The sequence below is a fragment of the Paraprevotella xylaniphila YIT 11841 genome (assembly GCF_000205165.1).
Taxonomy (GTDB): domain Bacteria; phylum Bacteroidota; class Bacteroidia; order Bacteroidales; family Bacteroidaceae; genus Paraprevotella; species Paraprevotella xylaniphila.
This window is the reverse complement of record NZ_GL883885.1, coordinates 3317-60987: the sequence shown is the minus strand read 5'-3', so window position 1 is coordinate 60987 and position 57671 is coordinate 3317. Positions and strand designations below refer to the sequence as shown.

Below are 57671 nucleotides of genomic sequence, written 5' to 3'. Positions count from 1 at the left end.
ATCGTGTATGACTACGATGTGACGCGGCCGGTGGGAGACGGTTTTTTCTTTACCGTGGGCTATGGCCGGATGAGTGGTGGCGAATTGTTGCGCGAACTGTTATATTATGGAGTGAGCAGTATCTCGTTGGAGACAACCGGCAGCGGGCAGCCCGGCGTGAGGGCATGTACGTCCCGTATGCGTGAGGAACTTTATCCGCTCATGGAGGAGCGGATGAAGGCTTTCCGTTTGGATCATCCTTTAAATTAGACGAAATGGAAAACATGATTTGGAACAAGAATAAAGAGTGCATGAGTCGTGAGGAATTGCGCGACTTGCAGGGGAAACGGCTGCACAAGTTGGTGGATTTGGTATATCATAACACGCCTTTCTACCGGGCTAAGATGCAGGAAATGGATTTGCTTCCGGATGATATCCGTACGATAGACGACATTGTGAAATTGCCTTTTACGACCAAGGCGGATTTGCGTGATAATTATCCGGTGGGCCTGTTGGCTACACCCATGTCCGAGATAGTCCGTATCCATGCCTCCTCCGGCACGACGGGCAACCCCACCATCGTAGGTTATACTTATCGTGACCTGGAGATTTGGAAAGAAGTGATAGCACGTGCGTTGACGGCCTATGGCGTGACGCGTGGAGATATCGTTTCCGTGGGATATGGCTACGGGTTGTTTACGGGCGGACTGGGTGCCCATTATGGCGTGGAGCATCTGGGGGCTACCGTATTGCCTACTTCTACCGGGAATACGGAGAAACATATCCGTCTGTTGAGAGACCTTGGAGTGACGGGTATTGCCTGTACGCCTTCCTATGCCCTGTATCTGGCTGAGGCGTTGCATAAGCAAGGGCTTTCGGCCGACGATTTAAAGTTGCGCATCGGCGCGTTCGGGGCGGAGCCGTGGACGGAGAACATGCGCCGCGAGATAGAAGAACGTTTGGGCGTTCAGGCCTACAACATTTACGGATTGAGTGAAATCATGGGGCCGGGCGTAGCTTACGAGTGCGGCTGCAAGAACGGTTCGCATATCGCGGAAGACCATTTCTATCCGGAAATCATCCATCCGGAAACCGGCGAGGTACTGCCGCTCGGGCAAGAAGGGGAGTTGGTGCTGACTACGCTGACGAAGACCGGAATGCCGCTGTTGCGCTACCGTACGAAAGACCTGACGACATTGATGCCCGGCACGTGCGAATGCGGACGTACCAGTGTACGCTTTACGCGTATCCTCGGACGGAGCGACGATATGCTGATCATACGCGGCATTAACGTGTTCCCCTCGCAGGTGGAAAACGTGATTCTGGAGATGCCGGAATTTGCGCCCCGTTACATGTTGGTGGTAGACCGCAAAAACAACATGGATATGTTGGAGGTACAGGTAGAGTTGCGTCCGGATAATTTCTCAGACGATTTAGGCGGTATGCTGGCTTTAAAGAAATGTTTGGCCGAACGTCTGAAAAGCGTGCTTTCCATCAGTGCGGAAGTGAAATTGGTGGAACCCAACAGCCTGCCGAGGAGCGAAGGGAAAAGTACGCGAGTGATAGATAAACGTGTGTTGGCTTAATTCAAAAACGAAAGAGTATGACTATCAAACAATTATCCGTTTTCTTGGAAAACAAAAGCGGGAGAATCAACGAAGTGACCAAAGCTTTGGGCGAACAAGGTATCAACATGCACGCTTTCAGTATGGCGGAGACTACGGATTTCGGTATCCTTCGTTTGATTGTGTCCGACGTAGACAAGGCGGTAGAAGTATTGCGTGCGAAAGATTTCGCAGTGATTCTGACCGATGTGGTTTGCATCAGTTGTCCGAACGTGGCCGGTGCGCTGTCTAAGATTTTGGAGAAGTTGGCCGAGCATCAGATTTTTATCGAGTATATGTATGCCTTTGCCCAGGGAGACCGGGCGAATATCGTTATCCGGCCGAGCAATCTGTCCGAGTGCCTGAAACAGCTCTCTGAGGAAGACTGCCATATTTTAGGCGGCCAACAGCTTTAGAGGTAAGCTAAGGAATAGAAAGATTAAAGAAACCCAAGTAGGATTGTCGCGTGGAAAGGCAACCATCTTTCATGTAATTGAGACGATGGTTGCTTTTGTCTTATAGTAGCAATTCTGGAATTTGATAATAAAAAAGGAAGAAAATATAAATTATTTTCTTCCTTTTTCCTTTGAGCCGACACGGGGACTCGAACCCCGGACCCTTTCATTACGAATGAAATGCTCTACCAACTGAGCCATGTCGGCTTTTGATTTCGCGTGCAAAGGTAGGATATATTTTTTAAATACAAAAATAAAACCGGATTTTTTTCAGGGTAAGATGAAAAAAAACTATCTTTGCTCTTATTAATACCTATATTAAATGAAGAAAACGCTGTGGTTAATCCTTTTTATATCTTGTGTCACTGGGCTTATGGCCGGTCGGCGACCGGATAGGAAGCTTATGATAGAGCAGATGGTTTTGGTGAACGAACGTTTTATGGCTCAGCACCCTGTGGCGGGGGATTCCATACGGATAAACGGTGTTCGTCCCTCTAATATTTGGACGCGCAGTGTGTATATGGAGGGACTGTTGGCTTTGAACGAAGTTGCTCCACAGCCTCGCTATGTGGAATATGCCATGGATTGGGCTGTGGCGAATTTGTGGGGATTCCGTGGAGGTTCGCATACACGTAATGCCGACAACCAATGTTGCGCGCAGGTTTATATTGATTTGTATCGCCTGCATGAAGATGCCCAGGTTTTGGGGAATACGGAACGTATGCTCAATAACGTGGTGAACAGTACGGAACGAGGGGATTGGTCGTGGATAGACGCCTTGCAAATGGCCATGCCCGTCTATGCCAAAATGGGCGTAGTCAAGCAGGACATTCGCTATTTCCGTACGATGAGGGAACTGTATGGCTATACGCGCGACTGTGCCGGACAGGTCGGACTGTTTAATACGATAGACGGTTTGTGGTGGCGTGACGCCGATTTTATTCCGCCTTATAAGGAGCCGAACGGGAAGAGTTGCTACTGGAGCCGTGGGAATGGTTGGGTCATGGCAGCGTTGGCACGTACGATAGACGAGATGGAACGGGCGGAGGATTTGTTTGTCGGAGGCGAGAAGCAGGAGATTGCGGACATCAAGAAATTGCTGACGGATGATTTCCTTGCCATGGCTTTCTCAGTGAAGAAATGCCAGCGGGGCGATGGTTTCTGGAATTGCAGCCTGACCGATGAATTTCATTACGGAGGTCCGGAAACAACCGGTACTGCGCTGTTCCTGTATGGTATGGCATGGGGAATGCGCAACGGGGTCTTGTCGGACGAAGTTTTTGGAGAGCCTGCATTAAAGGCATGGAATGCGTTGATGCACGACGCGGTGCATCCGGACGGATTTCTGGGATACGTGCAAGGGACCGGTAAGGAACCGAAAGACGGTCAGCCGGTAGGATATGACAGCAAGCCGGATTTCGAGGATTTTGCCATCGGTTGTTATTTGTTGGCCGGTGCCGAGATGATAAAGTTTTTAACTCAATAATATAATCGTTTTATTAACCTAATTTTCATGAACAAACATCACATTTGGGCATCGGCTTTTGCCATGCTCGCTTTGACTTACGGTGGGAAGCTGTCCGCACAGGGTCGTTTGGACTTGGCGGGACAGTGGGAGTTTCAAATCGACAGGGCTGATAAGGGAACAGCTGATAAGTGGTACGACCGGCCTTTGGAAGACCGTATCTTGTTACCCGGCAGTATGCCGCAACGTTTGAAGGGCGACAGGCCGTCGGTGGAAACGCAGTGGACAGGGTCGCTCTACGACAGTTCCTATTTTTATAACCCTTACATGGAGAAATACCGTCGGGAAGAGAACTTCAAGTTGCCGTTTTTCCTGACGCCCGACCGCCACTATGTGGGGACGGCCTGGTACCGAAGGATGGTGGAAGTACCGGCTGATTGGAAGAACCGTCGTGTCGTATTGTATCTTGAGCGTCCGCATATCGAGACGGAATTGTGGGTCAACGGAAAGAAAGTCGGGGGCGACAACAGCTTGTGCGTGCCTCATTGTTATGACGTGACTGATTTTGTCAAAAGCGGGGAAAACGCCTTGGCGTTGCGCGTCAGCAACCGTATCGACGGCGTTTGTGTAGGAGCGGACTCGCATAGCGTGACCGACCAGACACAGGGAAACTGGAACGGTGTGGTGGGACGTATGGAATTGCGGAGCACGCCTCTTCTGTATGCCGAAGACATACAGGTTTATCCGAACATACATGACCGTACGGCCACCGTGCGGATACGTTTGAAGCTACATCGCGGCAAAGGACGTCCTGATGCCGAGGTCAAGTTGTCGGCCAAGAGTTTCAATACCGATGTGGTGCACGAGATACCGGTTGTGTCCCGCCGGGTGAAGCTGAAAAAAGGACAGGCGGAAGTAGAGGTCGTGTTGGACATGGGCGAGAAAATGCAGTTGTGGGATGAATTCAATCCGGCATTGTATGAATTGACGGCAGAAGTCTCCTCTGAGTACGGGACGGACAAACAGACCCGTACTTTCGGGATGCGTGAGTTCAAGATAGACGGGAAGATGTTTTATATGAACGGTCGGCTCATCCAGTTGCGCGGCACGGTGGAGAACTGCGATTTCCCATTGACAGGATACGCCCCAATGGACGAGGAGTCGTGGGAACGGGTGTTCCGCATTTGCCGGAGCTATGGGCTGAACCACATGCGTTTCCATTCTTTCTGTCCGCCCGAAGCCGCCTTTGCGGCGGCCGACCGTGTGGGATTCTATTTGCAGCCCGAAGGACCGAGTTGGCCGAACCACGGGGTGAAGCTGGGGAACGGAATGTACATCGACCGTTATTTGATGGAAGAAACACAGCGCATGAACAAGGCGTATGGCAATTATGCTTCGTTTTGCATGATGGCCTGCGGCAACGAACCGGCGGGCAACTGGGTGGCTTGGGTGAGCGATTTCGTGGACTATTGGAAGAAGACGGACAGCCGTCATGTATACACCGGCGCGTCGGTCGGAGGCGGTTGGGCTTGGCAGCCTAAGAGCATGTACCATGTGAAAGCCGGTGTGCGCGGATTGGACGAATGGCGCCGCCGTGCACCGGAGAGCATGTTTGACTTCCGCGCGAAAATCGACACGGTGAGTGTGCCTTTCGTCTCCCACGAGACCGGGCAATGGTGCGTATTCCCTAATTTCGATGAAATCAGTAAGTACACGGGGGTGAACAAAGCCAAAAACTTCGAGATATTCCGCGACATACTGAACGACAATCACATGGGCGGAATGGCGCACAAGTTCATGATGGCTTCCGGCAAGCTGCAAACCCTATGCTACAAACATGAGATTGAACGGACCTTGCGTACACCGGATTATGCGGGATTCCAATTGTTGGCCCTGAACGACTACTCCGGGCAGGGTACGGCCTTGGTGGGATTGACGGATGTCTTTTTTGACGAAAAGGAATACTGTTCACCGGAAGACTTCCGTGAATTCTGTTCGCCGACGGTGCTGTTGGCGCGCATTCCCAAGTTCACCTATTGGAACCGGGACGCTTTTACGGCGGCGGTCGAGGTGGCCCATTATGGCAAAGCGGCGATTCGTGACGCAGAAGTGTCTTACCGCATCTGCGACAAGTACGGGAAAACGTATACGGAAGGGACTTTGTACAACGGTGATGTGGCTTTGGGCAACAACATCGGTTTGGGCAGCGTGATGGTTTCTTTGGATAAGATAGATGTGCCTCGGCAAATGGTGTTCGAGGTGATGCTGAAGGGGACGTATGACCTCGATGGCCGCAAGGAAGAAGTGCGCAGCAGGAACCATTGGGACTTTTGGGTGTATCCTCAGACGACGTTGGATGATTTGGCCTGCATGGACACCGGCGACGTGTACATCACGGACACGTTGGACAAACAGGCCGAAGAAGTGTTGAAGGCAGGAGGCAAGGTGTTGGTGGCGGCAGCCGGAAAGATTACTTATGGAAAGGACATCGTGCAACAGTTCACGCCCGTGTTCTGGAACACGAGTTGGTTCAAGATGCGTCCGCCCCACACCACCGGGCTTTACATCGAAAGCAACCATCCGCTCTTCCGGAACTTCCCCACGGATTACTACAGCGACATGCAGTGGTGGGACTTGGTGAACCGCAAACAGGTCATGCAGTTTACGGAATTTCCGGCTGATTTCCAACCGATCGTACAGAGCATCGACACGTGGTTCCTGAGCCGCAAGATCGGTATGCTGTTTGAAGCCAACGTGGCGGGCGGACGGCTGATGATGACTACCATGCCGTTGGATGCGGACAGCGGGGTACCCGTTATCGCCCAGATGCGCAAAGCCGTCATCGCTTACATGCAGTCGGACGATTTCCGCCCGCAATACACGGTGGATTTGCAGCACGTCAAAGACCTTTTCACCAAAGAAGCTCCCAAGGTGAACATGTACACCAACGATTCGCCCGATGAGTTGAAACCGAAACTTAATGCCAAGAAATGATGCGACATCACTTTATTATATTAGGCCTATGGGCATGCGGCACGGGATTTTCCGTGTTGCATGCTGCCGATGGTGGTTACCTGTTGCAACTGACTTCGGACAAGCGTGTACCGGTGCAACGTCTGTTGGGGGAGGGCGATACGTCGTCTGCCGCACCGTTGACCGAACACCGGCTGTCTCCCGAAGACCGTTATACGCCGGAGAAAGGGTACGGCTATGACCTGCTCGCCTCGCCGGACGAAAGCGGAGACCGGCCTTATTATGTCTCCGTACAGGTACCCGACGGGAACTATCGCGTCACGGTGCTTTTGGGCAACCGCAAGGAGGCGGGCGTTACCACGGTACGGGCGGAGTCGCGCCGCTTGTTTTTGGAAAGCGTGCCGACGAAGAAAGGGGAGTTCCGCACGTTTACTTTCACAGTCAACAAACGTACACCGAAAATCTCCGATACCGAGGCGGTGCGTATCAAACCGCGTGAACGATCCAAGCTGAACTGGGATGACAAGCTTACGATTGAAGTCAACGGTGACCGTCCGCAGTGTGCGGCCATCCGGATTGAACCGGACCACTGTGTCCCGACCCTGTTCCTGACTGGAAACTCTACCGTGGTGGACCAGGACGAAGAGCCGTGGGCCAGTTGGGGACAGATGATTCCCCGTTTCTTTGATGCGGAAGTATGCTTTGCCAATTATGCGGAGAGCGGCGAATGTGCCGACACTTTCATCCGTGCCGGACGATTGAAGAAAGCCTTGTCGCAAATGAAACCGGGCGACTACATGTTCATGGAGTTCGGGCACAACGACCAGAAACAAAATGGGCCGGGAAGGGGAGCTTATTATTCCTTCGCCACAAGCCTGAAAACGTTCATTGACGAAGTCCGGCAGCGTGGCGGACATCCTGTGTTGGTGACCCCGACCTGCCGTCGGGCTTTCAAGGACGGGAAGATACGGTCCACACACGCCGACTATCCCGATGCCGTGCATTGGGTGGCCGAACGGGAGCAGGTGCCTTTGATAGATTTGCAGGAAATGACGCGCGTCCTGTTTGAGGCTTTGGGCGAGGAAGGAAGCAAAAGGGCTTTCGTGCATTATCCGGCCGGTACTTATCCGGGGCAGGCCAAAGCTTTGGCCGACAACACCCATTTCAATCCTTACGGGGCATACCAGATAGCGCGGTGTGTTGTCGAAGGAATGAAACAAGCCTGTCTGCCTTTTGTAGACCACCTTCGCGAAGACGTGCAGCCTTTCCGGCCTTCCGTGCCGGATAGTCCGGATGCGTTCCGTTGGGACGAAAGCCCCTTTGTGGAGATGCAGAAACCCGATGGCAACTGACCTGTCCTTTGGATGCGTGGCTGTTGATTTCTTTTTCTTCTGCATAAGCTTGGTTTTCAGATGGTTAAGCTCTTGAAATTGATTACAGGAGAATGAAAAACGAATCTGCGCCAAACGAAAAATCAATCACAGGAGAACAATTTTTCGTTTGGCGCAGATTCGTTTTTGTATATGCTTTTCTTGCAGAAACACCTGAAAACAGCCTATTTCCTGCTTTCAAACATCTTGAAACCTATAGGGCAGAAGAACATACGAACCAAAAAGCAAGATAACTTTCACGAGAAAGATATGTTCTTTTGTTCTTATGTCTTGTCATCTTCGACATGCAAACGGGGTTTCTGCGATGGGCCATCATGCCGGAAGGGGATTAGCACCCGCCTCCGCAACAGCCTCCTCTGCGGTGGTGATCGTAGTCACAGCAATGTCCTTCGTGCCTGCAATCCCTGCACTCGCTGCATTCTTCGTTTTTACGGCATCCGGCACATTCCGAACAATCCGTCTTGCACGTACAATCCTTGCAGGTGCAGTCTTTGCAACAGCATTCTATTTTATCCCTTTTGTCTTTTTTGTCCTTGTTGTTTTCCTGTGCGGCATAAACGGTAAAGGACACTGCGCTTAGAAGCACCGCGCAACTCAATAAGAACTTTTTCATCCGTTTTCTTTTTTCGTTAAACACCTTGTCTAATTTGGCTTTTCAGTCCTAAGTCAGAGCCTTGCCTTCGTACAGCAAAGATAGGGAATAAAACGAAAGGGCTATAGCTTTTTAGAAGTTATTATGTTTTATGGACGATAAAATCTTTGAAACGTTCCAAGCCTTCTGCCAGTATGGCACGAGGGCAGGCGATGTTCCAACGCATGAAGCCTTCGCCTTCCTTGCCGTACATGGCTCCGGCATTGAGCCAAAGCCGGGCTTCCCGGGTCAGGCGGTGTTCCAGTTCGGCAGAAGGCGTGGCCAGTGTGCGGCAGTCCATCCATACCAAATAAGTACCCTCCAGTTTGCAAATCGGAAAGTCCGGAAGGTGTTCCGTGCAGAACTCTTCCATATACCTGTAATTCCCTTGCAGGTATGCCAACAGTTGGTCTAGCCAGTCCTCCCCCTTGCGGTATGCGGCTATGGTGGCGATTACTCCGAAAGGATTGACGTCGCACACCTCGTTGATGTTGATGGCTTTGTCGATTCGGCGGCGTATTTCTTCGTCCGGAGCCACGATGTTGGCGATTTGCAGTCCTGCGATGTTGAATGCTTTGCTGGGGGATATGCAGGTGACGGCATGTCCCGTGAATGTTTCCGGCAAGGAGGCAAAAGGAGTGTAGTCATGTTCCGGGTAGGTCAGTTCGCAATGTATTTCGTCGGACACCACCGTCACGTTGTGGCGGAGGCAGATTTCGCCGATTTGCATCAGTTCCTCCCTTGTCCACACTCGTCCGGCGGGATTATGGGGATTGCAGAGCAGCATCACTTTTACTTGTTCGTCGGAGGCTTTCCGTTCCAAGTCTTCGAAATCGATGCGGTAGGTATGGTTTTCGTAAACGAGCGGGTTGCTTGTCACTTCGCAACCGTTGTTGCGGATGGAGGAGAAGAAGCAGTTGTAGACGGGCGTCTGCACCAGTACTTTGTCGCCCGGCACGGTCAGAGCCTTGATGATGGCGGACACGGCAGGCACTACGCCGGAGGTATAAATCATCCACTCCTTTTCAATGGCCCATCCGTGCCTGCGTTTGAACCACGCGCAGACGGCTTCATAATACTCGTCGGGTACCCGCGTGTAACCGAAGATGCCGTGTCCCACGCGGTCGGCCAAGGCTTCCGTGATGGCGGGAGCCGTGCGGAAGTCCATGTCCGCCACCCATAAAGGAAGTACGTCGCTGTCCGCCGCGCTGTCCCATTTGTAGGAATTCGTATGGCGGCGGGGAATTATCTCGTCAAAATCGTATTTCATACGCAGTCGCTGAAACAAGTTTGTTCGTCCCGAAGTTTAAGTTCACAGTCGGCAGGTGCCTTGATGTTTTCGTCGAGGATGATGTCGCCGTAGCTTTCGGCGATGATACACCCGGAAGAGGGATTTTTCACGCCGCTTATCGGTCCGTTGATGGTGGCCCGTACGCTGCTGTACTCGAAAGCGCGGTCGCATTCCGGGCCGAAAGTGCAATTCTCAAGTACCAAATCACGGGCATAGCAGAGCGGTTGTTCTCCCGTGATGTGGCAGTTCACCAGACGCAGGTTGCGCGAGTGCCATCCCAAGTATTCGCCGTTCAGTTCAGAGTCGTACACGGTGACGTTTTCCACTTCCCAGAACGCATCCTTTGTGGTAATCCTGGCATGGTGGATTTCAACGTCTTTCACGTACTGGAAGACGTATTTGCTATCACTTTCCAACCCGTCTATGCGGATGTTGCGGCTGAACATGAACGGGTATCGCCCGTCGTGCAGCTTCAGGTTCTTTATGTCCAACCGGTTGCATCTCCAGAAAACTTCGTCGGCATCGTTGATTTCCACATTCTCGATTTCTATGTCCGTCATTTCGCGGAACATTTTGGGAGCATCGATGCGTGTGTCGGTCATCTTCAAATGGTCGGAATACCACAGGGCGGAGCGTCCTCCCACGTCGAAGAAACAGTGGTCGATGACGAAACCATGTACGTGCCAGAACGGATAGTTGCCTTCGAAGCGGCAGTTAGTGGCGAGGATGTTGCTACATTCCTTGATGGCCGACTCCCCGGCACGTACGACCACGTGGTCCAGATGCAGGTCGTGTGAGGCGAACAAAGGGCGTTCGCCTCCAAATTCCATGTCTTTTATCAGTTGCATATTGTAATATGGGTTTAAGGGTTTGTCTTTTTGTCTTTCGGAAAAGCATTTTTCCGGCATACGGTTTTCTTGTACAGGCAAAGTTACGGATATGCCTGAAGTTTCAGGGTAGACGGATTACGGATGTTATGACCCGAATTCCGGAAATCCGCATGGCGGCACTTCACAAGCTTGTTTTTTTCAGACTTTCATCCACCGTTTTCCTCTCAGCCGGACTAAGAATATCATGCCTCTGAAGCATAATTCTATGCACATGGCTATCCACACGCCTTTCAGTCCCATGGAGGGGGCGAGTGCGGCAGCCAGTGTGATGCGTACGGCCCAGATGCTGAAGAAGTTCATCAGCGAGGGGACGAGGGTGTTGGCTGCGCCGACGAACACGCCATAGGCTATGATGGCTGCGGCGAACATGGGTTCGGCGAAGGCTTCGATGCGGAGTACCGCCACGCCCAGTTCCCGTATTTCGTCCACAGGGGTCATGGTGCCGATGATTTGTGGGGCGAAGGCGTACATCACGATGCCCATGAGTCCCATTATGGCCATGCCCGCGAAGACGGTGATGTAGGCAAAACGGCGTGTGAGCTTTCGCCTGCCAGCTCCGAGGCTTTGGCCTACCAAGGTGGTGGCGGCATCCGCTATCCCGTATCCCGGCATGTAGCAGAGGCTTTCGGCCGTGATGGCGAAAGAATTGGCCGCTATGGCCGTGATGCCCAACGGGGCCACGATGACCGTGGTCATGATTTGCGCCCCGCAGATGACGGCATGCTCCAAACCCATCGGCAGGCTGATGCGGACGGCATTCTTCAGTGTGGTCCGCATGGGAAAATGGTGCGTCCCGTGCCATTCCTGGATTTTCAGTCCGGATGACCGGGTGAAGAGGTGCCATGACGTGAGGCATGCCGCCACGCATTCTGCCAACCCCGTACCCAGGGCGGCACCTTCCACGCCCAATCCCGCACCGGGCAGTTGGAGGGACTGTGTTCCGAGGGAAAGTTCCCGTTCCGGAAAGATGAGAAAGAAATTGAATACCACATCAAGCGCGCACATCAGCACGCCTGCCGTGCTGGGGACGCGCATGTTGCCGCTGCAGCGCAGCATGCCCCCGGCCAGAAAATTCAGTTGGAGGACGGGCAGGAAAAGCGAGAATATCAGGAAATAAAGCGAAGAGCCGGCGTGGATGGCAGCATCACCGCCTAACCACCGGGGCAAGTTTTCGCTGATGGAAACGCCGATGGCTGCCAATGCCACACTGAATGTGAGTACCGCCGTTACGGAATGGCGCAGCACGGAACGGGCATTTCCCCAGTCTCCCGCTCCGATGCGGTGGGCCACTTGCACGGAAAATCCCGTGGAAACAGAGGCGCACAATCCCCAGAAAAGCCACGTGGTGGTGGATACCAACCCGATGGAGGCCGATGCGTCCGCACCGAGGCTGCCCACCATTGCGGCATCAATATATTGCATGATTATGGCCGAGAGTTGGGTCACGATGGCAGGCACGCTCAAGGCTGCTGTCAGGCGCAACTGCTCACCCAAGGTCATGGGGCGGCCTTCGCGGATGAGGGCGAGCAAGCCGTCTGTATCCTTTGCCTTGTTTTCCATGTGTGGTCATTGGATTTTCCGGATGGGCTTTGCCGGTACTCCGCCCACGATAGTCCGGTGAGGCACGTCCTTGGTCACGACCGAACCGGCAGCAATGATGGCTCCTTCTCCCACGGTCACGCCTTGAAGGATGGTGGAGTGGGAACCTACCCATACGTTTCGTCCCAACACGATGGGGGCGGGGTGCATGACAGCGCGGTTTCCGGGATTGAAGTCATGGTTGAGCGTGGCAAACACCACGTCGTGCCCGATCAGGCAACCGTCGCCCAACGTGACACCTCCGTGGTCTTGGAAATGGCAACAGGCGTTGATGAACACGTGTTTGCCAATGGTGATGTTTTTCCCGAAATCCGTATAGAATGGCGGGAACGCCTTGAATGTTTCGTCCACGGGGCGGCCGATCAGGCGCGAAAACAGTTCACGCAATTCCGCTTGGCTATGGTAAGCGTTGTTGATTTCGCAAGTGATGTGCCGGGCCTCGTCGCTCATCTCGTCCATGAAACGGTAGATGTCGGGCGTGTCGAGGGGAAGGCGTGCATCCGCATGCTTTAAAAATTCATCCAATGTCATGCTGTTGTGTTTTGTTACTTCCTTTTTTGATGTGGCAAAGTTCGGGAGAATTTCAGGCTTGTGAGGTAGACAAATTACGGTTGTTACGCCCCTTATTACGGATTTTTATTGGAAAAATGCGGCACTTTGCATGGAATTGGTACGGAATCGCTATATTTGCCTGAACCTTTTTATAAACAACAGAACCCGATATGGAAGAATTTATCAAACTTGACACCGTGGACTGCTACAATAAACTTTATGGGGTAGAGACCCTGCACCCGTTGGTTTCGGTGGTCGACGCTTCAGAAGTCCAACGTGACCTTCCGGACAATGTCACGTTCAACTATGGGCTTTATGCGCTTTTTTTGAAACAGACAAAGTGTGGCGACCTGCGTTACGGCAAGCAGACGTATGATTACCAAGAAGGGACGGTGACGAGTTTTGCTCCGGGGCAGGTGGTGGAAGTCCGGAGGGATACGAGTATCCGCCCTCAATGGCAGGGCTTGGTGTTCCATCCAGATTTGATACGTGGCACTTCGTTGGGACAGGACATCAAACAGTATTCCTTCTTTTCGTATGCTTCGAATGAAGCCCTCCATCTTTCCGAGGACGAAAAAGGCATTTACCGGGATTGCCTGTCGAAAATCAAGAGGGAGATTTCGCGTCCGGTGGACAAGCACAGCCGTCGGCTGATAGTCCGTAACATAGAGTTGCTTTTGGATTATTGCCTGCGTTTTTATGAACGGCAGTTTATCACGCGGAGCAAGGTGAACAAGGGGATTCTGTCCAGGTTCGAGGATTTGTTGGATGATTATTTCCAAAGCAACCTACCACAGACAAAGGGACTGCCCACGGTGAAGTATTTTGCCGACCGTGTAAACTTGTCGCCCAATTACTTTGGCGATTTGGTCAAAAAGGAGACAGGGCGTACGGCGCAGGAGTATATCCAAGGCAAGCTCATCGAGGTGGCCAAACAGGAGATTCTCGGTTCAGACCGCAGCGTGAGCGAGATTGCTTACCGTCTCGGCTTCCAATATCCGCAGCATTTCACCCGGATTTTCAAGAAGAGTGTCGGATGTACGCCGACCGGATACAGGGATTTGCCGGTTTTATAAGAGTAGGGGGACTGGCAAGTCGGGCGAGGCCGAAGATTTCGTATGTATCGGGTAATGGCAAAGACAGGAGTGAAGAGGGATAATAAGACATTGAACATAAAGACCGTGTGCGAATGTTGTCATTGTTTGGGCAGTAAGACGTTACATCCGCAGGTGAGCCTTATCAATCTGGAAAAGCCGGAATTGGAAGAGGATGCCGTGAAGTTTGAATTCTATGCCATCTTGTTGATAGAGGATTGTCCGGACGGTTGTTGCTGTTGCGGCCGGAAGTATTATGATTATTCCGTGGCCACGATGGTATTCCTTACGCCGGGCGAAATCTTCCGTATGGGCAAGGAGGACACGTTGCCTCCCAAGGGTTGGCTTTTGGCATTCCATCCCGACTTGCTGTTCCGCACTTCGCTCAAGAGCCACATCAAGAATTATACTTTCTTTTCTTATCGCAAGGAAGAGGCGTTACACCTCTCCCGGCGGGAGACTTCCACGGTGGTTTGCCTGTTGGAGCACATAGAAGAAGAACTGCACCATCCGATAGATGTGCATACCGGTACCATCCTTTCGCGCCACATCGAACTTTTGTTGGATTATTGTACGCGGTTCTACGAACGTCAATTCATTACCCGTGAAAATAAAAACAAGCTATTGCTAGCCCGTCTGGACCGCATGTTCGATGAATATCTTGATTCCGGACGGTTGTCGGCAGGAGGTTTGCCCGTCTTGGCGCAGTGTGCCGCTGTGCTGAATCTGTCTGCGGCTTATTTTTCCGACTTGTTGAAGTTCGAGACCGGTAAGGGTTTGGAGGAATATTTTGAGTTCAGGAGACTGGATACGGCCCGGCGTTTGTTGTCGGAAGGCATGCATACACCGGCCGAAGTGGCTCGTTTGTTGGGGTATCCGAACGTGCAATGCTTCAGCCTGATATTTAAAAAGGTGGTAGGGGTGCCGCCGGGTGAGTTCCGTTATTCACGGAATTAAAACCCTCTGCACCCGTGGAGTGGATGCAGAGGTCTTGAGGTTATAACGGCATGTTGCCGTGCTTCTTGGGCGGATTGCTTTGGTTCTTGTTCCGGGCCATCTCCAAGGCGCGGATGAGTTTCCGGCGCGTGTCGCGCGGCATGATGATTTCGTCCACCAGTCCGCGCTCGGCTGCGCGGTAAGGATTGGAGAACTCTTCTTCGTATGCTTCCACAGCCGTCTTTTTCTCCTCCTCCGATGCTTTACGGTAGAGGATGTTGATGGCACCGGATGCCCCCATGACTGCAATTTCGGCTTGCGGCCAGGCAAAGTTCACGTCAGCACCGATCATCTTGCTGGCCATGACGATATAGGCTCCGCCATAGGCTTTACGCGTAATCAGCGTGATTTTGGGAACGGTGGCCTCGGCGTAGGCATACACGATTTTGGCACCGTGACGGATGATACCGTCATGTTCTTGTGCCGTACCCGGCAAGAAGCCCGGTACGTCTTCGAACGTCACCAAAGGGATGTTGAAACAGTCGCAGAAACGGATGAAGCGGGCGGCTTTGTCCGAAGCGTCGATGTCGAGCACGCCGGCCAGGAATGCCGGTTGGTTGGCGATGATGCCGACGGTTTGTCCTCCGAGGCGGGCGAAACCGATGACGATGTTCTTGGCAAAATGCGGCATCACTTCAAAGAAATATTGGTTGTCCACGACGGGTTCGATAACGTCTTTGATGTCGTATGGTTGGTTAGGATCTTCCGGAATCACCGTCTGCAAACTTTCCACACGGCGGTTCGCGTCGTCGCTGCAAGGCACGATCGGCGCGTCCTCCATGTTGTTGGACGGCAGGAAGCTGAGCAGTTCGCGGAGTTGCATCAGTGTTTCTTCTTCCGTCGGGTAGACAAAATGGGCCACACCGCTCTTGCTGCTGTGCGTGTAAGCTCCTCCCAACTCTTCCTTGTCCACCACTTCATTGGTCACGGCCTTCACCACATCCGGTCCGGTGATGAACATGTGGCTGTTTTCGTTGACCATGAAAATAAAGTCGGTGAGGGCGGGAGAGTAGCAGGCACCTCCGGCACACGGGCCGAGGATGGCCGTGAGTTGGGGAATCACGCCGGAGGCCATTGTATTCTGGTAGAATATGGAAGCGTATCCCGCCAGGCTGGTGATGCCTTCCTGTATGCGGGCGCCTCCCGAATCGTTCAGCCCGATGATGGGTGCGCCGCTCTTCAAGGCCAAAGTCTGTACTTTTACGATTTTGGCCGCGTTGGTCTCGCTCAACGAACCGCCGTGTACGGTGAAGTCGTAAGCATAGACGAACACTTGCCGTCCGTCTATCTTGCCGTGACCGCACACCACGCCGTCTCCCGGAATCTGTTTCTTCTCCATTCCGAAGCGGGTGCAACGGTGGTTCACGAATTTGTCTATTTCGCAGAACGTATCCTTGTCGAGCAACATGTCGATGCGTTCGCGTGCCGTCATGCGGCCCGAGGCGTGTTGCTTTTCTATCTTGTCCGGTCCGCCACCCTGCGAAGCCCGTTTGTCCAATTCCTCAAACCGGGCATATAGTTCTTCTCTTTTCATGCTTCTTGTATGAGTTCTAATTCTATCAACGTTTGATTGTCTTGTACGGCCTCTCCCTCTGTCACGAGAATGTTTTTCACCCTGCAGTCCGAACTGACCTTATAATTGCTTTGCATCTTCATGGCTTCGAGTACGATGGCGATGTCACCTGCCTTCAACTCGTCTCCCGGCTGTACGGGGATGCTGACCACCTTGCCCGGCATGGGTGCCACGATTTTATCCGGTTGGCGTTCGTCCGCATGCTTTTTCATGCGGAGATACTTGGCCTGCGTGTCCACCACGTCCACGTGGTAGGAGCGGTAGAACATGTTCACGTCGTAGCTCTTTCCGCCTTCTCCGCGAATAAGTTCCGCATTGTAGGAATTGCCGTCGTGCAGGATGGAGCAACTGCCGTTCTCGGCCATGACGATGTCCACTACGCACGGTTTGCCGTCGATGGTGAGTTCCACGCGGTTTCCCTCTTTGTTTACCAATGTCACGTCCGCGACACGGTCTCCTATGTGCATTTCCATAAAATATCCCTTTCCTTATTATATACGTAATACTCCCTTTTGCAGGCCGAACTCGCGCCAACGGCTGATGGGGCGGGAGTCTGTCGTGCGCACGGGGCTGTTCTCTTCCAGATTGAACAGGTAGTCCACGTAGGCGGCTATCATGGCCATGTTTTCTATCTCTTCGTTCTCTCCGTTGCTGCGTTGCAGCGAACGGGAATATTTTGACAGGAATGAAGTGTCGTATTCGCCTTTCACAAAAGCCGGGGCGTACATGATGCGGCGCAGGTAACTGATGTTGGTTTTCAGTCCCGTGATTTTGAATTCATACAACACACGCCGCATACGTTCGATGGCAAACTGGCGGCTCGTGGCCCATACGATGAGCTTGCCGATCATCGGGTCGTAGTAGAGGGGGATTTCGTAACCTTCGTACACGTAGCTGTCGATACGCACGCCGATGCCGTTCGGCTCCGTGAGTTGGCGGATGATGCCGGGGCAGGGGATAAACCCGTTTTCCGTGTCTTCGGCACAGATGCGGCACTCGATGGCGTGTCCGCGTTGGGAGAGGTCCTCTTGTTTGAAGCGCAGAGGCTCACCGTCGGCCACGCGGAGCTGTTCTTTGACAAGGTCTACGCCCACCACTTCTTCCGTGATGGGGTGTTCCACTTGCAGGCGGGTGTTCATTTCCAAGAAATAGAAGTGGCGGTATTTGTCCACCAGAAATTCTATGGTACCGGCACCACGGTAGTTCACCGCCCGGGCGGCGGCAACGGCTTTCTCGCCCATCTCCCGGCGGAGTTCCGGTGTGAGGAAAGGCGAAGGGCTTTCTTCCACGATTTTCTGGTTGCGGCGTTGCACGGAGCACTCCCGGTCGAAGAGATGCACCACGTTGCCATGGGCATCCCCAAGAATTTGGAACTCGATATGGTGCGGCTCTTCCACGAATTTCTCCAGATATACCGTGTCATCCCCGAAGGAAGACATGGATTCCGAACGGGCCGAGTCGTAAGCCTCTTTCACTTCGTCTTCGCTATGGATGAGGCGCATGCCTTTTCCGCCGCCACCCATGGAGGCTTTCAGCATGACGGGAAAACCGATTTCCTTGCAGATGCGTACGGCTTCATCGGCGTCTTTCAGCGGTTCGGCAGTGCCTGGCACCACCGGTACCCCTGCCGCCATCATGCGTTGGCGGGCTGCAATCTTGTCTCCCATGGCTTCCATCGTGTCGGCTGTCGGGCCGATGAAGATGATGCCTGCGGCCTCGCAACGGCGTACAAATTCCGCATTTTCGGACAGAAAGCCGTAGCCGGGATGGACGGCGTCGGCTTTGCATTTTGCGGCCACTTCGATGATACGGTCGATGTTCAGGTAACTTTCGTGCGACTCGGCCGCGCCGATGCAGTAAGCTTCGTCGGCATACATCACGTGCCTTGACGTACGGTCGGCCTCAGAAAATACGGCCACGGTACGCAGACCCATTTCGCGGCACGAGCGCATGACTCGCACAGCGATTTCGCCACGATTGGCGATCAAAACTTTTTTAATCATCTTTGTTTCATTTATCCTACATGTTCTCCTAACCCACGAGCAAGAACAGTTTTTTAACGAACGGCAGGTCTTCTGACTCGCCCCCTTCCTGAAACCTTCCCGGCCTTGAGAAACAAACGGCCAGTGGTGATGGTGCTTTTTCAGAAAGTTCACGGAGCATCACAGCAGCGGGACTGTCCGGGATTTGCACCCGATTCCCTTTTAATCCGTGCGCAAGGACTTGCACACAGAACCGATTCTTGTGCAAAGGTACGTCTTTTTTCCGTTACAGCCTAATGGTTTCAAAAGAAATTAATTTTCCGTAGGGCGGAAGATGTCGGGTGGGCTTGTAGGGAATGTCTTTTTGTTACTGTATGGGAGGATTTCAGTCCCAAAAGACAGCGTTTTCGTTTTATCTGACAGGCCAAAAACGGCTGAACCGTAGCATATAGAGCCTCTTCTTGCATATTTATACGGTATATGCGTTGTTGTTTTGCATATCTCCCGCATATATGCAATTCAATCTCAAGAGAATGGAAAACCATTCGGCTGAAAGCGGAAAATCATTCTCCGCATGTCGGCTCGTGTTTCTCTTTCAAACGCCGTAAAAATGTCTTTTTTCCGGCAAATTTCCGGCTTGCAAACCGTGTGCCGGCTTTATTGGGTTGCTTTTTCCGTTCCAAAATCCGGTGGCATCATGCAAGCCGGATGTGTCTTTAGGCTTACGCACCGAGCCGCTTCATGCGGAAGGAAAGGCATGGACGGGTGACAGAGGATAAATATTCTTGCGTAAGGGTTGTCATTTTGTTATTCCTGAAGGACTGTATGGTTGCGTTATTCTTGTCGCAGCCTTTGCCTGTGTGCGAATACGCAATTCTTGGGGGTGTGGAAATGACATGGTGTCAGAATGTCAATGGCATGCCGGGTTTTGGATTTAATATTTTTTAAGTATAATATAATGTATTCCGATTGGTATTTTATGATGTTCGTTCGTATATAAATTATATTCACGTAAAGTTGGTAGTATGAATAAGATATTATGTGGCGCGCTGGGAGCCTTCTTCGTTTCTTTTCCCATGCAAGCGAAAATACTCGTGTATCCGAAGATAGAAGACCAGGCCATTGTGGACGACAACCGTTACAAGGTGTACGTCAGGGAGGCCGGGACGGAAAATGCCTGGCGGGAGTTACAGGTTTTTTCAGTGGAGGTGGACATGGACACGCAGAGCCGGGCTGCCATGGCGCAGTTCGACGCAGACGAGCCGGTGGAGGTGAAGGTCGTGGCGCATGGTTTACCGGTGGATGACGTGAAGATACGTCCTCTTTCGCGAGGTATATCATATAATAAGGTGGACGGGCACGCCTTGACGTTCCGCCTGGAGCGTCCGGCCAAGTTGAGTGTGGAGTTCGGGGGCGATCGTATGGGTAATCTCCATTTGTTTGCCAATGCTGTGGAGACGGAGACGTATGACGGAACAGGGGGCGAAGGCGTCGTGGTCTGGGATGGAGGTTCGAAAGACATTTTCCGGAAAGATTGCCGTCTGATTTATTTCGGTCCCGGCGTGCATAAGCCCAAGGACCTGCCCAACGATGAGATAGACGTACCGAGCAACTGCACGGTTTACCTGGCGCCGGGGGCCTTGGTGAAAGCCAAGCTCAGGGTGGACAGGGCAAAGAATGTGCGGATTGTGGGACGAGGGATGCTGTTCCGGCCTTTGCGCGGCGTGGAAATCACCCGTTCGCGCAACGTGCACGTAGAAGGCATTACGGTGGTCAACCCCCAGCATTACACCATAATGGGCGGAGAAAGCCGGAAGGTGACGGTCAGGAATGTGAAGAGCTTTTCATCCCGGGGGTGGAGCGACGGGATTGACTTGATGTGTTGCCATGACTGGTTGGTGGACGATGTGTTTCTTCGTACGAGCGACGACTGCCTGGCATTTTATAATCACCGGTGGTGGTTTTGGGGAGGGACAAGCAACCTGACGGTGCAGAATTCCATTTTGTGGGCCGATGTGGCGCATGCCATTAACGTGGGAGGCCATGGTGACGACCGTTCCCCGAAGGGGGAGACGCTTCGCAGCGTAAGGTTCCGCAACATAGACGTGCTGAACGTGGACGAGGATGACGACAACTATCGTGGAGTGATGGCCGTATGCGTGGGCGACAAGAACCGGGTGGAGGACGTGTCGTTCGAGGACATCCGGGTGGAAGACTGCGAAGAGGCGCGGCTGATAGATATCCGGGTTCTTTTCAATGAGAAATATAACCGTGAGCCTGGCGGTCCGATTCGCAACCTTGTCTTCCGTAATATCCGCTACCAAGGCGAAAGGGGAAAAATGTATCCTATGCGGATAAAAGGATATGACGCAGGCAACGACGTGTGCGGCGTGCTGTTGGAGAATGTCACGGTAGACGGAAAGAAACTGACGGGCACGGAAGGGATAGAGATGAACGGGTTTGTTTCCGATGTGGAAGTAAGGTAGGGAGCTTGTCTTTCGTTTTGTTCATGAAAGCGTGGATAGGTTTCTTTTTTGTCACAAGAAGTGTCTTTTTCTACGTAAATAGCGAAATAAATTGCAAGTATTCGCATTTATTTGTACCTTTGCCCACTAATAAGGTTTGAAGAAAACGATTGTCATGGAGCAGTTGAAACACGAATGCGGGATCGCTATGATACGCTTGCTGAAGCCCTTGGAGTATTACCAGGAAAAGTATGGTACTTGGATGTATGGCTTGAACAAGCTTTACCTTTTAATGGAGAAACAGCATAACCGCGGACAAGAAGGAGCCGGGTTGGCTTGCGTGAAGATGGAGGCGAATCCCGGAGAAGAGTATATGTTCCGTGAACGGGCGCTAGGTACGGGTGCCATTACCGAGATTTTTTCCTCCGTGCAGTCCCGGTTCAGGGATTTGGGCGCGGAACAGCTTGCAGACGCCACGTATGCCAAACGGCAGCTTCCCTTTGCCGGTGAAATTTATATGGGCCACCTTCGGTATTCAACGACCGGAAAGAGTGGCCTTTCTTTTGTCCACCCGTTTCTGAGGCGCAACAACTGGCGGGCGAAAAACCTTGCGCTGTGTGGTAATTTCAACCTGACGAATGTGGATGAGGTATTTGCCGACATTACGGCCAAAGGACAGCATCCCCGGATTTATTCCGACACTTATATCATGTTGGAGCAAGTGGGGCACAGGCTCGACCGCGAAAGCGAACGCCTTTATGCCGAAGCCATAGGGCATGGATTGTCCGGCATGGATATCACGCATTATATCGAGGAACGCATCGACGTGAACAACGTGTTGCGCACGGCAGCTCCCTTGTGGGATGGCGGTTATGTGGTGTGCGGGGCGACGGGCAGCGGCGAGATGTTTGTCCTGCGTGACCCGTGGGGTATCCGGCCGGCCTTTTGGTATAAAGACGATGAGGTTTTGGTCGTGGCTTCCGAGCGTCCTGTCATCCAGACGGTTTTCGCGTTGGAGACGGAGCAGATACACGAACTCATGCCGGGGCAGGCGGTCAGCGTGCATAAGGACGGGGAGATGCGTTTGGAACAAATCTTGCAACCCAAGGAGGTGAAAGCCTGCTCGTTCGAACGAATCTATTTCAGTCGTGGAAGCGACCGCGATATTTACCTGGAGCGTAAGGCTTTGGGCATGCAGTTGCGCGATGCCATCCTGAAAGCCATTGGCGGGGATTTGGAACATACGGTGTTCTCTTTTATTCCGAACACGGCGGAAGTCGCCTTTTATGGCATGTTGGACGCTTTCAAGGCGTATCTGAACCAAACCAAGATTGCCCAGATAGAAGCGTTGGGACATAAGCCCACGCATGAGGAGCTCGAACGCATCCTGAGCCAGTATATCCGTAGCGAGAAAGTGGCTATCAAGGACATCAAACTGCGTACGTTCATTACGGAAGGCAACAGCCGGAACGATTTGGCAGCGCATGTGTATGACATCACTTACGGGAGCGTGAATGCCTACGAGGACAATCTGGTGGTCATCGACGACAGTATCGTGCGCGGGACTACGCTGAAAGAGAGCATCATCCGCATCCTTGACCGCCTGCACCCGAAGAAAATCGTGCTGGTGTCTTCTTCGCCGCAGGTGCGCTATCCCGATTATTACGGTATCGACATGTCCAATATGGATGAGTTCATCGCTTTCCGCGCAGCCGTGGAGCTGTTGAAAGAACGGGGCATGGCGCACGTGGTGGGTGAGGTTTATGAACAATGTAAAATGCAGATGGGGTTGCCTAAAGAAGAAATGGTGAACAGCGTGAAAGCCATCTACGCTCCTTTTGCGGACGAGGACATTTCATGCAAGATGGTGGAGATGTTGCGCCCGGCAGGAGTCACCACGCCCATTGAAATCGTATACCAGACGCTGGAGGGCCTTCACGAGGCCTGTCCGGAGCATTCGGGCGACTGGTATTTCAGCGGCGACTATCCGACACCGGGTGGCGTGAAGTTGGTGAACCGGGCGTTCATCAGTTATTATGAGAATGTGTTTAAGGCAAATAAATAAGATAATAAAGATTGTATTTCTGCAATGAGAAACGTGACACTTATCCTCGACGACGGGAGCCGTTTTCACGGTAAGTCGTTCGGTTATGAAAAACCGGTGGCCGGCGAAGTGGTTTTCAATACGGCCATGATGGGGTATCCGGAGAGTTTGACCGACCCGTCTTATGCCGGGCAGTTGATGACGCTGACCTATCCTTTGGTCGGGAACTACGGCGTGCCGGCTTTTACTATGGAAGAGAATGGCCTGGCCACTTTCATGGAGAGCGACCGGATTTATGCCTCGGCCATTATCGTAAGCGATTATAGTCTGGCCTACAACCATTGGAATGCAAAAGAAAGTCTGGCAGACTGGCTGAAACGGGAACAGGTGCCGGGCATCACGGGAGTGGATACGCGCGAGTTGACGAAGGTGTTGCGCGAACACGGGGTGATGATGGGCAAGATTGTGTTTGACGACGAACCGGATAACATACCCGAGGCCGATTATAACGGTGTGAACTTCGTGGATAAAGTGTCGTGTAAGGATGTCATCCGTTACAATGAAGGAGGCGGACGGAAGAAAGTCGTGTTGGTGGATTGTGGTGTGAAACACAATATTATACGTTGCCTGCTTCGTCGCAGCGTGGAAGTGATACGCGTGCCTTGGAACTATGATTTCAATACGTTGGAGTTTGACGGCCTCTTCTTGGCCAACGGTCCCGGCGACCCGGACACGTGCGAGGCTGCGGTAGCGAACATCCGCAAGTTCCTTGCTTCTCCTTCGGTGCGCCCCTGCATGGGCATCTGTATGGGCAACCAGCTTTTGAGCAAAGCGGCCGGTGCCCGGATTTATAAATTGAAGTACGGGCACCGCAGCCACAATCAGCCGGTGAGGATGGTGGGCACGACCCGTTGTTTCATCACGAGCCAGAACCACGGTTATGCTGTGGATGCGGAAACGCTCGGGGCAGACTGGGAACCCTTGTTCGTCAACATGAACGACGGTTCCAATGAAGGCATACGCCATAAAGTGAATCCTTGGTTCAGTGCGCAGTTCCATCCGGAAGCTTGCAGCGGTCCGGTGGATACGGAGTTCATGTTCGATGATTTTGTAAAATTGCTCAAATAAGAAACAGGTGGTCTATGGAAGATAAAGGAATAAAGAAAGTATTGTTGTTAGGTTCCGGTGCGCTGAAAATCGGCGAGGCCGGTGAGTTTGATTACTCCGGTTCGCAGGCGTTGAAGGCGTTGAAAGAGGAAGGGATAGAGACGGTACTCATCAATCCGAACATCGCCACGGTGCAGACGAGCGAAGGGGTGGCCGACCAGATTTATTTTTTGCCGGTGACTCCGTTTTTTGTGGAGAAAGTCATCCGGAAGGAACGGCCGCAAGGTATCTTGTTGGCGTTTGGAGGACAGACGGCTTTGAATTGCGGTGTGGCCTTATATAAGGAAGGAATCTTGGAGAAATACGGCGTGCAGGTGCTCGGAACTCCGGTACAGGCTATCATCGACACGGAAGACCGTGAATTGTTCGTGAAGAAGCTCGATGAAATCGACGTGAAGACCATCAAGAGCCATGCTTGCGGGAATATCGAAGAAGCCCGCAAGGCGGCTGCCCATCTGGGCTATCCCGTGATTATCCGTGCGGCCTATGCGTTGGGTGGCCTGGGTTCAGGATTCTGCGACAACGAAGAAGAACTTAACAAGTTGGCAGAGAAGGCATTCTCGTTTTCACCTCAAGTGTTGGTGGAGAAGAGCCTGAAAGGATGGAAAGAGATTGAATACGAAGTGGTTCGCGACCGGTATGACAACTGTATCACGGTGTGCAATATGGAAAATTTTGACCCGCTCGGCATCCATACCGGCGAAAGTATCGTGATAGCCCCCTCGCAGACGTTGACCAATTCGGAATACCACAAATTGCGGGCGTTAAGCATCCGCATCATCCGTCACATCGGAATCGTGGGAGAATGTAATGTGCAATATGCTTTCGACCCTGAATCGGAGGATTACCGTGTCATCGAGGTGAATGCACGTCTGAGCCGTTCTTCCGCTTTGGCTTCCAAGGCCACGGGTTATCCGTTGGCTTTCGTGGCTGCCAAATTGGGGTTGGGCTACGGGCTTTTTGAACTGAAAAACTCCGTGACGAAAACGACATCGGCCTTCTTCGAGCCGGCGTTGGATTATGTGGTGTGCAAGATACCGCGCTGGGACTTGGGCAAGTTCCGAGGTGTGGACCGCGAGTTGGGTTCCTCCATGAAGTCTGTAGGCGAGGTGATGGCCATAGGCCGTACTTTCGAGGAAGCTATCCAGAAAGGCTTGCGCATGATAGGCCAGGGGATGCATGGTTTTGTGGAGAACAAGGAACTGCAAATCGACGACATCGATGCCGCCCTGCACGAACCGACCGACAAGCGTATCTTTATCATCTCCAAGGCCATGCAGAAAGGTTATACGATAGACCGGATTCATGAACTGACGAAGATAGACAAGTGGTTCCTGCAAAAACTACAGAACATCAAGGATACGTCCAAGGCTTTGCATGCCTGCAAAAGCATCAATGTGCTAGACAATGACTTGTTGCGCCGGGCGAAGGTGCAAGGCTTTACGGATTTCCAGATAGCCCGTGCCTTGGGTATGGAAGAGGAAATGGACATCGAAGAGGCTTCGCTGATAGTGCGCCGTCGTCGCTTGTCCGCAGGTATCGTACCGGTTGTGAAACAAATAGACACGTTGGCTGCCGAGTATCCGGCGCAGACGAACTATTTGTACATGACTTATAGCGGCATAGCCCATGACATTCATTACGAACACGACAAGCGCAGTATTGTGGTTTTGGGTTCGGGTGCCTATCGTATCGGGTCGTCCGTCGAGTTCGATTGGTGCGGTGTGCAGGCGTTGAACACCATCCGTAAAGAGGGTTTCCGTTCGGTGATGATTAACTACAATCCCGAAACGGTATCTACCGACTACGACATGTGCGACCGCCTTTATTTCGACGAACTGACTTTCGAGCGCGTGTTGGATATTCTGGATTTGGAATGTCCGAAAGGGGTTATCGTTTCTACGGGCGGACAAATCCCGAACAACCTGGCCATCCGTTTGGACCAACAGCGTATTCCTATTCTCGGCACGACGGCCAAGAGCATTGACAATGCGGAAGACCGTGAGAAGTTTTCGGCCATGTTGAACCGTATCGGTGTGGACCAACCGGAATGGAGTGCGCTGACCAGTATGGACGATGTAAACGCATTTATAAGTAAGGTAGGCTTTCCGGTCCTGGTACGTCCTTCGTATGTGCTTTCCGGTGCGGCGATGAACGTATGTTCCAATCAGGATGAGTTAGAGCGATTCTTGAAGTTAGCTGCCAATGTATCTCATAAACATCCAGTTGTCATCAGTAAGTTCTTGCAGCATGCCAAGGAAGTGGAGATGGATGCCGTGGCACGCGAGGGAGAAATCGTGGCATACGCCATCAGCGAGCACATTGAGTTTGCCGGCGTGCATTCGGGAGATGCTACCATCCAGTTCCCTGCACAGAAATTGTATGTGGAGACGGTGCGTCGCATCAAGAAGATTTCCGGGCAAATAGCCCGCGAGCTGAAAATCAGCGGCCCGTTCAATATCCAGTTCTTGGCCAAGGACAACGACATCAAGGTGATTGAATGCAACCTGCGTGCTTCACGGAGTTTTCCGTTCGTGAGCAAGGTGCTTAAGATAAATATGATAGAACTGGCCACGAAAGTCATGTTGGGATTGCCGGTGGAGAAGCCGAACAAGAGCCTTTTCGATTTCGATTATGTGGGCATCAAGGCTAGCCAGTTCTCGTTCAACCGTTTGCAGAAGGCCGACCCCGTACTTGGAGTCGATATGGCATCGACCGGAGAAGTCGGTTGTTTGGGTGACGACTCGGGAACCGCTTTGCTTACGGCCATGCTTTCGGTAGGGCATCGTATTCCGAAGAAGAACATTCTTTTGTCTACCGGTGGCGCCAAACAGAAAGCCGACATGCTGGAAGCAGCCCGTACTTTAAAAGAGCATGGTTATGAACTTTATGCTACAGGGGGAACTAGCCGTTATCTGACGGAGAACGGTGTGGCGAACCATTTGGTGTATTGGCCGAGTGAGGAGGGAACACCTCAAGCACTTGCCATGCTGCATAACCGGGAGATAGATATGGTGGTCAATATCCCGAAGGATTTGACGGTAAGCGAATTGAGCAACGGTTACAAGATTCGCCGTGCTGCGGTGGATTTGAATATTCCCTTGATTACGAACTCCCGTTTGGCGAGTGCCTTTATCCAGGCTTTCTGCCATATTGATATGGATGATCTGCCCATAAAGAGTTGGTCTGAATATAAGTAAACACTATACAATCATGCCATACCATGAATTTTGAAATTGTTTATGTCTTAATCTGTCTGGCCGCTATGGTCGTAGCACTAATCTACGACCGTATGCGTCCGGGCATGATACTTTTTTCTGTCGTCATCTTGTTTTTCTGTGCGGGAATACTTACCCCTAAGGAAGTGTTGGAGGGTTTCTCGAACAAAGGCATGATTACGGTGGCTCTTTTGTTTCTGGTCAGTGAAGGAATACGTAAGAGTGGGGTGTTGGAACGTTTGATTTTTGCCATGTTACCGCAAAAGAAGTCTACAGTAGCCAATACGAATCTGCGTGTATTGCCGGTCATTGCTTTCATTTCGGCTTTTCTGAACAACACGCCGGTGGTTGTCATCTTTGCGCCTATCATCAAGAACTGGGCAAGACGGATGAAACTGCCGCCTGCAAAATTTCTGATTCCTCTTTCGTATGCCACTATACTTGGCGGTATTTGTACGTTGATAGGAACTTCCACGAATTTGGTGGTGGACGGAATGATACAAGACGCGGGTCTTAAGGGATTTTCCATCTTCGAATTGGGGCAAGTCGGGGTGATTATAGCCATTGTGGGCATTATTTATCTGGTTTGTTTTGCCAAGCGTTTATTGCCAGACCGAACCCTGAAAGATGACGATATTGAAGAAAGTAGCGACTCGGGTGACATTGTACGCGTGGAGGCTGTGTTGGGGGCACGTTTCCCCGGAAACGGAAAAACGTTGCGCGAATTTGATTTTCACCGTCATTATGGAGCCACGGTAAAAAGTCTGCATCGTAATGGTGAACGTCTCCAAGGGGATTGGATGAATGTACGCCTGTCAGAAAATGACACGTTGATTCTGGATGCAGACGGCACCTTTATTCCGACGTGGGGAGACAGCCGCGTGTTTTTGATGTTGTCGGTGTTGGATGCGGAACCCGAAATGGGAAAGAAAAAGAAATATCTGGCCATGATTCTGTTGTTGGTGATGATTATCGGGGCAACGGTAGGCGAGCTTCCGGTCGTGGAGCGGGCTCTTCCCGGACTGAAGTTGGATATGTTTTTCTTTGTTTGCGTCACAACGGTGATTATGGCTTGGACGGGAATGTTCAATCCCAAGAAATATACGAAGTTCATTTCATGGGACGTGTTGATTACCATCGCCTGTGCTTTTGCCATCAGTAAGGCTATGAGTAATTCCGGGTTTGCGGCTTTCATTGCCGAATATATAATAGGTATGACCGATGCTCTCGGACCGTATGCTTTGTTGGCTGTGATTTTTGTTATCACGAACCTGTTTACGGAGTTGATAACGAATAACGCCGCCGCCGCCCTGTCTTTTCCTATCGCTTTGGAGGTGGCCAATCATTTGGGAGTGAGTCCGACTCCGTTCTTTGTAGTGATTTGTATGGCTGCGTCAGCCTCGTTCTCTACACCTATCGGTTACCAGACCAATTTGATTGTACAAGGTATCGGAGGCTATAAATTTACCGATTTCGTTAAAATAGGCTTGCCTTTGAACATAATTGTGTTTGTGTTATCTGTATTTTTAATACCTTTGTTCTGGAATTTTTAAAAGAGAAGTAAGCAGTTTATGGGAGAGGCGACAAATATCTATCCGATATACGAAAAAATGATGACCCGTTCGGACAAGGAACAACTTCTTGGACAACGTGGGGTGATGGTCTGGTTCACTGGCTTGTCCGGTTCCGGGAAAAGTACGGTGGCACTCGGTGTAGAACGGGAGTTGCATAAGCGTGGCATCTTGTGCCGCATTTTGGACGGTGATAATATTCGTAGCGGTATCAATAAGAATTTGGGATTCTCGGCTGATGACCGGAAAGAGAATATCCGTCGTATTGCTGAAATCGGAAAATTATTCGTAGATACGGGGGTGGTGACGCTTTCAGCCTTTATCAGTCCTACGAACGAATCCCGTCACATGGCTTCTGAGATTATCGGGGCAGACGATTTTAGGGAAGTCTATGTGTCCACACCGTTGGAAGTTTGCGAACAACGCGACGTAAAGGGTTTGTATGCCCGTGCACGTCGGGGAGAAATCAAGGATTTTACCGGAGTCAGTGCCCCCTTCGAGGTGCCGGAACATCCGGCTCTGACGTTGGATACTTCCGTTCTGACGTTGGAAGAATCGGTTAATAAAGTGTTGGAACTTATATTGAACAATAAATAAATCACAATATTATGTCTGAATATAAATTGAGTCATTTGCAGGAGTTGGAGGCTGAGTCCATTCACATTATCCGTGAGGTGGCGGCTGAGTTTGAGAATCCTGTAATGCTTTACTCCATAGGAAAGGATTCTTCCGTGATGGTTCGTTTGGCTGAAAAGGCTTTTGCCCCGGGCAAGGTTCCTTTCCCTTTGATGCACATCGACTCCAAGTGGAAGTTTAAGGAGATGATACAATTTCGCGATGACTATGCCAAAAAATACGGTTGGAACCTGATTGTGGAATCCAATATGGAAGCGTTCCGGGCAGGGGTAGGCCCCTTTACGCACGGCAGTAAGGTGCATACGGATTTGATGAAGACCAAGGCTTTGTTGGATGCTTTGTCCAAGTATAAGTTTGACGCGGCTTTTGGTGGGGCGCGTCGCGACGAAGAGAAAAGCCGTGCAAAGGAACGTATCTTTTCATTCCGTGACCAGTTCCAACAGTGGGATCCTAAGAACCAACGTCCGGAGTTATGGGACATCTATAACGCCCGTATCCACAAAGGAGAGAGTATTCGGGTGTTCCCGTTGAGTAATTGGACAGAATTGGACATTTGGCAGTACATCCGTTTGGAAAACATTCCTATCGTCCCGCTGTATTATGCCAAGGAACGTCCGGTAGTGAACATCGACGGACAACTGATTATGCCGGACGACGACCGTTTGCCGGAAAAATACCGCGACAAGATTGAGATGAAGAATATTCGTTTCCGTACGTTGGGCTGTTGGCCGCTGACCGGTGCCATCGAAAGTGAAGCCGACACGATAGAGAAGATTGTGGAGGAAATGATGACTACCACCAAGAGTGAGCGTACGACCCGTGTGATAGACTTCGACCAGGAGGCGTCCATGGAACAGAAAAAGCGTGAAGGGTATTTTTAATTCAGGAGGGTATTATATGGCTACATTAAATATAAAGGAGTTTTTAGACCAAGACGAGAAAAAAGATTTGTTGCGCCTGTTGACGGCCGGTTCGGTGGATGACGGAAAATCCACATTGATAGGCCGGCTTTTGTTCGACAGCAAGAAACTGTATGAGGATCAGTTGCAGGCTTTGGAGCGTGACAGCAAACGTGTGGGAAATGCCGGCGACCATATAGATTATGCTTTGTTGCTCGACGGTTTGAAGGCGGAGCGCGAAGAAGGTATCACCATAGACGTGGCCTATCGTTATTTCTCGACGAACCAACGCAAATTTATAATTGCCGATACTCCGGGACACGAACAATACACCCGCAACATGATTACCGGCGGTTCCACAGCTAATTTGGCCGTCATATTGGTGGATGCCCGTACGGGAGTCATCACGCAGACCCGTCGTCATACCTTTCTTGTTTCCTTGTTGGGAATCAAACATATTGCGTTGGCCGTGAACAAGATGGATTTGGTGGATTTCGACGAAAACGTGTTCGACGCCATCGTAGCGGAATATAAGGCTTTGACGGATAAATTAGGTATAGAAGATGTGACTTGTTTTCCCCTTTCCGCTTTGGATGGTGACAATGTGGTAGAAAAGTCCGAGCGTACGCCTTGGTATGAAGGCACCAGCCTGTTGGACTTTTTGGAGACCGTGCCCATTCATACCGACCGCAACATGACGGATTTCCGTTATCCTGTGCAGTACGTGTTGCGCCCTAACCTCGATTTCCGTGGGTTCTGCGGAAAGATAGCTTCCGGTGTGGTACGGGAAGGAGATGAAATCATGGCTCTTCCGTCGCGTAAGAAGTCTCATGTGAAACGTATTGTGACGTACGACGGAGATTTGAAAGAGGCTTTTTGTCCGCAATGCGTGACGTTGACGTTGGAGGATGAGATAGACATTTCACGTGGTGAGATGTTAGTACATCCAGACAACGTGCCGGAAGTAGGGCGCTATTTCGAGACGATGCTCGTATGGATGGACGAAGAACCGATGGACCGTAACAAGCATTTTTATCTGAAGCATAATACGAATACGACTCGTGCCACGGTAGGTGAGATTTGTTATCAGGTAGATGTGAATACGATGGAGCAGCGTCCGGCAGACTGTTTTCATTTGAATGAAATCGGGAAAGTGCATATCACGACGGCAAAACCCATATTTTTTGATGCTTATCAGAAGAACCGTGCAACCGGTTCCTTCATATTGATAGATCCGATTACGAACAACACCAGTGCTGTGGGCATGATTATCGGTCCGGTGGAAGCCAAGGAGAATGACGTTGAGCGTCTTCCGGAGTTGGACTTGCCTAAATTAGGTATTGGTAAAGAGCATTACGAAGCCATAGAGAAAGCGGTCAAAGATTTGGGACGGCAAGGTCTCGCGATAGAAATCATTAAAGAATAACCTTAATTAAAAATCAAAGTTTCATGGGATTATTAGAGTTCAGCAAACTTCCGGTCAATACGTTAGTAGGTGCCGATTGGAAAACGTTTAAAGAAATGACGCGTGGTCAGGAAATAGCTCCGGACAAGCGTACCAAGTATTATCTGACGAAAAGCGTATGCAGGCTGTTGAGTTTGTTGGCACCTATCCAAGACCGCAGGTTTGAGGAGAAGTTGGGGGCGTACGAATTCGACCACGATCCTGTTTTCATCCTCGGGCATTGGAGAAGCGGTACGACTTTTGTGCACAACATCTTTGCTCAGGACGATAATTTTTGCTATACGACAACGTACCAGACTGTATTTCCCCATCTGATGATGTTCGGGCAACCGTTCTTCAAGAAGACGATGGGGTGGCTTATGCCGGACAAGCGTCCGACGGATAATATGGAGTTGGCTCCCGACCTGCCGCAGGAGGAAGAATTCGCTTTGTCGAACATGATGCCTTATTCCTTCTATGACTTTTGGTTCTTTCCTCAGAAATGGCAGGAATATTGCGACAAGTATCTGACGTTCGAGAACATTACGAAAGAGGAACTTCAGGTATTCAAGGAAACATTTGTGAAGTTGATGAAGATTTCCAGGTACTGTACGACGGGAGGTGATGTGTATTTATCCAAGAACCCGCCTCATACGGGACGTGTAAAAGCCTTGGTCGAAATGTTTCCCAATGCCAAGTTCATTTATCTGATGCGTAACCCCTATACGGTGTTCGAGAGCACACGTAGCTTCTTCTCCAACACCATCAAGCCGTTGGAATTACAGCATATCAGCGACGAGGAGATGGAGAAGAATATTCTTCTTACCTATACAAAGCTTTACCGCGCCTACGAGGAACAGAAAAAATATGTGCCGGAAGGAAATCTTTTCGAAGTGAAATTCGAGGATTTTGAGGCTGATGCATTCGGGACTACGAAGCTCGCGTATGAAAAATTAGGTATTCGCGAGTTTCATTGTGCCGAGGCTGCCATACGCCGATATACAGACCGGAAGAAAGGCTACAAAAAGAACAAATATGAGTATAAGCCCCGTACCATTCAGTTGGTGAATGAAAATTGGGGATATGCCCTTAAGGATTGGGATTATGAGATACATCCATAAGATGGGATTCCGTATCTTCCTTTAAAACGAGGCATCCTCTCATTTTCGGGTGAGAGGATGCCTTATTTTTATTCTTTGATTTTTCCGCTGATTTTTTCGGCCATTTCCGGTTTCTGTTTGTACCGCTTGTTCAGGCCGTTTACCACGTCTTTAGTAATGTCGTACTTAGCGTTGGCTACCAAGATATTGTCTCCCGCCTTGCTGATGATATAATCGAATTTCTTTGATTTATTGTATTCTTTCAGGAATGCTTGGATGGAATCGCGCATTTCGGTGTTGTATTTTGCTTGTTCTGCGGCGAAATCATTCATCAACCGGTCGTTTAATGCTTGCAAGTCCTGTTGTTGTTTGGCCAATGTCATTTGAGCCTGTTCCACTTGTTCTTTGGTGGTGAACTGGTTGGTTTCATATTTCTTTTGCAGTTCTGCGGCTTTAGCCTGGAGGGCGCGTTCTTTTCCGGCCAATGTAGCCCGGATATTTTCTCCCTTTTTGTTCATCAGGAGCGTGTAGTCTTTACAGAAATTGTATTGCGACATCAGAGTGTCGATTTCCACGTATGCGATTTTCAATCCGCCTGCAGGGATTTCCGTAGCTTGAGTGTTTGTTTTTTCTTCCGGTGCCGACTTGTTGCATCCCGTCAGGGCGAATGTGGCTGCCAGGGTGATAAGTCCTGCGCCAATGATACTGTTTTTCTTCATTATTTTTTCTTTATTTATGATTTTCTTGTACTGCGTTCATTGATTCTATGTGGGTTTTCCACCCGTTCCAGGGCATCCATGGTTTGTACGCACGTGATGCCCCGTTTGCGCATAGCCGCACTATGGCCTACGTGGGTGTTCGGGAAGCGGCCGTTTTTCTTGAAAAGGATTTTTATGGCAAAGAATGCCATACTTATGGCCACAATTATCAGGGTAAACAATAGTGTCTTCAACATTTTTGCGTATATTTGTGCTGCAAAGATAAACTTTAAAAGCGTGGATTTGTGTCGTATCTTCGCTTTTAACCAAATTTAGTAGAATGAATATATAAAATTATGGATATGGAAATGAACTCATTGAAACCAACCGAGGTTTTTAAGTTTTTTGCAGAAATCAACCGGATACCCCGTCCTTCCAAGAAAGAAGAGCGGATGATAGCTTATTTGGAACAGTTTGCCCGTGAAAGAGGTTTGGAATGTAAGGTGGACGAGACGGGAAACGTATTGATTCGTAAGGGGGCGACTCCGGGGATGGAAAACCGTAAGACGGTGATCTTACAGAGCCACATGGATATGGTTTGCGAGAAGAACCGTGAGGTGGAGTTCGATTTTGAAAAAGACGCGATTCGTACGTGGGTTGATGGCGATTGGTTGCGTGCGGACGGGACAACGTTGGGGGCCGACGACGGGATAGGCGTGGCGATGGAGTTGGCCTTGTTGGATGCTTCGGATATTGCCCACGGCCCGATAGAATGTGTGTTTACCCGTGACGAGGAGACGGGCTTGAGCGGTGCGTTCGGCATGAAGCCTGGTTTCATGTCCGGTGATATTTTGTTGAACTTGGACTCGGAAGACGAAGGGCAGTTGTTCGTAAGTTGTGCCGGGGGAGCGGCAACTACGGCTGAATTCGACTTTAAGCCGGTGGATGTTCCGCAGGATTATTTTTTCTTCGAAGTGAAGGTGAAAGGATTGAAGGGCGGACATTCGGGTGACGACATCAATAAGAAGCGGGCGAATGCCAACAAGATACTGGCGCGTTTTCTGTATAATGCTTGGGCAAAATACGATTTATATTTATGCGACATCCAGGCCGGAGGTCTGCACAACGCCATACCCCGTGAAGCGATGGCGGTTTGTGCCATCCCGATGAAGGACAAGGAGAGTATCCGTGTGGATTGGAATCTGTTCAGTGCCGATGTGGAAGAAGAATACAGCGTGACCGAAAAGACCATGGTTTTCGAGTTGCAGAGCGAAAGCGCGAGGCCGGAAGCCGTGGAGCGCGAAGTCGCCCGCAAGCTCATTTGGGCTTTACAGGCCGTGCACAACGGTACTCTTTCCATGTCGCAGGATATAGATTTGGTGGAGACCAGTTCCAATCTGGCCAGTATCCGTCTGACGGACGGCAATAAGATTCTGGTGAAAACCAGTCAGCGCAGCAGCATACTGAGTGCACGCCACCACATGAGCAATATGGTGAAAGCCGCTTTCGAGTTGGCAGGTGCCCGTGTGGAAGTGGGCGAAGGCTATCCGGGTTGGAAAATGAATCCGGAATCAGAGATTTTGAAAATAGCGGTGGAAACTTACAAAGCCTTGTTTGGCAAAGAACCGAAAGTGTTGGGGATACACGCCGGATTGGAATGTGGGTTGTTCAGCGAGAAGTATTCCGGTCTGGACATGGTGTCGTTCGGCCCGACGTTGCGCGGAGTACATTCGCCCGACGAACGGTTGCTGATACCGACGGTTGCCACGGTTTGGGACCATATCAAAGCCATTTTGAAGAATATTCCGGTGAAAGCCTAAAATAAGCGGGGCATATCTGCGTTATGACAAGGCAGATATGCCTTTTTTGAATTTATGAATATGCGAAAAATATCCGTCCTTTGTGGCTCAGTCCTTGTGTGGGGCGTCGTGGCTGTATCCGGTTTTACGTCTTGTGACGACTCCATGTCGTTCACGACCGACCGCAGTGCGCTGTTATCCTTTTCTGCCGATACGGTGCGGTTCGACACCGTGATTTCAACCGTAGGGTCGAGCACACGCCAACTGATGGTTTACAACCGTAACGCAGATGGCCTGCGTATTGCGTCCGTACGTCTGAAACAAGCGTATGCCACTCCCTTTCGGGTGAATGTGGACGGTTCCTATTTGGAGCCTGAAAGCGGGGCACGGGCATACGATTTCGAGGTGCGTACGGGAGACAGTATCCGTGTCTTTGCAGAGGTGACGATGCCGGAAAACGGGCAGGATGCCCCCGTAGCCTTGAACGACACACTGATTTTTGCCTTGGAGAGCGGGGCGGAGCAGCATGTCATTCTTACAGCAGTGGGGCAGGATGCCTATATGTGGCGTGGCAGGGTGATAGAAGCCGATACTTTGTTGGAGGCCGGACGTCCGATTGTGGTGTACGACAGCCTTTCCGTAAAAGAGGGAGTGACATTGTCCATGGCCGCAGGTGTACAGTTGTATTTCCACGACGGGGCTAACCTTTGGGTGCACGGTCGTATCGTGGCCGAAGGGACGGTCGATCGTCCGGTGGTGTTCCGTGGCGACCGTACAGACCGGATGTTCGACTACCTGCCATACGACAATACGCCTTCCCGTTGGGGAGGTATACGGCTGAAGGCCACGAGTACGGACAACCGGCTGAACCATGTGGACATCCATAGTGCTTCCTACGGCATTGCGTGCGACAGCTCTTCCACGGACGCGATGAAACTGACGTTGGAGAACAGCGTGATTCATAACGTAGGAGGCGAAGGATTGGGGCTGTACCATTGCCGTGCGTCGGTAGGCAACACCCAAATCAGCAACACGTTAGGGCATTGTGTGGCCGTGGTAGGGGGGTGGGCCGAGTTCGTGCATTGCACGTTGGCGCAATTCTATCCTTGGGATGCTGAGCGGGGCGATGCCTTGTATTTGGCCAACAAATGGTTAGCTTTGGATTATCCTCTCCAGCATGCCCATTTCCTGAACTGTCTGGTGACGGGATATGCCGACGATGTGGTGACGGGAAATCTGGAAGACGAGAACAAGGATGTGGATTACTATTTCGGGAATTGCGTGCTTCGTACGGTCGAGGCGGAAGACGATGCCTCGCGTTTCGTCGGCGTGGTGTATGAAAAGAAAGACGAGGAGGGTTCCGGCCAAGAACAGTTCCGGTTGTTCGATACGGATAACTATCTGTACGATTTCCGTTTGAAAGACATTTCCATTGCACGTGGCAAAGGCTCGACGGAGTGGGCCGCCCGTTATCCGACGGACCGTTACGGGACAGACCGTTTGACGGAACCGGTACCGGATGCCGGGTGCTATGAATTCGTGCCCGAAGAATGAAACCGCTTGTTTGGCTTTCGGCGTTGCTTTGTGGATGGAGCGCGTGGCTTCCGGTCAAGGGGCAGCAACCTTTCCGGGTCATGTTCTACAATGTGGAGAACTTGTTCGACTGCCGTCATGACAGCCTGAAGGAAGACCGTGAGTTTTTACCCGGTGGGGAGAAGAAATGGACACCGTCGCGTTACTGGCGCAAGTTGGATGCCTTGTCCAAAGTCGTTGCGGCTGTAGGAGAAGAACGTTTGCCGGATTTGGTCGGGTTGTGTGAGGTGGAAAATGACAGTGTGCTTTTCGATTTGACCCGGCGTTCGTCCCTGCGTGCGCTCGGTTACCGTTACGTGGCGACCCACTCTCCCGATGTGCGGGGCATCGACGTGGCCTTGCTCTATCAGCCGGGTAGTTTCCGTTTGTTGGAGTCCCGCGAAATCACCGTTCCTTCCGTAGATGCCGGATTCCGTCCCACGCGCAATGTCTTGTATGTAAAGGGAAGAGTGCTTTCGGGAGATACGCTGCACGTGCTCGTATGCCATTTGCCCAGTCGTCTGGGAGCGACCCGTGTTTCACGCCGCCATCGGATGTTGGCGGCGCGGACGGTGTCAGCCGTTGCCGACTCCATCCGTACCGTGGTGGGCGATGCCCGTATTGTGGTTATGGGTGATTTCAATGCCGGAAGTGAAGACGAAGTGTTCCTTGAAGCGTTTATTCCATATTTCCATGAGCCAGAACTTGCCTTTTCCAGGCAGAGTGAGGTGAAAGGCTCCTACCGCTACCGGGGTATATGGGAAACGATTGACCATATCTTGGTCAGTCCGGTGTTGATGGACAACAGCCGCCCGTTTCATACGTCCGACGGATGTCGCGCCATAGTGGCCTTTCCTTTTATGTGCGAACGGGAAAAGACGTATGGCGGCGTTCGTCCGTTCCGCACCTACCAAGGCCCGTTGTATAAAGGAGGATACAGCGACCATTTTCCGGTGACATTGGATTTCGAGTGGCGGTTTCCCGAATGAATGTCTGCCCGGAAGGGTTATTCATGATGATAAGGTTCACCGTTGATGATGGTCATGGCCCGATAGATTTGTTCGGTGAAAATCAGACGGATCATTTGATGCGAGAAAGTCATGCGCGAAAGCGATACCTTTTCGTTTGCTTTTGCATAGATGCGTGGTGAGAAACCGTAGGGGCCGCCCACGACGAACACCATCCGCTTCAGGCCGGCCGCCATCCGCTTTTCCATCCATGCGGCGAACTCCACCGAACGGTGTTCCTGTCCGTGTTCGTCCAGCAAGACGATATGGTCGCCCGGTTGGAACGCTTTCAACAGCAAATCCGCTTCTTTCTCCTTTTGTTGTTCTTCCGAAAGGCTTTTGGTATTCCGCAATTCCGGTAAGACTTCGATGCCGAAAGGCAGGTAGTGCCGGATACGTTTGGCATATTCTTCTATGCCTGCAATGAAATGCGGGTCGTTCGTCTTGCCGACGACGAGTAGGGTAATCTTCATGGCCGCGACGGATTATTATTTTTTGTTTAGGATGACCAAAGCCGCAATGACTCCCGGAATCCAACCGGCCAGGGTGAGGATGAACACGATGACTACCGATCCGCAACCTTGGTCCAGTACGGCCAAAGGTGGAAAAATGATGGAAAGGAGAACTCTGAATAATGACATTTTATTTTTCTATGTGCTTGATTGGACGGGTCAAAGTTAGGAAAAAGTTTCAAGAACCGGCACGGAAACCCTCCGTTTCTGTGCGGTTTTGTGCCTACGGTAGGGCAGGGGGCGCGTTCCAGTCTTCTTCAAAAGCCGATGGCGGCCACGTCCTTCTGCGCTTTCCGGAAGTTTTCCACGAGTTGCCGTACGATGTCTCCGGCGGGACGTATGGCATCTACGGACGATGCGATTTGTCCGATTTCGAGTTCGCCTTGTTCAGTGTCCCCCTCGAAAATGCCGCGCTTAGAGGCCGCTTTGCCTAAAATGTCGCGCAGTTCTTCCGCATTAGCTCCACGGGCCTCCGCTTCGGCCACTTTGTCGAACAGCCCATTCCGCACCAGGCGTGTGGGCGACAGTTTTTTGAGGCAGAGCATCGTGCCGCCTTCGTCCAAAGCGAGGCAACGCTGTTTGAAGGCTTCCGAAGCCGAACTTTCTGCCGACAGGGCAAAAAGGGTACCGATTTGTACCCCTTCGGCTCCTAATGCCATGGCTGCTAACATCGCATCTCCGCTGCCGATTCCTCCGGCTGCCACGACCGGAAGGCCGGTGGCGCGGCGCACTTGCGGTATCAGGGTGAGGGTCGTCGTTTCTTCACGTCCGTTATGTCCTCCGGCTTCGAATCCTTCGGCTACGATGGCGTCTACTCCGGCCTCCTCGCATTTCCGTGCGAATTTGCTGCTCGACACCACATGAGCCACTGTCACGCCTGCCTCGTGAAGCATCGGGGTGAATTTCTTGGGGCTTCCGGCCGAAGTGAACACTATTTTCACTTCTTCCCGTATGAGGATGTCCATCAGCCGGTCTATTTCCGGATACATCAGCGGGACGTTCACGCCCCACGGCCGATCTGTAGCTGCCTTCATCTTACGGATGTGTTCCACGAGAGTTTCCGGATGCATCGAACCTGCTCCGAGCAGTCCCAATCCGCCGGCCTGGCTGACGGCAGATGCCAGTCTCCATCCGCTGCACCACACCATGCCGCCTTGTATGATGGGGTAACGGATGCCGAAAAGTTCGCATATTCTATTCATGTCGCTTTGCTTTTAGGGTTGTTGTATCCCAAAGTTAAGCAAAAAGACGGCAGGTCGCGGCTTCGGCCCTACGGAATTAGCATTCTTTATAGGATGATCGTATACTGATGATGTTCGACCGAGAAGGGAAATTCCTCAAGTCCATGCCATGACGGTGGGTAAGGGCATAATGAGTAAAGCTGATACCATTGCGGAAACGTTGAAACAATATCGGGAAAAAGATGGCACGTTGCCCCCTGCGCTGCATGAGGTGGAACGGAAGTTCAACCCCGACGGCAATCCGCTCCTCATCGTGTGGAAAATCAAATGACAGATTCGCTCCGGGCGTTTGTAAAGGCAGGTTCAAGGTGTTTGTCTTTTTTCTTTTTGTTGTGGTTTTTGAATATTATAATGTATTGAATATCAGTATAGTGCTTTCGTAAAATCAATCTGCGCCAAACGAAAAATCAATCGGCTGAGAATGAAAAATCGTTTGGCGCAGATTGATTTCACGTTCTCAGCCGATTGATTTTTGTTATTCAAAAGTCGGAAAATGCCGTCCGTCGTTCTTTATCTTCCGAAAGGTATTGAAAAAAGCACCTCCTTTCGTTTTTATGTTGTATCTTTGCCGGGAAATCATTGCGAATACATTAAAGGAATAGGAAATATGTTGTCAGTAGAAGAATTGAATGACCGTTTGATTGATTTGGCTTTTGCCGAAGACATAGGCGATGGAGACCACACTACGCTCTGCTGTATTCCGGCGGATGCCATGGGAAAATCCAAGTTGCTCATCAAGGAAGAAGGCGTGTTGGCCGGAATAGAAATCGCCAAGGAAGTGTTCCGTCGCTTCGATCCGGACATGAAAGTGGAGGTGTTCATCGAGGACGGGGCGCACGTGAAGCCGGGCGACGTGGCCATGGTTGTCACGGGACGGGTGAGGAGCCTGCTGCAAACGGAGCGCCTGATGTTGAACATCATGCAACGCATGAGCGGCATTGCCACCATGACGGATAAGTACGTGGAGCGGCTGAAGGGAACGCATACCCGTGTGTTGGACACGCGTAAGACGACCCCGGGCATGCGTATGTTGGAAAAGGCGGCTGTGAAAATCGGAGGCGGCGTGAACCACCGTATCGGGTTGTTCGACATGATTCTCTTGAAAGATAACCACGTGGACTTTGCCGGTGGCATTGCCAACGCCATCAACCGTTGCCATGAGTATCTCAAGGAAAAAGGAAAGGACCTGAAGATAGAAATCGAAGTGCGTAATTTCGACGAATTGCAACAGGTGTTGGACATGGGTGGCGTAGACCGTATCATGTTCGACAACTTCTCCGTGGAGGATACGCGTAAGGCCGTGAAGATGATAGGCGGCCGTTTTGAAACAGAATCGAGCGGCGGTATCACTTTTGACACTTTGCGCGATTATGCCGAGTGTGGGGTAGACTTCATTTCCGTCGGGGCACTGACCCATTCCGTCAAAGGGCTGGATATGAGTTTTAAGGCTTGTTGACAGGCCATGGGTCTGTCGGATGGACAAACGGTTGCCGGGACTGTCGCGTCGTGAAAACGGAAGGGAGACAGTCTTGGTAATCGTTTTTTGCATATATAATTAAGGTATATAAGATATGAAGAAACACTTTTGGTGGATGAGTGTGGCTTTGTGGCTCCCTTTGCAGGCAGCGGCACAGGACGAGCGTTTCCATTCTCCGGTGGACATTCCGTTCCTGATGTCGGGCAGTTTCGGCGAACCGCGTCCGAACCATTTCCATTGCGGCATCGACGTGAAGACGCAAGGTGTGGTGGGAAAACGGGTATTGTCCGTATGCGACGGCTACGTGTCGCGGCTTACGGTGGGTTACGATGGTTTCGGCAATGCCCTTTATGTGACGCACCCCAACGGACTGGTATCCGTTTATTGCCATTTGGACGAGTTTGTGCCGGCGTTGCAGGAAATCGTCCGTAGCCGCCAATATGAGATGGAAACGGAACGGGTGGACGTGGTGCTTCAGCCCGGCGAGTTTCCGGTGAAGGCCGGGCAACTGGTGGCATACAGCGGTAATACGGGGGCTTCTCTTGCCCCTCATCTTCATTTGGAATTACACAGGGCGTCGGACGGTGCGTTGGTGGACCCGTTGCCTTATTTCCGGCATTTGCTGACGGACGACATGTCGCCGGTCGTACACGGGGTGAAGCTGTATGCTTGTCCGGGGCAGGGTTGGATAGACACCGGAAGGTCGTCCAAGACATTCACGGTCACGGCCGATGCTTCTGCCCGTGTGGTGCGGGCTTGGGGGCGTGTGGGTGCTGCCGTTTGGGCGGACGACCTGATGAACAACACGCAGAATAAGTTCGGCATCCGTCGCATCACGCTGAAAGTGGACGGCAGGCAGGTTTTCCAAAGCCTGATGGACGAATTCATGCCGGACGAAAACCCGTTGGTGAATTCGTGGGGAGACTATCCCCACTACCGGAAAACGAAACATTGGTATTTGAAGTCTTTTGTAGAGCCGGGTAATACATTGTGTTTCCTGTCGGCTGACGAGAACCGGGGGTGGGTGGACGTGGACGAGGAGCGCGACTACCTCTTTGAATATGCCTTGGAAGATTTGAAAGGAAACGTCCGGGTGTGCCGTTTTACGGTGCGGGGCGAACGTGACGATGCGCGTTTGGCCGAAGCGGAAGAGCGTGAGCAGCTTCGGAGGGCTTCGGGCGCATGGTTGGAGTACGACCGTCCGCAAGTGGTGCAGCGTCCGGGGATGGAGTTGCGCATTCCGGCAGGAGCATTGACAAAAGATGAAGTGCTTCGTCTTCGGGTTGAAGCCAAAGAAGACGGGATTTCCAACCTTTATGTGCTCCACGATGAGTTTGTGCCGTTGGTGAAACGGGCCACGTTGATGTTGGCGCCCCGTACGCCTGTGTCCCGTCCGGAGAAATGTTATATAGAATCTTCCCGTGGATATGTAGGGGGAGAGTATGCAGACGGTTGGTTTTCTGCCCGGATTCGGGATTTGGGGGAGTCGTACGCGTTGGCCGTGGACACCGTGGTGCCTGTGGTTCGTTGGAAGACGGCTTTCAATGGCAAGAAAGTTAGCGTGTTGCGTTGCGTTCCGACAGACAGCGGTTCGGGGGTGAAGTCTTTCAAAGCATACGTGGATGGCCGGTTTGTGCTCTTTACTTCTTATCGCGGAGTTTGGACTTGCCGGTTGAAAGAAACGCCGTTGCGTCCGGAAGGCAAACGCCGCCGGTTGACCGTGAAGGTGACGGATCGTTGCGGAAATGAAACAGTGGATGAAAAAGAGTTTATTTATTAATGATAGATCTATTGATAGAAAGATGAAATTCAAATGGGTAATGACGGTCGTGTTGGCTGTGTGCACGGGCTACGGGCAGGCTTGCACGAACCTGATAGTGGGAAAGAAAGCGTCGGCTGACGGGTCGGTCATCGTATCTTATAGCGCAGACGATTTCGGCAGTTTCGGTTATTTGCGCCATTGGGCCGCCGGAAAGCATGCGAAGGGCACAATGCGTCCGGTGTATAATTGGGAAAACAACAATTATGCGGGAGAGATAGAAGAAGCTCCCGAAACGTACAACGTGATAGGGAATATGAACGAATATCAGTTGACGATTACGGAAACGACTTTCGGTGGTCGTGCCGAACTGGTCGATTCAACCGGATTGTTGGATTACGGTAGTTTGATATACATCACTTTGCAACGTGCCAAGACAGCGAAGGAAGCTATTAAAGTGATGACGGATTTGATTAATCAATACGGGTATAACAGTGAAGGCGAAAGCTTTACGATAGCAGATAAGAACGAGGCGTGGGTCATGGATCTGATTGGAAAAGGGACGGGACGCAAAGGTGCGGTGTGGGTGGCCGTGCGTGTGCCGGACGATTGTATCTGTGCCCATGCCAACCAGAGCCGCATCCGCCGTTTCCCGTTACGCGACAAGGAGAACTGCCTTTATTCCAAAGACGTGATCAGCTTTGCCCGCGAGAAGGGATATTTCAAGGGAAAGAAAGACAGCGATTTTTCATTTGCCGATGCTTATGCTCCCGCTGATTTCAGTGCTTTGCGTTTTTGCGAGGCACGGGTGTGGAGCTTCTTTAACCGCTACGTGGACGGAATGGAGAAATATTTGCCATACGCTTCGGGAGAAAACCCGCAGGCCGAACCGACGCCGCTGTTTGTCAAGCCGGATCGTCGGCTTTCCGTGCAAGACGTGAAGGATATGATGCGCGACCATTATGAAGGCACTCCGTTGGCTTTAGACAACGATCCCGGTATGGGGCCTTTCGAAGCTCCTTACCGTCCTACACCGTTGACTTGGAAGGTGGATGGAAAGACGTATTTCAACGAACGTCCTATTTCTACCCAACAGTCGGCATTTGTCATGGTGGCACAGATGCGCAGCCAGTTGCCCGATTATGTGGGAGGTGTACTGTGGTTCGGCTGCGACGATGCGAACATGATGGCTTTCACGCCGGTGTATTGCTGTACGGACTTGGTGCCGGAGTGTTATAGCGACAAGGTGGCGGACGATTTGCACTTTTCTTTTAAAAGTGCTTTCTGGGTATGTAATTGGGTAAGCAGCATCGTGTATCCCCGTTACAGCCAGTTGTTCGGTGAACTCAAAACGGTGCGCGACCGGTTGGAAACCGATTACAATACGTTACAGGAGAAAACGGAAAAAGAAGCCATGGCATTGGCCGGGACGGAGGGCGAAGGGATGTCGGCCGTCCGTAAATACCTGACGGCTTATACGAACCGGATGGCTGCCGGAATGCTCTATGAATGGATGGAGCTGGGCAAGCGTCTGATGGTGAAATATATTGACGGGACTGTACGTCCTGAAAGAGACGGGCTGTATGTGCGTACGCCCGGAGGGTTGGGCGTTCCAGTAGAACGTCCGGGATATCCGGAACGTTACCGGCGTGAAATCGTGAAGGCTACGGGAAATCGCTTTGAGGTGAAATAAATCGTGCAATTAGGGTATTTTCAGATTTCATCGTAGGCGATATGCTGTGAATTGAGTATATTTGCCCGTAATTTGGAACAAAGGATAAAAAATAACTCATAATAAAAAGATACAAAATGGATAATGAACTGATTAAATCGTGTGAGGCCAAAGCTGAAGCCTGGCTTTCTTCTTCAGTATATGATGCGGCTACGCAGGCGGAAGTACGCAAGATGCTCGACAATGCCGACAAGACGGAGTTGGTGGAGTCTTTCTATCAGAATCTGGAATTCGGAACGGGCGGTTTGCGCGGCATCATGGGAGTAGGCACGAACCGTATGAACATTTACACGGTGGGGGCAGCTACGCAAGGCTTGTCCAATTATCTGAACAAGAATTTCAAGGATCTGAAAGAAATTGCTGTGGTGGTAGGCCATGACTGTCGTAACAACAGCCGCTTGTTTGCCGAGGTTTCGGCCAATATTTTTGCCGCAAATGGCATAAAGGTATATTTGTTCGACGACATGCGTCCTACTCCGGAAATGTCGTTTGCTATTCGCCAGTTGGGTTGCCAAAGTGGAATCATCCTTACGGCTTCCCACAATCCGAAAGAATATAACGGTTACAAGGCTTACTGGGATGACGGTGCCCAGGTATTGGCTCCCCACGACAAGGGTATCATCGATGAGGTGAACAAAGTCGGTGCCGAGGATATCAAAGGTTTGCATACGGTATTGGACACGGCCAATCCTTTGATTGAGATTATCGGTGAAGAGATAGACAAACTTTATTTGGATAAGATAAAAACTATTTCCATCGACCCGGACGTGATTCAACGTCAGAAAGACATGAAGATTGTCTATACTCCCATCCACGGTACAGGCATGATGTTGATTCCCAGGTCGTTGCAGTTGTGGGGATTTGAGAACGTCAATACCGTACCCGAACAAATGGTGAAAGACGGCAACTTCCCCACGGTAGTGTCACCGAATCCCGAGAATGCCGAAGCACTTTCCATGGCCATCGCTTTGGCCAAGAAGATAGACGCGGACATCGTGATGGCTTCCGACCCGGATGCCGACCGTGTCGGTATGGCCTGCAAGGACAGCAACGGGGAATGGGTGTTGGTGAATGGTAACCAGACTTGCATGATTTTCCTCTATTACATCATCAAGAACCGTATTGCAATGGGTAAGATGAAGGGGAACGAGTTCGTAGTAAAGACCATCGTGACCACGGAATTGATTAAGGCGATTGCAGACAAGAACAACGTAGAGATGTACGATTGTTATACCGGTTTCAAGTGGATTGCAAGCGTGATTCGCGAAAACGAAGGCAAGAAGCAGTATATCGGCGGAGGAGAGGAGTCATACGGATTCTTGGCCGAGGACTTCGTGCGCGACAAGGATGCTGTGTCCGCTTGTTCGCTTTTGGCTGAAATATGTGCTTGGGCCAAGGACCAGGGGAAGACGTTGTTCGATGTCTTGATGGACATTTACGTAGAGTATGGTTTCTCGCTGAACCATACGATTAATGTCGTGAAACCGGGTAAGACTGGGGCTGACGAAATCAAACAAATGATGGTGAACTTCCGTACGAATCCGCCGAAGGAACTGGCTGGCTCGGAAGTCGTACTGACGAAAGACTATCAGAGTCTGAAGGCTACGGATAATAAGGGTAACGTGACGGACATTGCGCAACCTGCTACCTCCAATGTACTGCAATGGTATACCGCAGATGGAACAAAGGTGAGTGTCCGTCCATCCGGAACAGAGCCTAAAATCAAGTTCTACATTGAAGTGACGGGTGAGATGAAATGTCCGAAATGCTACGCAGAAGCAGAAAAGAAGGCTATGCAAACCGTCGAAGCCGTGAAGGTTTCTTTGGGATTGTAATAGGACGTCTGATGAAATAACTGTTCGGGAAGCCTCGCCTTTAAGGTTGGGGCTTCCGTTTTGTATGATAAGACTTATGGTACAGGTGGTATATGACAAGCCGGTGTATTGGTTTGTTTTTTGTAAGGACGAATTGTTGTTGCAGCGAGAGACGGAAGGCCGTTGTACAGTACCTTACGGGGCGGAACCTCCGGTGAAGTTGGCAGAATGGAATACCGTGCATCGGCTGACCCCATTGGAAGGGCGGGACTGCCGGACGGTAAGTATCGACATGCCGGTGGTTGGAGACGAACGCTATGTCATGACCGGACTTCGGGCATCGTATGACATTTTGCCTCGTGGGCTTTATTTGAAGGCCGGAAAGGGAGCCGAGATTCTTTATTGGGATAAGAATACGAAGTTTTGCGGAGTATGCGGGGCACCGATGAAGTTGCACACGGACATCAGCAAACGTTGCACGAACTGCGGGAAAGAAGTCTGGCCCCAGTTGGCCACGGCCATCATCGTATTGGTACGCCGGGGAGATAGCATTTTATTGGTGCATGCCCATAATCTTCGTGGGAAGTATTACGGACTAGTGGCCGGTTTTGTGGAGACCGGAGAGACGCTCGAAGAATGTGTGCGCCGCGAGTTGATGGAAGAGACCGGTGTCACCGTGAAGAATATCCGGTACTTCGGAAGTCAGCCTTGGCCTTATCCTTGCGGATTGATGATTGGTTTTTATGCCGACTATGTGGAGGGGGACTTGCATTTGCAACGGAGTGAAATCGCATACGGTGGTTGGTTCAGTCGTGACAAATTGCCGGACATACCCGGAAAGGTCTCCATGGCACGCATGTTGATTGACGCGTGGTTGGAAGGGAGGCTTGCGGAAGGATGTGGCGGGTGACAAACAAAAAGCGGGAAGTGCTTTTCATTGCATTCCCGCTTTTCTTGTTTCTTTGGCAAGTGCCGCCTTGCCTTTATTCTGTGGCAAGGAGCTCTTCGGCCAGTTCCTCCATTTGCAAGAGATCGGCTTTCTTCATGCTGCTTTTAATCGTGACCGTATGTTCCATGATTTCCATGCTTTTCATTTCAGAGAGCATGCACGACATCACGCGTCCGGCAGTAGGTGCCCAGGAGCCGTTTTCGATGATGCCCACCCGGCGTTTCTGGAAATTCTTGATTTGTAGGTGATGCAGGAAATCGAACATTGGGGGGAATACCCCCGCGTCGTATGAGGATGCGGCCACAATCATTTTGCTGTAACGGAACGCACTTTCTACGGCCAGGGCCATATCGTCACGGCATAGGTCGATAAGCATCACTTCTGCAACTCCTTTTTCGTTTAGGATTTCAGCCATCCGGCGTGCTGCTGCGGCCGTATTTCCATGTATGGAGGCATAAGCCACGACAACCCCTTCCGTCTCCGGTTCGTATTTGCTCCAAGTGTCGTAAAGCCCGATGTAATACCCTAAGTTTTCTTTCAAGACAGGCCCGTGGAGCGGACAAATCATGGCGATGTCCAGACCGGCGGCTTTCTTCAGCAAAGCCTGTACTTGCGCCCCGTATTTTCCGACGATGTTGAAGTAGTAACGGCGGGCTTCGTTTGTCCATTCCCCCTCACGGCAGAGTGCACCGAACTTGCCGAAAGCATCGGCAGAGAACAGGATTTTCTCGCTTTCTTCATACGTCAGCATCACTTCCGGCCAGTGTACCATCGGCGCCATGATAAATTTCAGGGTATGTTGTCCCAGACAGAGCGTGTCGCCCTCCTTGACGGTTTGCGTACGTCCTGCGAAGTTGACTTCTTCAAAAAACTGAGGCATCATTTGGACGGCCTTGGCACTGGCTACGATTGTGGCCTCGGGATATTTTTCGGCAAACCATCCGATGTTGGCCGCATGGTCAGGTTCCATATGCTGCACGATGAGATAATCAGGCGTCCTTCCCTCCAAGGCTTCTTCCAGACGAGCTGTCCATTCGTCCGTTTTACGTTGGTCTATCGTGTCCATCACGGCTATCTTTTCGTCCGTGATAACGTATGAGTTGTACGAAATGCCTTGTGGTACGACGTATTGGCTTTCAAACAGGTCCAAATCCTTGTCGTCGGTACCTATGTATCTGACGTAAGGTGTGATATTGTCGTTCATATTGCTTGATGTTGAAGTTTAAAATCCGGTGCAAATATCGCACTTTTCTCCGGATTTCACAACATTTTTCCTTATCTTCATCCCATTCTCATTTGTTGTAACAGCTCCTTTTGCCTTTCGCTCAGGTTGGCAGGGAGTTGCACATTATAGTTCAGAATCAAGTTGCCGCGCGTACCGTCCGCTTGCATGTTACCTTTTCCTTTCAGGCGGACTTTGGTGCCCGGCTGTGTACCCGGTTTGATTTTCAGTTTCAATTTGTCGCCTTCCGGAGTCTGTACGATAATGGAACCGCCCAACAATGCCGTGTACATGTCGATGTTTACCGTGCACTCACGGTCGGCGTAGCTTACAGTCCCGCTTTCGTTTCCGAAAGGGTCGAATCCCCGTTTGAAGCCGCTGCGGTAGCTGCGTGCGTGTCCGCCGCCTCCGCCGAACATTTGCGTGAAGAAGTCCGAGAAGCCTCCTCCTGTAAACTGACTGAAGTCAAATCCTTCAAAGCCGCCTGCGTCTGCACTGCCTGTGGCACCGCCGCTCATGCCTGCCATTTTCCAGTGTTCGCCGTATTGGTCGTATTTGGCCCGTTTTTCCGGGTCGTTCAATACGTCATACGCTTCATTCAGAGCCTGGAATTTGGCTTTGGCTTTAGGATCGTCGGGATGCAGGTCAGGGTGGAACTGCTTGGCCCTTTTCTTGTAAGCGGCCTTGATGTCCTTTTGTGGAGTATCTTTGCTGATACCCATTATTTTATAATAATCTATAAATGCCATGGTTAAAATCTCCTTTCTGCCTAATTTGCAACAAATAAGATGCCAATCTGTTTGTAGAAGACGGCATTATTGTTATTTTTGCATGGAAGATTCAATTTCGGAGGGCTGATTATGATAAAAAGTACGGCAGGCAAACAAGTCGTGAGTTTAAAGATTGTACATACGAGTGACGTGCATGGCAGTTTTTTCATGCGAGATTATGTGAACAATCATGCCGTAAAAGGAAGCCTTTCGCGGGTGTACGCTTACGTGCAGTCGTTGCGGAAGGTTTATGGGGACAGGTTGTTGCTGATGGACGGCGGTGACATATTGCAGGGGAGTCCTGTGGTGTATTACAATAATTTCGTAGCTTCTTCCGGAAAGAATCTGGCGGCGGAAATCATGAACTATATGGCATACGATGTAGGTACGATAGGGAATCATGACATCGAGACGGGGCATGCGGTGTACGACCGTTGGACGGCCGCCTGCCGTTTCCCGGTGTTGGGGGCCAATGTGATAGACCGGGCGAGGGGCGGATGCTACTTGCCTCCCTATTGCATATTGGAGCGTTACGGTGTGAAAGTGGCCGTAATGGGGATGACGACCCCGGCTTTGCCGAATTGGCTTCCGCCGGCTTTGTGGGACGGCTTGGAGTTTGAGGACATGGTGTCTTGTGCAAGTCGGTGGGTGCCCCTGATTCGGGAGAAAGAGCAGCCGGACGTGCTCGTCGGACTGTTCCATTCCGGAAAGGAAGGCGGCATCGTTACGCCGGACTATTCGGAGAATGCGGCTTTGGACGTGGCCCGTGAGGTGGCGGGATTTGATGTCGTGTGCTATGGGCATGACCACATGAAGAACTGTGAAACGGTGATGGGGCCCGGTGGCAAAGAGGTACTTTGCCTGGCTCCGTCGAGCATGGCTGTAACGGTGGGCGAGGTCGATATAGACGTAGAGACGGGACGGGAGGGCAACCGTGTGGTGTCCGTGAGGGGGAAAGTAACGGATTTGTCGTACTATAAAGGTGAAGAATCCAAATACATGCAGCGTTATTTCAGCCGTTATATCCGGAATACGGAGTATTATGTGGGGCAGAAAATCGGCCGGTTCGTGCGTACGATTGAAAGCCAGGATGCTTATTTCGGCCCGTCGGCTTTTGTAGACATTGTCCACCGGGCGCAGTTGGAGGCCACGGGTGCCCAGGTGTCGTTTGCAGCTCCGGTTTCTTTTGCGGCTAGCATCAAGGAGGGGGACGTGTGCGTGCGCGACGTGTTCAATCTTTACCGTTACGATGACGTGCTGTACACCATGCGGCTTACCGGACAGGAAATCAAGGATGTGTTGGAGATGAGTTACGGACTTTGGACGGCGCAGATGAAAACGCCGGACGACCACGTGATGCTTTTGGACTATGTGTTGGACGAAGGCAGGCGTTTGGGGTTCAAGCATTTGGCTTACAACTTCGATTCGGCTGCCGGTATTTGTTATACGGTGGACGTGACGAAGCCTTACGGCGAGAAAATCCGCGTGACGGGGATGGCGGACGGAAGTGCATTCGGACTTGAAACGTGGTACACGGTGGTTGTCAATTCCTATCGTGGAAATGGAGGAGGGGAACTGTTTACCAAAGGTGCCGGCATTCCTCACGAGAAGTTGAACGAACGCTTGCTGTCCAGTACGGATAAGGACTTGCGTGCATGTATCATAGAGTATATCAAGGGCAAGGGCGAGATTGATGCCCGTCCTTTGTACCAATGGCGTTTGGTGCCGGAAGCATGGGCCGTTCCGGCTTGCGAGCGCGACCGTCAGCTGCTGTTCGGGAAGCGTGAAAAGGAAGAATGATATACAAAAAACGTTCTGCGCCAAACGGAATTTTGTTCTGCTGAGAATGATTTATCAATCTGCTGAGAACGATTTTCCGTTTGGCGCAGAACGTTTTTACAACTGTAACCGGTTGTAAATCAATGATGTTGTTCTGGTAAATAATATGTACGGAAGACCGGATGCCTGGCACGTCCGACCGACGATGCTTTGTGGGGCAGGCGAAGGGAACGCGTGCGCTGCGCGTCAATAGCGGAACTTGTTTTTGGTACTTTCCTTGATGAAACCGTGGCGGTAGGCATAAAGCAATTCTTTCAGCTCTTCTATCTGGCTTTCCAGTTCGGCACCCTTGTCGGTGTCCCTTACCATCATACGTTGGGTGCTCATTTCCACGATTTGCGTGGTGCTCACAATGTCCGTCCCGTTCTTGATAGCTTCTTCGGCCGATGTGAACGGTTCGTGCTGTACCAATTGGAATCCCCGGCTGTGGAACACCAAGGTGTAGCCCGCTATTCCGGTCGTATTATGATATGCCTTGGCGAAGCCGCCGTCGATGACCATCAGTTTACCATTGGCTTTGATGGGTGTCTCTCCGCGTCCCACGCGTACCGGGACGTGGCCGTTGATGATGTGGCGGTGCTGCCCCGTGACACCGAACGAATCGAGAATCATGTCGCAGACTTTCTCGTCGTCCCTCAATCTGTAGTAGTACCCTTTCTCTTCGGTATGGGTGGTTTTGTCCTCCAGGAAATAGCGTTCGAAAGTAGTCATTTTGGATTTGTCGAACAGGGGAGAGTCCACGCCGCACCACAGATACCAAAAATAGTCGACGGCAAACTTCCTTTCTTTGGGCTCGGTGTCGCTGTTGAAAGCGGAACGCAAGACCAGACCTATCTTGTCCAGCAAAGCCCGTCCTTTGACTTTTTCTCCGTTGATGTCCACTTCCTTCAAGCTTCCGTCGGCATTGAGCGGTACGGAAGCGTGGAACAGCAAATTGGAGTTGAATATCCCGTACATGCATCCGTGGGAGAACAGGCATTGTATGTGTTTGTTCAGCTTGTCGCTCACGCTGAAAGAATGGTGCAGTTTGTAGACCAGTTCTTGTTCTTCGGCTGTAAGCCGGTAGGGGGATTTAGGGTCGATGGTGGGGAAATAACAGTCGCGCATGGCATATTCCTTTCCGTCGCGCACGAAAACTTTTCTTTCAAAATCAATGTGCTCCAGTTGTTTCCTTTCTTGCATGTGCCATTCGGGGCGGCTGTCTATCATGGCAGCTTCGAGCTTGAACTGGATAATGCTGATGGCCTTGTGCATCTGTGCGATGAGGCGCCGGGCTTTCTGGTTATGCCTCGTGTCGTCTTTGTCCAGTTGCGGCCCGAAATAATGGCAGGGGTCGTCGGCGTATGTTTCCATGGCGAACGTGGCAAGCGGCACCAGATTGATGCCGTAACCGTCTTCCAGTGTGGCGAGGTTGCCGTAACGGAGCGTCAGGCGCAGCACGTTGGCAATGCAACAGTCGTTGCCGGCTGCCGCCCCCATCCAAAGCGCGTCGTGGTTGCCCCACTGTATGTCGAAGTTGTGGTAATTGCACAGTGTGTCCATGATGATGTGCGCTCCGGGGCCGCGGTCGAAGATGTCGCCGAGGATGTGCAGTTGGTCGATGCTCAGGCGTTGTATCAGGTTGCAGATGGCGCAGATGAATTCATCAGCCCGTCCGGTGGACACGATGGTCTCGATGATGCGGTTGAAGTAGGCTTGTTTGTTGTAGTCCTGAGGGGACTCGTGCAATAACTCCTCTATGATATAGGCGAATTCCTTAGGGAGCGCCTTGCGCACCTTGGAACGCGTGTATTTGGAAGAGACCGACTGGCATACGCTTACCAGTTGGTGAAGTGTGATATTGTAGAAATCGTTCAGGTTCGTTTCGGAGTTCTTGATGTATTGCAGCTTTTGCTCGGGGTAATAAATCAGGGAGCAGAGTTGCCGGATTTCCGATTCCCGCATCGTGGTTCCGAATATTTCGTTCACCTTGCGCTTGATGTTGCCCGACGCGTTTTTCAAGATATGTTGGAAAGCCTCGTATTCCCCGTGTATGTCGGCCAGGAAATGTTCAGTGCCTTTGGGCAGGTTCAGGATGGCCTCCAAGTTGATGATTTCCGTGCACGCGGCACCGATGTCGGGAACGCTTTGGGAGAGCAGTTCCAATAGTCTCATGTCGTTCCGAATCTTTTCGTAGGAGTATATCTGGGTCATAGTATTTGTATTTCGTTTGTTCGTTATGACAAAATTACGCAAATCTTTTGTTCCCTACAATGTTTGTTGGCGCTTTTTCGTGACAAACAGGCCGATAGGATGCAGGAATCATAGTGTTAATTCTTTTAAGAAAGCATCAATATACTGAAAACAGTACCTCTTAATGGCAAAAAAAACGTAATTTTGCAACTTCATAGAATAAGAAATGCGGAATAGATTCTTTTGTACTGTGCTTTTGTACGGGCTGTCTTGCATGTTTGTTCGGGCTGCCGGAGAAGGCGGGCATGCCTTCGCTGAGGTGAAAGACAGTATAAAACCTGACGCGGATTCTGTATCTTCAGTTGTGGAGCCGGTTCGCAAGACGCGTAATCCGCTTAAGTGGATAGGGCGTTACCTGAGTAACACCAATAAACACGAAGACCGTCCCTTCGATTTCAGCATGCTGATAGGGCCGAGTTATTCGGCTGCCACTTCCGCCGGATTGGGAGCTACGGCCTCCGGTCTGTATTCATGGGATCGTTCCGATTCTTTGTTGCCCAAGTCCAATGTTTCGGTATACGCCAATGCGTCCCTGTCGGGAATGTTGGCTGTCGGGTTGCGGGGAAATAATTTTCTGCCTCATCAGAAATATCGTTTCGATTATCAGTTGTCGTTTTATACTTTCCCGGGAAAATTTTGGGGGATAGGTTATGAAAGCGGTGCCAGTGATGCGAATAAGAGCGACTATGAGCGTGTGAAACTCCAATTCAAGCCCAGTTTCTTGTTTCGCCTGAACGAATCGGTCTTTTTGGGGCCGGTCGTGGACATAGAATGGGTGAACAGTTTCGGTTTTGAGAACGAGACGTTGTTGGAGGGACAAGACAAATCGGTGGCGAATTATGGAGCGGGATTTAATTTCACGTACGATACGCGAGATTTTGTACTGAATGCCTACTGCGGCAATTTCTTTCGTTGGGAACAGATGTTCTACCCGTCCAGTTTCGGAAACGACTACGCTTTCAGTTATACCGACTTGACTTATAGTACCTACCATCAGGTATGGAAAGGCGGCGTGTTGGCCATGGAATTGCATGCCTTGTTCAATTATGGAGATGTGCCTTGGACCATGATGGCCCAGGTCGGGGTGTTGGGGCGCATGCGTGGGTATTATGAAGGGCGATATCGCGACCGTAATATCATGGAAGGGCAGTTGGAGCTGCGCCAACATGTTAAAGGGCGTAACGGGATAGCCGTATGGGTGGGTTTGGCCAACGTGTTTCCCGATTTCGGTCATATATATTATGATGAGATACTTCCCAACTATGGTATCGGCTACCGTTGGGAGTTCAAAAAAAGGGTGAACATACGTTTTGATTTGGGCTTTACCAAAGACAGCCCGAATTTCACCTTTAATATCAATGAGGCCTTTTGAAAAGAACTAAAAAACAGAGATATAAAATGAAATTTAAGAGTGTGTATGTCTCAGGGCTGTTAGCTGTATGGCCCGTGATGCAGGGCATGGCCCAATCGGAACTGATTAAGTTTGGTGATTTTGATTCATGGATTGTCCGCAACATCAAGGAGAGCGGCATTATCGGTGGAGATACCAAACAGTTGTACGAAATCGGTCCGGATGCGGTCTGGAACGAGAACAAGGCTTACACGAACCAGGGAGGTTCGCCGTGGGCTACATCGAATGTGATGGCCAAAGTTTGCGGAATCACAAAGACGAATACTTCGGTTTACCGGGAGAAGCGAGGAGACGGCTATTGTGCCCGTCTGGAAACCCATGTGGAAAAGGTGAAGGTGATGGGCATCGTAAATATAGAGGTGTTGGCAGCCGGTTCTGTTTTTTTGGGCAGTGTGCCCGAACCGATTACCAATACGTCCAATCCGATGAGCAAATTGGCTGTGGGCATACCTTTTACCAAACGTCCGCAGGCTATCAGTTTCGACTATAAGGTGAAGCTTTCCGACGAACCGGACCGTATCCGTCAGACAGGGTTTAGCCGTGTGACCAAAGTCCAGGGGAAAGATATGCCCGATGTGGTATGTTTGCTCCAGAAACGTTGGGAAGACAAAAAAGGGAATGTGTACGCACAACGTATAGGGACGATGATTCATCGTTTCAACCACAATACGGATTGGGTAAACGCTGCAAAATTTCCTATTAAATATGGTGATATTACCAAGCAGCCCGGGTTCCAGAGTTATATGGGGCTGATATCCGGAGACAGGACACAATACACCCGTAACAGCAAGGGGAAGATGGTGCCTATCAAGGAAGTGGGTTGGGCCGATGCTGGTGAAACTCCCACGCATATCGTGCTACAGTTCGATTCCAGTTACGGAGGCGCGTACGTGGGTTCTGTAGGAACCACATTGTGGTTGGACAATGTGCATGTCATATATTAAAATAGGTAAGTGGACAATATGAAGACGGACCATTTTACATACGAAGGTGTGCCGACGCCGTGCTATATCATAGAGGAAGATTTGTTGCGGCGGAACTTGGAGCAGATTCGGGATGTGTCCCGGAGGGCAGGAGTAGAAATCATTTTAGCCTTCAAGGCTTTCGCTTTATGGAAGTCGTTCCCTGTTTTCAGGGAATACATCAGCCATACTACGGCTAGTTCCCTCTATGAGGCTCGTTTGGCGGCAGAAGAGTTCGGCAGCAAGGCACATACTTATTCGCCGGCCTATACGGAACGTGATTTCGACCGGATACTTTCGTATAGCAGCCATGTCACGTTCAATTCCATGAGCCAGTATGCCCGTTTCTATCCGAGCGTGGAGGAATACAGCCGTCTGCATCCGGAGGAGCGTGTTTCTTGCGGGCTGCGCATCAATCCGGAGTATTCGGAGATAGAAGTGGACTTGTACAATCCTTGTGCGCCCGGTTCTCGTTTCGGTATGATGGCCTCGCAACTTCCGGACAGCCTGCCTGCCGGGATTGAAGGATTCCATTGTCATTGTCACTGTGAGAGCTCTTCCGAAGCACTCGAACACACTTTGCTGCATATAGAGGAGAAGTTTGGGGGATGGCTGTCCCGATTGAAATGGCTCAATCTGGGAGGCGGCCATTTGATGACGCGGAAGGATTATGATGTGGAGCGTTTGGTGGCCATCCTGAAAGGCTTGAAGGAACGCTATCCCAACCTTACGGTCATTTTGGAGCCGGGCTCGGCTTTTGCCTGGCAAACCGGTCCGTTGGTTGCTTCGGTAGTCGATGTGGTGGAAAATAAAGGGATACGCACGGCCATTCTCGACGTGAGCTTCACTTGCCACATGCCGGATTGTTTGGAAATGCCGTATCAACCGGTGGTACGTAATGCCGAGACGATGGAACCCGATGCGGTGAGACGTGCGGCTCCGGAAGAAAATGTCTATCGCTTGGGCGGGAACAGTTGTTTGAGTGGCGACTACATGGGAGCATGGCGCTTTGGCCATCCTCTCGCGTCGGGCGACCGGATTATTTTTGAAGACATGATACATTATACTACAGTTAAAACCAATATGTTCAATGGCATCCGCCATCCGGACATCGCGATGCTGCATAGCGACGGAACTTTGGAATATTACCGTCGTTTCAGTTATGAGGATTATCGTGACAGGATGTGTTGAAAATAGAAAAAAAAGAAATAACGAATGATTTTTTTCAAGCAGATGCTTGCGCTTTTAAAAAATAGTTGTACCTTTGCAACCGCATTCAGGGGAGTGCAAAAGTTAATGAACTTAATGGAACAAGCATCTTTTGCGGAAATAGCTCAGTTGGTAGAGCACGACCTTGCCAAGGTCGGGGTCGCGAGTTCGAGTCTCGTTTTCCGCTCAAGATATTCAGAAACATTTTTGCCCAGGTGGCGGAATGGTAGACGCGCTCGTTTCAGGTGCGAGTGTTGAGAGACGTGCAGGTTCGAGTCCTGTTCTGGGCACATAGAATGTTTTCTGTATCATTCGGAGAGATGGCGGAATTGGTAGACGCGCTACTTTGAGGGGGTAGTGACAATTGTGTCGTGGGAGTTCGAGTCTCCTTCTCTTCACACTTTTCATAAGCAATATAATTGCGGAAATAGCTCAGTTGGTAGAGCA

At 51.1% G+C, this 57671-nt stretch carries 47 protein-coding genes, 5 tRNA genes and 1 riboswitch (2 of these 53 running past the window's edge); of the genes, 35 read left to right on the top strand and 17 right to left on the bottom strand.

Features of this window, described 5'->3' with window-relative positions; genetic code table 11:
* The 3 genes in view from HMPREF9442_RS13300 to HMPREF9442_RS13290 are tightly spaced (at most 17 nt apart) and all read left to right on the top strand, a layout consistent with a single transcriptional unit that may run on beyond the window.
* Positions 1-249: the final stretch of an aminotransferase class I/II-fold pyridoxal phosphate-dependent enzyme gene (locus HMPREF9442_RS13300; RefSeq protein WP_008629555.1), read on the top strand. The gene continues 1071 nt to the left of window position 1, outside the view; only the last 249 of its 1320 coding nucleotides appear in the window; the start codon falls outside the window, past its left edge; it ends in the stop codon at positions 247-249.
* Positions 250-263: 14 nt separating this feature from the next.
* Entirely contained in the window at positions 264-1565 is a 1302-nt protein-coding gene (locus tag HMPREF9442_RS13295) for a phenylacetate--CoA ligase family protein (protein ID WP_040603162.1), read from the top strand.
* Positions 1566-1582: 17 nt separating this feature from the next.
* Positions 1583-1999 (top strand): ACT domain-containing protein, encoded by a 417-nt coding sequence (locus HMPREF9442_RS13290; RefSeq protein WP_008629551.1) that lies wholly within the window; start codon positions 1583-1585, stop codon positions 1997-1999.
* Between the two features lie 173 nt (positions 2000-2172).
* Here the strand turns inward: HMPREF9442_RS13290 and HMPREF9442_RS13285 are convergent.
* Positions 2173-2245, bottom strand: a tRNA-Thr gene (locus HMPREF9442_RS13285).
* Positions 2246-2360: 115 nt separating this feature from the next.
* On the opposite strand from HMPREF9442_RS13285, the gene HMPREF9442_RS13280 reads away from it, so the two are divergent.
* From HMPREF9442_RS13280 to HMPREF9442_RS16035, 4 genes are all read left to right on the top strand, one after another.
* The gene (locus tag HMPREF9442_RS13280) at positions 2361-3524 is read left to right on the top strand and encodes a glycoside hydrolase family 88/105 protein (RefSeq protein WP_008629550.1); all 1164 of its coding nucleotides are present in this window, start codon (positions 2361-2363) and stop codon (positions 3522-3524) included.
* Between the two features lie 27 nt (positions 3525-3551).
* The gene (locus HMPREF9442_RS13275) at positions 3552-6497 is read left to right on the top strand and encodes an exo-beta-1,4-galactosidase (protein ID WP_008629549.1); all 2946 of its coding nucleotides are present in this window, start codon (positions 3552-3554) and stop codon (positions 6495-6497) included.
* Positions 6494-7828: a rhamnogalacturonan acetylesterase gene (locus HMPREF9442_RS13270; protein WP_008629548.1), complete on the top strand. Its 1335-nt coding sequence runs from the start codon at positions 6494-6496 to the stop codon at positions 7826-7828. Before HMPREF9442_RS13275 ends, HMPREF9442_RS13270 begins: the two co-directional genes overlap by 4 nt.
* A gap of 92 nt (positions 7829-7920) precedes the next feature.
* Positions 7921-8100, top strand: coding sequence for a hypothetical protein (locus HMPREF9442_RS16035; RefSeq protein ID WP_008629547.1), 180 nt, complete (start codon positions 7921-7923; stop codon positions 8098-8100).
* Between the two features lie 95 nt (positions 8101-8195).
* Here the strand turns inward: HMPREF9442_RS16035 and HMPREF9442_RS13265 are convergent, their stop codons facing one another.
* The 5 genes from HMPREF9442_RS13265 to HMPREF9442_RS13245 all read right to left on the bottom strand — a co-directional run bounded on the left by HMPREF9442_RS13265 (position 8196) and on the right by HMPREF9442_RS13245 (position 12809).
* A complete protein-coding gene (locus HMPREF9442_RS13265) occupies positions 8196-8480 on the bottom strand; it encodes a hypothetical protein (protein ID WP_008629546.1) in 285 nt (94 codons plus the stop codon).
* 121 nt (positions 8481-8601) lie between these two features.
* Entirely contained in the window at positions 8602-9768 is a 1167-nt protein-coding gene (locus HMPREF9442_RS13260) for a MalY/PatB family protein (RefSeq protein ID WP_008629545.1), read from the bottom strand.
* Positions 9765-10637, bottom strand: coding sequence for a DUF3737 family protein (locus tag HMPREF9442_RS13255; protein WP_040603170.1), 873 nt, complete (start codon positions 10635-10637; stop codon positions 9765-9767). The genes HMPREF9442_RS13260 and HMPREF9442_RS13255 overlap by 4 nt, the downstream gene beginning before the upstream one ends.
* A 180-nt stretch (positions 10638-10817) precedes the next feature.
* Positions 10818-12239, bottom strand: coding sequence for an MATE family efflux transporter (locus HMPREF9442_RS13250; protein WP_008629542.1), 1422 nt, complete (start codon positions 12237-12239; stop codon positions 10818-10820).
* A 6-nt stretch (positions 12240-12245) separates the two neighbouring features.
* Positions 12246-12809, bottom strand: a complete 564-nt coding sequence (locus HMPREF9442_RS13245; RefSeq protein ID WP_008629539.1) for a DapH/DapD/GlmU-related protein — start codon at positions 12807-12809, stop codon at positions 12246-12248.
* 191 nt (positions 12810-13000) lie between these two features.
* Here HMPREF9442_RS13245 and HMPREF9442_RS13240 point away from each other — a divergent pair, with 191 nt between their 5' ends.
* Both HMPREF9442_RS13240 and HMPREF9442_RS13235 read left to right on the top strand, forming a co-directional pair.
* On the top strand, positions 13001-13906 hold the full coding sequence (locus tag HMPREF9442_RS13240) for a helix-turn-helix domain-containing protein (RefSeq protein ID WP_008629537.1): 906 nt from the start codon (positions 13001-13003) through the stop codon (positions 13904-13906).
* Positions 13907-13960: 54 nt separating this feature from the next.
* Positions 13961-14881, top strand: a complete 921-nt coding sequence (locus tag HMPREF9442_RS13235; RefSeq protein ID WP_008629535.1) for a helix-turn-helix domain-containing protein — start codon at positions 13961-13963, stop codon at positions 14879-14881.
* A 40-nt stretch (positions 14882-14921) separates the two neighbouring features.
* Here HMPREF9442_RS13235 and HMPREF9442_RS13230 read toward each other — a convergent pair whose 3' ends face one another.
* From HMPREF9442_RS13230 to accC, 3 genes are read right to left on the bottom strand one after another with little or no spacing between them, the layout of a single operon-like run.
* Positions 14922-16454 carry an acyl-CoA carboxylase subunit beta gene (locus tag HMPREF9442_RS13230; protein WP_008629531.1) on the bottom strand — a complete coding sequence of 511 codons (1533 nt, stop codon included), beginning with the start codon at positions 16452-16454 and terminating at the stop codon, positions 14922-14924.
* Positions 16451-16966, bottom strand: coding sequence for an acyl-CoA carboxylase biotin carboxyl carrier protein subunit (locus HMPREF9442_RS13225; protein ID WP_008629529.1), 516 nt, complete (start codon positions 16964-16966; stop codon positions 16451-16453). The genes HMPREF9442_RS13230 and HMPREF9442_RS13225 overlap by 4 nt, the downstream gene beginning before the upstream one ends.
* An 18-nt stretch (positions 16967-16984) precedes the next feature.
* The gene (accC, locus tag HMPREF9442_RS13220) at positions 16985-18496 is read right to left on the bottom strand and encodes an acetyl-CoA carboxylase biotin carboxylase subunit (RefSeq protein WP_008629527.1); all 1512 of its coding nucleotides are present in this window, start codon (positions 18494-18496) and stop codon (positions 16985-16987) included.
* A gap of 45 nt (positions 18497-18541) precedes the next feature.
* A riboswitch (cobalamin riboswitch) is annotated at positions 18542-18748 on the bottom strand.
* 752 nt (positions 18749-19500) lie between these two features.
* Between accC and HMPREF9442_RS13210 the strand changes: the two genes are divergently transcribed.
* The 9 genes from HMPREF9442_RS13210 to HMPREF9442_RS13170 all read left to right on the top strand — a co-directional run bounded on the left by HMPREF9442_RS13210 (position 19501) and on the right by HMPREF9442_RS13170 (position 33040).
* Positions 19501-20961, top strand: a complete 1461-nt coding sequence (locus HMPREF9442_RS13210) for a glycosyl hydrolase family 28 protein (protein WP_008629513.1) — start codon at positions 19501-19503, stop codon at positions 20959-20961.
* A 154-nt stretch (positions 20962-21115) separates the two neighbouring features.
* Positions 21116-23005: an amidophosphoribosyltransferase gene (locus HMPREF9442_RS13205; RefSeq protein WP_008629509.1), complete on the top strand. Its 1890-nt coding sequence runs from the start codon at positions 21116-21118 to the stop codon at positions 23003-23005.
* 24 nt (positions 23006-23029) lie between these two features.
* Positions 23030-24112, top strand: a complete 1083-nt coding sequence (gene carA / locus HMPREF9442_RS13200; RefSeq protein WP_008629508.1) for a glutamine-hydrolyzing carbamoyl-phosphate synthase small subunit — start codon at positions 23030-23032, stop codon at positions 24110-24112.
* Positions 24113-24126: 14 nt separating this feature from the next.
* Entirely contained in the window at positions 24127-27351 is a 3225-nt protein-coding gene (gene carB, locus HMPREF9442_RS13195) for a carbamoyl-phosphate synthase (glutamine-hydrolyzing) large subunit (protein ID WP_008629506.1), read from the top strand.
* A 23-nt stretch (positions 27352-27374) separates the two neighbouring features.
* A complete protein-coding gene (locus tag HMPREF9442_RS13190) occupies positions 27375-28922 on the top strand; it encodes an SLC13 family permease (protein WP_008629503.1) in 1548 nt (515 codons plus the stop codon).
* Between the two features lie 18 nt (positions 28923-28940).
* Complete coding sequence (gene cysC, locus HMPREF9442_RS13185; RefSeq protein ID WP_008629499.1) at positions 28941-29537, top strand: adenylyl-sulfate kinase; 597 nt, start codon at positions 28941-28943, stop codon at positions 29535-29537.
* An 8-nt stretch (positions 29538-29545) separates the two neighbouring features.
* Positions 29546-30457: a sulfate adenylyltransferase subunit CysD gene (gene cysD, locus HMPREF9442_RS13180; protein WP_172604755.1), complete on the top strand. Its 912-nt coding sequence runs from the start codon at positions 29546-29548 to the stop codon at positions 30455-30457.
* A gap of 16 nt (positions 30458-30473) precedes the next feature.
* On the top strand, positions 30474-31901 hold the full coding sequence (gene cysN / locus HMPREF9442_RS13175; protein WP_008629496.1) for a sulfate adenylyltransferase subunit CysN: 1428 nt from the start codon (positions 30474-30476) through the stop codon (positions 31899-31901).
* A gap of 23 nt (positions 31902-31924) precedes the next feature.
* Positions 31925-33040 (top strand): sulfotransferase family protein, encoded by a 1116-nt coding sequence (locus HMPREF9442_RS13170; RefSeq protein WP_008629494.1) that lies wholly within the window; start codon positions 31925-31927, stop codon positions 33038-33040.
* 68 nt (positions 33041-33108) lie between these two features.
* Here the strand turns inward: HMPREF9442_RS13170 and HMPREF9442_RS13165 are convergent, their stop codons facing one another.
* A complete protein-coding gene (locus HMPREF9442_RS13165; RefSeq protein WP_008629492.1) occupies positions 33109-33738 on the bottom strand; it encodes an OmpH/Skp family outer membrane protein in 630 nt (209 codons plus the stop codon).
* Positions 33739-33752: 14 nt separating this feature from the next.
* Positions 33753-33974 carry a hypothetical protein gene (locus tag HMPREF9442_RS16480; protein WP_021981240.1) on the bottom strand — a complete coding sequence of 74 codons (222 nt, stop codon included), beginning with the start codon at positions 33972-33974 and terminating at the stop codon, positions 33753-33755.
* A gap of 105 nt (positions 33975-34079) precedes the next feature.
* Between HMPREF9442_RS16480 and HMPREF9442_RS13155 the strand changes: the two genes are divergently transcribed.
* From HMPREF9442_RS13155 to HMPREF9442_RS13145, 3 genes are read left to right on the top strand one after another with little or no spacing between them, the layout of a single operon-like run.
* A complete protein-coding gene (locus HMPREF9442_RS13155) occupies positions 34080-35537 on the top strand; it encodes an aminoacyl-histidine dipeptidase (RefSeq protein ID WP_172634410.1) in 1458 nt (485 codons plus the stop codon).
* A gap of 54 nt (positions 35538-35591) precedes the next feature.
* On the top strand, positions 35592-37070 hold the full coding sequence (locus HMPREF9442_RS13150) for a hypothetical protein (protein WP_008629487.1): 1479 nt from the start codon (positions 35592-35594) through the stop codon (positions 37068-37070).
* Complete coding sequence (locus HMPREF9442_RS13145) at positions 37067-38077, top strand: endonuclease/exonuclease/phosphatase family protein (protein ID WP_008629486.1); 1011 nt, start codon at positions 37067-37069, stop codon at positions 38075-38077. Before HMPREF9442_RS13150 ends, HMPREF9442_RS13145 begins: the two co-directional genes overlap by 4 nt.
* 17 nt (positions 38078-38094) lie before the next feature.
* Here HMPREF9442_RS13145 and rlmH read toward each other — a convergent pair whose 3' ends face one another.
* The 3 genes from rlmH to HMPREF9442_RS13135 all read right to left on the bottom strand — a co-directional run bounded on the left by rlmH (position 38095) and on the right by HMPREF9442_RS13135 (position 39809).
* Positions 38095-38568, bottom strand: a complete 474-nt coding sequence (rlmH, locus tag HMPREF9442_RS13140; RefSeq protein ID WP_008629484.1) for a 23S rRNA (pseudouridine(1915)-N(3))-methyltransferase RlmH — start codon at positions 38566-38568, stop codon at positions 38095-38097.
* A 15-nt stretch (positions 38569-38583) separates the two neighbouring features.
* Positions 38584-38736, bottom strand: a complete 153-nt coding sequence (locus tag HMPREF9442_RS16020; RefSeq protein ID WP_008622165.1) for a YqaE/Pmp3 family membrane protein — start codon at positions 38734-38736, stop codon at positions 38584-38586.
* Positions 38737-38864: 128 nt separating this feature from the next.
* Entirely contained in the window at positions 38865-39809 is a 945-nt protein-coding gene (locus HMPREF9442_RS13135; protein WP_008629482.1) for an NAD(P)H-dependent flavin oxidoreductase, read from the bottom strand.
* 169 nt (positions 39810-39978) lie between these two features.
* Here HMPREF9442_RS13135 and HMPREF9442_RS16315 point away from each other — a divergent pair, with 169 nt between their 5' ends.
* The 6 genes from HMPREF9442_RS16315 to nudC all read left to right on the top strand — a co-directional run bounded on the left by HMPREF9442_RS16315 (position 39979) and on the right by nudC (position 47540).
* The gene (locus tag HMPREF9442_RS16315; RefSeq protein ID WP_157183541.1) at positions 39979-40119 is read left to right on the top strand and encodes a hypothetical protein; all 141 of its coding nucleotides are present in this window, start codon (positions 39979-39981) and stop codon (positions 40117-40119) included.
* Positions 40120-40455: 336 nt separating this feature from the next.
* Complete coding sequence (gene nadC / locus HMPREF9442_RS13130; protein ID WP_040603168.1) at positions 40456-41304, top strand: carboxylating nicotinate-nucleotide diphosphorylase; 849 nt, start codon at positions 40456-40458, stop codon at positions 41302-41304.
* Between the two features lie 115 nt (positions 41305-41419).
* Complete coding sequence (locus HMPREF9442_RS13125) at positions 41420-43105, top strand: M23 family metallopeptidase (protein WP_008629474.1); 1686 nt, start codon at positions 41420-41422, stop codon at positions 43103-43105.
* Positions 43071-44777: a C69 family dipeptidase gene (locus tag HMPREF9442_RS13120; protein ID WP_008629473.1), complete on the top strand. Its 1707-nt coding sequence runs from the start codon at positions 43071-43073 to the stop codon at positions 44775-44777. Before HMPREF9442_RS13125 ends, HMPREF9442_RS13120 begins: the two co-directional genes overlap by 35 nt.
* A 116-nt stretch (positions 44778-44893) precedes the next feature.
* Complete coding sequence (locus HMPREF9442_RS13115; protein ID WP_008629471.1) at positions 44894-46651, top strand: phospho-sugar mutase; 1758 nt, start codon at positions 44894-44896, stop codon at positions 46649-46651.
* A gap of 64 nt (positions 46652-46715) precedes the next feature.
* The gene (nudC, locus tag HMPREF9442_RS13110; RefSeq protein ID WP_008629470.1) at positions 46716-47540 is read left to right on the top strand and encodes an NAD(+) diphosphatase; all 825 of its coding nucleotides are present in this window, start codon (positions 46716-46718) and stop codon (positions 47538-47540) included.
* Positions 47541-47613: 73 nt separating this feature from the next.
* Here the strand turns inward: nudC and HMPREF9442_RS13105 are convergent, their stop codons facing one another.
* Together HMPREF9442_RS13105 and HMPREF9442_RS13100 are read right to left on the bottom strand one after the other, a co-directional pair.
* The gene (locus HMPREF9442_RS13105; protein WP_008629469.1) at positions 47614-48783 is read right to left on the bottom strand and encodes an FprA family A-type flavoprotein; all 1170 of its coding nucleotides are present in this window, start codon (positions 48781-48783) and stop codon (positions 47614-47616) included.
* Positions 48784-48860: 77 nt separating this feature from the next.
* The gene (locus tag HMPREF9442_RS13100; RefSeq protein WP_008629468.1) at positions 48861-49550 is read right to left on the bottom strand and encodes a DnaJ domain-containing protein; all 690 of its coding nucleotides are present in this window, start codon (positions 49548-49550) and stop codon (positions 48861-48863) included.
* A 111-nt stretch (positions 49551-49661) separates the two neighbouring features.
* Between HMPREF9442_RS13100 and HMPREF9442_RS13095 the strand changes: the two genes are divergently transcribed.
* Positions 49662-51371, top strand: coding sequence for a bifunctional metallophosphatase/5'-nucleotidase (locus HMPREF9442_RS13095; RefSeq protein WP_008629467.1), 1710 nt, complete (start codon positions 49662-49664; stop codon positions 51369-51371).
* Positions 51372-51596: 225 nt separating this feature from the next.
* Here the strand turns inward: HMPREF9442_RS13095 and HMPREF9442_RS13090 are convergent, their stop codons facing one another.
* Entirely contained in the window at positions 51597-53603 is a 2007-nt protein-coding gene (locus tag HMPREF9442_RS13090) for a fructose-bisphosphatase class III (RefSeq protein WP_008629465.1), read from the bottom strand.
* Positions 53604-53808: 205 nt separating this feature from the next.
* Between HMPREF9442_RS13090 and HMPREF9442_RS13085 the strand changes: the two genes are divergently transcribed.
* The 7 genes from HMPREF9442_RS13085 to HMPREF9442_RS16310 form a co-directional block, all read left to right on the top strand.
* Positions 53809-55014: a BamA/TamA family outer membrane protein gene (locus HMPREF9442_RS13085; protein WP_253271115.1), complete on the top strand. Its 1206-nt coding sequence runs from the start codon at positions 53809-53811 to the stop codon at positions 55012-55014.
* A gap of 26 nt (positions 55015-55040) precedes the next feature.
* The gene (locus tag HMPREF9442_RS13080) at positions 55041-55997 is read left to right on the top strand and encodes a PCMD domain-containing protein (RefSeq protein ID WP_040603157.1); all 957 of its coding nucleotides are present in this window, start codon (positions 55041-55043) and stop codon (positions 55995-55997) included.
* An 18-nt stretch (positions 55998-56015) separates the two neighbouring features.
* Positions 56016-57206, top strand: coding sequence for a carboxynorspermidine decarboxylase (gene nspC / locus HMPREF9442_RS13075; protein WP_008629460.1), 1191 nt, complete (start codon positions 56016-56018; stop codon positions 57204-57206).
* Positions 57207-57338: 132 nt separating this feature from the next.
* Positions 57339-57411: transfer RNA gene (locus tag HMPREF9442_RS13070), tRNA-Gly, on the top strand.
* 22 nt (positions 57412-57433) lie between these two features.
* Positions 57434-57514: transfer RNA gene (locus tag HMPREF9442_RS13065), tRNA-Leu, on the top strand.
* A gap of 24 nt (positions 57515-57538) precedes the next feature.
* Positions 57539-57622: transfer RNA gene (locus tag HMPREF9442_RS13060), tRNA-Leu, on the top strand.
* 23 nt (positions 57623-57645) lie between these two features.
* Positions 57646-57671, top strand: a tRNA-OTHER gene (locus HMPREF9442_RS16310) (it continues 76 nt past the right edge of the window).

Coding starts and splice junctions, on each gene's coding strand:
- HMPREF9442_RS13295 (WP_040603162.1), top strand. CDS start 264: ATGATTTGGAACAAGAATAAAGAGTGCATGAGTCGTGAGGAATTGCGC.
- HMPREF9442_RS13290 (WP_008629551.1), top strand. CDS start 1,583: ATGACTATCAAACAATTATCCGTTTTCTTGGAAAACAAAAGCGGGAGA.
- HMPREF9442_RS13280 (WP_008629550.1), top strand. CDS start 2,361: ATGAAGAAAACGCTGTGGTTAATCCTTTTTATATCTTGTGTCACTGGG.
- HMPREF9442_RS13275 (WP_008629549.1), top strand. CDS start 3,552: ATGAACAAACATCACATTTGGGCATCGGCTTTTGCCATGCTCGCTTTG.
- HMPREF9442_RS13270 (WP_008629548.1), top strand. CDS start 6,494: ATGATGCGACATCACTTTATTATATTAGGCCTATGGGCATGCGGCACG.
- HMPREF9442_RS16035 (WP_008629547.1), top strand. CDS start 7,921: ATGAAAAACGAATCTGCGCCAAACGAAAAATCAATCACAGGAGAACAA.
- HMPREF9442_RS13265 (WP_008629546.1), bottom strand. CDS start 8,480: ATGAAAAAGTTCTTATTGAGTTGCGCGGTGCTTCTAAGCGCAGTGTCC.
- HMPREF9442_RS13260 (WP_008629545.1), bottom strand. CDS start 9,768: ATGAAATACGATTTTGACGAGATAATTCCCCGCCGCCATACGAATTCC.
- HMPREF9442_RS13255 (WP_040603170.1), bottom strand. CDS start 10,637: ATGCAACTGATAAAAGACATGGAATTTGGAGGCGAACGCCCTTTGTTC.
- HMPREF9442_RS13250 (WP_008629542.1), bottom strand. CDS start 12,239: ATGGAAAACAAGGCAAAGGATACAGACGGCTTGCTCGCCCTCATCCGC.
- HMPREF9442_RS13245 (WP_008629539.1), bottom strand. CDS start 12,809: ATGACATTGGATGAATTTTTAAAGCATGCGGATGCACGCCTTCCCCTC.
- HMPREF9442_RS13240 (WP_008629537.1), top strand. CDS start 13,001: ATGGAAGAATTTATCAAACTTGACACCGTGGACTGCTACAATAAACTT.
- HMPREF9442_RS13235 (WP_008629535.1), top strand. CDS start 13,961: ATGGCAAAGACAGGAGTGAAGAGGGATAATAAGACATTGAACATAAAG.
- HMPREF9442_RS13230 (WP_008629531.1), bottom strand. CDS start 16,454: ATGAAAAGAGAAGAACTATATGCCCGGTTTGAGGAATTGGACAAACGG.
- HMPREF9442_RS13225 (WP_008629529.1), bottom strand. CDS start 16,966: ATGGAAATGCACATAGGAGACCGTGTCGCGGACGTGACATTGGTAAAC.
- accC (WP_008629527.1), bottom strand. CDS start 18,496: ATGATTAAAAAAGTTTTGATCGCCAATCGTGGCGAAATCGCTGTGCGA.
- HMPREF9442_RS13210 (WP_008629513.1), top strand. CDS start 19,501: ATGAATAAGATATTATGTGGCGCGCTGGGAGCCTTCTTCGTTTCTTTT.
- HMPREF9442_RS13205 (WP_008629509.1), top strand. CDS start 21,116: ATGGAGCAGTTGAAACACGAATGCGGGATCGCTATGATACGCTTGCTG.
- carA (WP_008629508.1), top strand. CDS start 23,030: ATGAGAAACGTGACACTTATCCTCGACGACGGGAGCCGTTTTCACGGT.
- carB (WP_008629506.1), top strand. CDS start 24,127: ATGGAAGATAAAGGAATAAAGAAAGTATTGTTGTTAGGTTCCGGTGCG.
- HMPREF9442_RS13190 (WP_008629503.1), top strand. CDS start 27,375: ATGAATTTTGAAATTGTTTATGTCTTAATCTGTCTGGCCGCTATGGTC.
- cysC (WP_008629499.1), top strand. CDS start 28,941: ATGGGAGAGGCGACAAATATCTATCCGATATACGAAAAAATGATGACC.
- cysN (WP_008629496.1), top strand. CDS start 30,474: ATGGCTACATTAAATATAAAGGAGTTTTTAGACCAAGACGAGAAAAAA.
- HMPREF9442_RS13170 (WP_008629494.1), top strand. CDS start 31,925: ATGGGATTATTAGAGTTCAGCAAACTTCCGGTCAATACGTTAGTAGGT.
- HMPREF9442_RS13165 (WP_008629492.1), bottom strand. CDS start 33,738: ATGAAGAAAAACAGTATCATTGGCGCAGGACTTATCACCCTGGCAGCC.
- HMPREF9442_RS16480 (WP_021981240.1), bottom strand. CDS start 33,974: ATGTTGAAGACACTATTGTTTACCCTGATAATTGTGGCCATAAGTATG.
- HMPREF9442_RS13155 (WP_172634410.1), top strand. CDS start 34,080: ATGGAAATGAACTCATTGAAACCAACCGAGGTTTTTAAGTTTTTTGCA.
- HMPREF9442_RS13150 (WP_008629487.1), top strand. CDS start 35,592: ATGAATATGCGAAAAATATCCGTCCTTTGTGGCTCAGTCCTTGTGTGG.
- HMPREF9442_RS13145 (WP_008629486.1), top strand. CDS start 37,067: ATGAAACCGCTTGTTTGGCTTTCGGCGTTGCTTTGTGGATGGAGCGCG.
- rlmH (WP_008629484.1), bottom strand. CDS start 38,568: ATGAAGATTACCCTACTCGTCGTCGGCAAGACGAACGACCCGCATTTC.
- HMPREF9442_RS16020 (WP_008622165.1), bottom strand. CDS start 38,736: ATGTCATTATTCAGAGTTCTCCTTTCCATCATTTTTCCACCTTTGGCC.
- HMPREF9442_RS13135 (WP_008629482.1), bottom strand. CDS start 39,809: ATGAATAGAATATGCGAACTTTTCGGCATCCGTTACCCCATCATACAA.
- HMPREF9442_RS16315 (WP_157183541.1), top strand. CDS start 39,979: ATGAGTAAAGCTGATACCATTGCGGAAACGTTGAAACAATATCGGGAA.
- nadC (WP_040603168.1), top strand. CDS start 40,456: ATGTTGTCAGTAGAAGAATTGAATGACCGTTTGATTGATTTGGCTTTT.
- HMPREF9442_RS13125 (WP_008629474.1), top strand. CDS start 41,420: ATGAAGAAACACTTTTGGTGGATGAGTGTGGCTTTGTGGCTCCCTTTG.
- HMPREF9442_RS13120 (WP_008629473.1), top strand. CDS start 43,071: ATGAAACAGTGGATGAAAAAGAGTTTATTTATTAATGATAGATCTATT.
- HMPREF9442_RS13115 (WP_008629471.1), top strand. CDS start 44,894: ATGGATAATGAACTGATTAAATCGTGTGAGGCCAAAGCTGAAGCCTGG.
- nudC (WP_008629470.1), top strand. CDS start 46,716: ATGATAAGACTTATGGTACAGGTGGTATATGACAAGCCGGTGTATTGG.
- HMPREF9442_RS13105 (WP_008629469.1), bottom strand. CDS start 48,783: ATGAACGACAATATCACACCTTACGTCAGATACATAGGTACCGACGAC.
- HMPREF9442_RS13100 (WP_008629468.1), bottom strand. CDS start 49,550: ATGGCATTTATAGATTATTATAAAATAATGGGTATCAGCAAAGATACT.
- HMPREF9442_RS13095 (WP_008629467.1), top strand. CDS start 49,662: ATGATAAAAAGTACGGCAGGCAAACAAGTCGTGAGTTTAAAGATTGTA.
- HMPREF9442_RS13090 (WP_008629465.1), bottom strand. CDS start 53,603: ATGACCCAGATATACTCCTACGAAAAGATTCGGAACGACATGAGACTA.
- HMPREF9442_RS13085 (WP_253271115.1), top strand. CDS start 53,809: ATGCGGAATAGATTCTTTTGTACTGTGCTTTTGTACGGGCTGTCTTGC.
- HMPREF9442_RS13080 (WP_040603157.1), top strand. CDS start 55,041: ATGAAATTTAAGAGTGTGTATGTCTCAGGGCTGTTAGCTGTATGGCCC.
- nspC (WP_008629460.1), top strand. CDS start 56,016: ATGAAGACGGACCATTTTACATACGAAGGTGTGCCGACGCCGTGCTAT.